The organism is Shewanella sp. 10N.286.52.C2, assembly GCF_002874545.1.
Taxonomy (GTDB): domain Bacteria; phylum Pseudomonadota; class Gammaproteobacteria; order Enterobacterales; family Shewanellaceae; genus Shewanella.
The window spans coordinates 1-57,671 of record NZ_MCTV01000002.1 but is presented as its reverse complement, the minus strand read 5'-3'; the positions used below and the strand labels follow the sequence as shown (position 1 = coordinate 57,671).

Annotated in this window: 51 protein-coding genes (1 of these 51 running past the window's edge); 30 read left to right on the top strand and 21 right to left on the bottom strand. The window is 41.6% G+C overall.

All coding sequences use genetic code 11. The features are described from left to right. Window positions 1–1,287, bottom strand: partial view of a peptide MFS transporter gene (locus tag BCU94_RS01110; RefSeq protein WP_102439510.1) — the 5' portion only. The gene continues 219 nt to the left of window position 1, outside the view; only the first 1,287 of its 1,506 coding nucleotides appear in the window; it begins with the start codon at window positions 1,285–1,287; the stop codon falls past the left edge of the window. A 614-nt stretch (window positions 1,288–1,901) separates the two neighbouring features. Here BCU94_RS01110 and BCU94_RS19855 point away from each other — a divergent pair. The 5 genes from BCU94_RS19855 to BCU94_RS01085 all read left to right on the top strand — a co-directional run bounded on the left by BCU94_RS19855 (window position 1,902) and on the right by BCU94_RS01085 (window position 5,661). Continuing rightward, entirely contained in the window at window positions 1,902–2,399 is a 498-nt protein-coding gene (locus tag BCU94_RS19855; RefSeq protein ID WP_277869331.1) for an OmpA family protein, read from the top strand. Between the two features lie 25 nt (window positions 2,400–2,424). Next, on the top strand, window positions 2,425–3,249 hold the full coding sequence (locus tag BCU94_RS01100; protein ID WP_102439512.1) for a mechanosensitive ion channel domain-containing protein: 825 nt from the start codon (window positions 2,425–2,427) through the stop codon (window positions 3,247–3,249). A gap of 87 nt (window positions 3,250–3,336) precedes the next feature. Continuing rightward, window positions 3,337–3,921: a thiol peroxidase gene (gene tpx, locus BCU94_RS01095; RefSeq protein ID WP_102475429.1), complete on the top strand. Its 585-nt coding sequence runs from the start codon at window positions 3,337–3,339 to the stop codon at window positions 3,919–3,921. Between the two features lie 88 nt (window positions 3,922–4,009). Further along, a complete protein-coding gene (ltaE, locus tag BCU94_RS01090) occupies window positions 4,010–5,035 on the top strand; it encodes a low-specificity L-threonine aldolase (protein ID WP_102439513.1) in 1,026 nt (341 codons plus the stop codon). A gap of 257 nt (window positions 5,036–5,292) precedes the next feature. Beyond that, on the top strand, window positions 5,293–5,661 hold the full coding sequence (locus BCU94_RS01085; protein WP_076540291.1) for a hotdog domain-containing protein: 369 nt from the start codon (window positions 5,293–5,295) through the stop codon (window positions 5,659–5,661). A 164-nt stretch (window positions 5,662–5,825) separates the two neighbouring features. Here BCU94_RS01085 and BCU94_RS01080 read toward each other — a convergent pair whose 3' ends face one another. The 4 genes from BCU94_RS01080 to BCU94_RS01065 all read right to left on the bottom strand — a co-directional run bounded on the left by BCU94_RS01080 (window position 5,826) and on the right by BCU94_RS01065 (window position 10,302). Continuing rightward, window positions 5,826–7,127, bottom strand: coding sequence for an NAD(P)/FAD-dependent oxidoreductase (locus tag BCU94_RS01080; RefSeq protein ID WP_102475392.1), 1,302 nt, complete (start codon window positions 7,125–7,127; stop codon window positions 5,826–5,828). A 412-nt stretch (window positions 7,128–7,539) separates the two neighbouring features. Continuing rightward, window positions 7,540–7,905 (bottom strand): cytoplasmic protein, encoded by a 366-nt coding sequence (locus BCU94_RS01075; protein WP_102439515.1) that lies wholly within the window; start codon window positions 7,903–7,905, stop codon window positions 7,540–7,542. A 331-nt stretch (window positions 7,906–8,236) separates the two neighbouring features. Further along, window positions 8,237–9,385 carry an L-threonine dehydrogenase gene (yiaY, locus tag BCU94_RS01070; RefSeq protein ID WP_102439516.1) on the bottom strand — a complete coding sequence of 383 codons (1,149 nt, stop codon included), beginning with the start codon at window positions 9,383–9,385 and terminating at the stop codon, window positions 8,237–8,239. 299 nt (window positions 9,386–9,684) lie between these two features. Continuing rightward, window positions 9,685–10,302, bottom strand: coding sequence for a peptidylprolyl isomerase (locus BCU94_RS01065; RefSeq protein ID WP_102439517.1), 618 nt, complete (start codon window positions 10,300–10,302; stop codon window positions 9,685–9,687). Between the two features lie 282 nt (window positions 10,303–10,584). Between BCU94_RS01065 and BCU94_RS01060 the strand changes: the two genes are divergently transcribed. Continuing rightward, on the top strand, window positions 10,585–11,910 hold the full coding sequence (locus tag BCU94_RS01060; RefSeq protein ID WP_102439518.1) for a DEAD/DEAH box helicase: 1,326 nt from the start codon (window positions 10,585–10,587) through the stop codon (window positions 11,908–11,910). Window positions 11,911–11,969: 59 nt separating this feature from the next. Next, window positions 11,970–13,007, top strand: a complete 1,038-nt coding sequence (locus BCU94_RS01055; RefSeq protein WP_102475391.1) for a GTP-binding protein — start codon at window positions 11,970–11,972, stop codon at window positions 13,005–13,007. A gap of 114 nt (window positions 13,008–13,121) precedes the next feature. On the opposite strand, the gene nadK is transcribed toward BCU94_RS01055, so the two are convergent. Further along, window positions 13,122–14,000, bottom strand: a complete 879-nt coding sequence (nadK, locus tag BCU94_RS01050; RefSeq protein WP_102439520.1) for an NAD(+) kinase — start codon at window positions 13,998–14,000, stop codon at window positions 13,122–13,124. Window positions 14,001–14,098: 98 nt separating this feature from the next. Here nadK and grpE point away from each other — a divergent pair, with 98 nt between their 5' ends. Beyond that, complete coding sequence (grpE, locus tag BCU94_RS01045; RefSeq protein ID WP_076540307.1) at window positions 14,099–14,716, top strand: nucleotide exchange factor GrpE; 618 nt, start codon at window positions 14,099–14,101, stop codon at window positions 14,714–14,716. A 176-nt stretch (window positions 14,717–14,892) separates the two neighbouring features. On the opposite strand, the gene dxs is transcribed toward grpE, so the two are convergent. The 3 genes from dxs to xseB are packed head-to-tail and all read right to left on the bottom strand — an operon-like array spanning window position 14,893 to window position 17,910. Beyond that, complete coding sequence (gene dxs / locus BCU94_RS01040) at window positions 14,893–16,770, bottom strand: 1-deoxy-D-xylulose-5-phosphate synthase (protein WP_102475390.1); 1,878 nt, start codon at window positions 16,768–16,770, stop codon at window positions 14,893–14,895. A gap of 19 nt (window positions 16,771–16,789) precedes the next feature. Next, window positions 16,790–17,671 (bottom strand): (2E,6E)-farnesyl diphosphate synthase, encoded by an 882-nt coding sequence (gene ispA, locus BCU94_RS01035; RefSeq protein WP_102439522.1) that lies wholly within the window; start codon window positions 17,669–17,671, stop codon window positions 16,790–16,792. A gap of 2 nt (window positions 17,672–17,673) precedes the next feature. Next, a complete protein-coding gene (xseB, locus tag BCU94_RS01030) occupies window positions 17,674–17,910 on the bottom strand; it encodes an exodeoxyribonuclease VII small subunit (protein WP_076540313.1) in 237 nt (78 codons plus the stop codon). Window positions 17,911–18,308: 398 nt separating this feature from the next. Between xseB and pomA the strand changes: the two genes are divergently transcribed. The 3 genes from pomA (at window position 18,309) to thiI (ending at window position 21,847) form a co-directional block, all read left to right on the top strand. Beyond that, window positions 18,309–19,076 (top strand): flagellar motor protein PomA, encoded by a 768-nt coding sequence (pomA, locus tag BCU94_RS01025; RefSeq protein ID WP_102439523.1) that lies wholly within the window; start codon window positions 18,309–18,311, stop codon window positions 19,074–19,076. Between the two features lie 3 nt (window positions 19,077–19,079). Then, on the top strand, window positions 19,080–20,027 hold the full coding sequence (locus tag BCU94_RS01020; RefSeq protein WP_102439524.1) for a flagellar motor protein MotB: 948 nt from the start codon (window positions 19,080–19,082) through the stop codon (window positions 20,025–20,027). A gap of 365 nt (window positions 20,028–20,392) precedes the next feature. Beyond that, window positions 20,393–21,847, top strand: coding sequence for a tRNA uracil 4-sulfurtransferase ThiI (gene thiI, locus BCU94_RS01015; RefSeq protein WP_102475389.1), 1,455 nt, complete (start codon window positions 20,393–20,395; stop codon window positions 21,845–21,847). A gap of 161 nt (window positions 21,848–22,008) precedes the next feature. Here thiI and BCU94_RS01010 read toward each other — a convergent pair whose 3' ends face one another. Next, entirely contained in the window at window positions 22,009–22,245 is a 237-nt protein-coding gene (locus BCU94_RS01010) for a hypothetical protein (RefSeq protein WP_102475388.1), read from the bottom strand. Window positions 22,246–22,423: 178 nt separating this feature from the next. On the opposite strand from BCU94_RS01010, the gene BCU94_RS01005 reads away from it, so the two are divergent. The 4 genes from BCU94_RS01005 to rlmM all read left to right on the top strand — a co-directional run bounded on the left by BCU94_RS01005 (window position 22,424) and on the right by rlmM (window position 25,825). Next, window positions 22,424–23,335, top strand: a complete 912-nt coding sequence (locus BCU94_RS01005; protein ID WP_076540323.1) for a transcriptional regulator GcvA — start codon at window positions 22,424–22,426, stop codon at window positions 23,333–23,335. Between the two features lie 76 nt (window positions 23,336–23,411). After that, window positions 23,412–24,143 carry an alpha/beta family hydrolase gene (locus tag BCU94_RS01000; RefSeq protein WP_102475428.1) on the top strand — a complete coding sequence of 244 codons (732 nt, stop codon included), beginning with the start codon at window positions 23,412–23,414 and terminating at the stop codon, window positions 24,141–24,143. A gap of 22 nt (window positions 24,144–24,165) precedes the next feature. Then, entirely contained in the window at window positions 24,166–24,546 is a 381-nt protein-coding gene (locus tag BCU94_RS00995) for a DUF423 domain-containing protein (protein ID WP_102439527.1), read from the top strand. A 187-nt stretch (window positions 24,547–24,733) separates the two neighbouring features. Continuing rightward, window positions 24,734–25,825, top strand: a complete 1,092-nt coding sequence (gene rlmM, locus BCU94_RS00990) for a 23S rRNA (cytidine(2498)-2'-O)-methyltransferase RlmM (protein WP_102439528.1) — start codon at window positions 24,734–24,736, stop codon at window positions 25,823–25,825. 131 nt (window positions 25,826–25,956) lie between these two features. Here the strand turns inward: rlmM and BCU94_RS00985 are convergent, their stop codons facing one another. After that, window positions 25,957–26,967: an isocitrate dehydrogenase gene (locus BCU94_RS00985; protein ID WP_102439529.1), complete on the bottom strand. Its 1,011-nt coding sequence runs from the start codon at window positions 26,965–26,967 to the stop codon at window positions 25,957–25,959. A gap of 525 nt (window positions 26,968–27,492) precedes the next feature. Here BCU94_RS00985 and BCU94_RS00980 point away from each other — a divergent pair. Next, window positions 27,493–30,255 (top strand): prolyl oligopeptidase family serine peptidase, encoded by a 2,763-nt coding sequence (locus BCU94_RS00980; protein WP_102475387.1) that lies wholly within the window; start codon window positions 27,493–27,495, stop codon window positions 30,253–30,255. Window positions 30,256–30,339: 84 nt separating this feature from the next. On the opposite strand, the gene BCU94_RS00975 is transcribed toward BCU94_RS00980, so the two are convergent. The 5 genes from BCU94_RS00975 to BCU94_RS00955 form a co-directional block, all read right to left on the bottom strand. Beyond that, entirely contained in the window at window positions 30,340–30,819 is a 480-nt protein-coding gene (locus BCU94_RS00975; protein WP_102439531.1) for a DUF3192 domain-containing protein, read from the bottom strand. 26 nt (window positions 30,820–30,845) lie between these two features. Next, window positions 30,846–31,604 (bottom strand): flap endonuclease Xni, encoded by a 759-nt coding sequence (gene xni, locus BCU94_RS00970; protein ID WP_102439532.1) that lies wholly within the window; start codon window positions 31,602–31,604, stop codon window positions 30,846–30,848. A gap of 182 nt (window positions 31,605–31,786) precedes the next feature. Beyond that, window positions 31,787–33,148 (bottom strand): nucleotide 5'-monophosphate nucleosidase PpnN, encoded by a 1,362-nt coding sequence (gene ppnN / locus BCU94_RS00965; RefSeq protein ID WP_102439533.1) that lies wholly within the window; start codon window positions 33,146–33,148, stop codon window positions 31,787–31,789. A gap of 31 nt (window positions 33,149–33,179) precedes the next feature. Next, window positions 33,180–34,736: a GGDEF domain-containing protein gene (locus BCU94_RS00960; protein WP_102475386.1), complete on the bottom strand. Its 1,557-nt coding sequence runs from the start codon at window positions 34,734–34,736 to the stop codon at window positions 33,180–33,182. Between the two features lie 163 nt (window positions 34,737–34,899). Continuing rightward, window positions 34,900–37,056, bottom strand: a complete 2,157-nt coding sequence (locus BCU94_RS00955) for a tetratricopeptide repeat protein (RefSeq protein WP_102439535.1) — start codon at window positions 37,054–37,056, stop codon at window positions 34,900–34,902. A gap of 153 nt (window positions 37,057–37,209) precedes the next feature. Between BCU94_RS00955 and BCU94_RS00950 the strand changes: the two genes are divergently transcribed. After that, window positions 37,210–39,015 (top strand): PDZ domain-containing protein, encoded by a 1,806-nt coding sequence (locus BCU94_RS00950; RefSeq protein WP_102439536.1) that lies wholly within the window; start codon window positions 37,210–37,212, stop codon window positions 39,013–39,015. Between the two features lie 129 nt (window positions 39,016–39,144). Here BCU94_RS00950 and rdgC read toward each other — a convergent pair whose 3' ends face one another. Further along, window positions 39,145–40,056 (bottom strand): recombination-associated protein RdgC, encoded by a 912-nt coding sequence (gene rdgC / locus BCU94_RS00945; protein WP_102439550.1) that lies wholly within the window; start codon window positions 40,054–40,056, stop codon window positions 39,145–39,147. A 344-nt stretch (window positions 40,057–40,400) separates the two neighbouring features. Between rdgC and BCU94_RS00940 the strand changes: the two genes are divergently transcribed. The 3 genes from BCU94_RS00940 (at window position 40,401) to phoR (ending at window position 43,784) form a co-directional block, all read left to right on the top strand. Next, window positions 40,401–41,360 carry a porin gene (locus tag BCU94_RS00940; RefSeq protein WP_102439537.1) on the top strand — a complete coding sequence of 320 codons (960 nt, stop codon included), beginning with the start codon at window positions 40,401–40,403 and terminating at the stop codon, window positions 41,358–41,360. A 217-nt stretch (window positions 41,361–41,577) separates the two neighbouring features. Further along, a complete protein-coding gene (gene phoB / locus BCU94_RS00935; RefSeq protein ID WP_102439538.1) occupies window positions 41,578–42,267 on the top strand; it encodes a phosphate regulon transcriptional regulator PhoB in 690 nt (229 codons plus the stop codon). A gap of 221 nt (window positions 42,268–42,488) precedes the next feature. Then, entirely contained in the window at window positions 42,489–43,784 is a 1,296-nt protein-coding gene (phoR, locus tag BCU94_RS00930) for a phosphate regulon sensor histidine kinase PhoR (protein ID WP_102439539.1), read from the top strand. A 169-nt stretch (window positions 43,785–43,953) separates the two neighbouring features. Here phoR and BCU94_RS00925 read toward each other — a convergent pair whose 3' ends face one another. Continuing rightward, a complete protein-coding gene (locus BCU94_RS00925; protein ID WP_102475385.1) occupies window positions 43,954–44,745 on the bottom strand; it encodes an MBL fold metallo-hydrolase in 792 nt (263 codons plus the stop codon). 114 nt (window positions 44,746–44,859) lie between these two features. Between BCU94_RS00925 and BCU94_RS00920 the strand changes: the two genes are divergently transcribed. Then, window positions 44,860–45,825, top strand: a complete 966-nt coding sequence (locus BCU94_RS00920) for a helix-turn-helix domain-containing protein (RefSeq protein WP_102439541.1) — start codon at window positions 44,860–44,862, stop codon at window positions 45,823–45,825. A gap of 185 nt (window positions 45,826–46,010) precedes the next feature. On the opposite strand, the gene BCU94_RS00915 is transcribed toward BCU94_RS00920, so the two are convergent. Beyond that, window positions 46,011–46,568, bottom strand: coding sequence for a DUF1349 domain-containing protein (locus tag BCU94_RS00915; RefSeq protein WP_198589518.1), 558 nt, complete (start codon window positions 46,566–46,568; stop codon window positions 46,011–46,013). Between the two features lie 17 nt (window positions 46,569–46,585). After that, entirely contained in the window at window positions 46,586–47,614 is a 1,029-nt protein-coding gene (locus BCU94_RS00910) for a radical SAM protein (protein WP_055023927.1), read from the bottom strand. 299 nt (window positions 47,615–47,913) lie between these two features. On the opposite strand from BCU94_RS00910, the gene BCU94_RS00905 reads away from it, so the two are divergent. From BCU94_RS00905 to BCU94_RS00895, 3 genes are all read left to right on the top strand, one after another. Beyond that, window positions 47,914–48,204 (top strand): putative quinol monooxygenase, encoded by a 291-nt coding sequence (locus BCU94_RS00905; protein WP_102475384.1) that lies wholly within the window; start codon window positions 47,914–47,916, stop codon window positions 48,202–48,204. Window positions 48,205–48,302: 98 nt separating this feature from the next. Next, the gene (locus BCU94_RS00900; RefSeq protein ID WP_055026565.1) at window positions 48,303–49,043 is read left to right on the top strand and encodes a sulfite exporter TauE/SafE family protein; all 741 of its coding nucleotides are present in this window, start codon (window positions 48,303–48,305) and stop codon (window positions 49,041–49,043) included. A gap of 44 nt (window positions 49,044–49,087) precedes the next feature. Then, a complete protein-coding gene (locus BCU94_RS00895) occupies window positions 49,088–49,867 on the top strand; it encodes a glycine betaine ABC transporter substrate-binding protein (protein WP_102475383.1) in 780 nt (259 codons plus the stop codon). Between the two features lie 60 nt (window positions 49,868–49,927). Here the strand turns inward: BCU94_RS00895 and BCU94_RS00890 are convergent, their stop codons facing one another. Beyond that, the gene (locus BCU94_RS00890; protein ID WP_102475382.1) at window positions 49,928–50,851 is read right to left on the bottom strand and encodes a LysR family transcriptional regulator; all 924 of its coding nucleotides are present in this window, start codon (window positions 50,849–50,851) and stop codon (window positions 49,928–49,930) included. Between the two features lie 216 nt (window positions 50,852–51,067). Between BCU94_RS00890 and BCU94_RS00885 the strand changes: the two genes are divergently transcribed. The 6 genes from BCU94_RS00885 to BCU94_RS00860 all read left to right on the top strand — a co-directional run bounded on the left by BCU94_RS00885 (window position 51,068) and on the right by BCU94_RS00860 (window position 57,532). Beyond that, window positions 51,068–51,358, top strand: a complete 291-nt coding sequence (locus BCU94_RS00885; protein ID WP_102322248.1) for a putative quinol monooxygenase — start codon at window positions 51,068–51,070, stop codon at window positions 51,356–51,358. Window positions 51,359–51,557: 199 nt separating this feature from the next. Next, window positions 51,558–51,848 (top strand): putative quinol monooxygenase, encoded by a 291-nt coding sequence (locus BCU94_RS00880; protein WP_055026561.1) that lies wholly within the window; start codon window positions 51,558–51,560, stop codon window positions 51,846–51,848. 82 nt (window positions 51,849–51,930) lie between these two features. Continuing rightward, window positions 51,931–53,013, top strand: a complete 1,083-nt coding sequence (locus BCU94_RS00875) for an L-dopachrome tautomerase-related protein (RefSeq protein ID WP_102475381.1) — start codon at window positions 51,931–51,933, stop codon at window positions 53,011–53,013. Window positions 53,014–53,207: 194 nt separating this feature from the next. Then, window positions 53,208–53,393 (top strand): hypothetical protein, encoded by a 186-nt coding sequence (locus tag BCU94_RS00870; protein ID WP_102475380.1) that lies wholly within the window; start codon window positions 53,208–53,210, stop codon window positions 53,391–53,393. 1,226 nt (window positions 53,394–54,619) lie between these two features. Beyond that, window positions 54,620–55,591, top strand: coding sequence for a phosphate ABC transporter substrate-binding protein PstS family protein (locus BCU94_RS00865; RefSeq protein WP_102440693.1), 972 nt, complete (start codon window positions 54,620–54,622; stop codon window positions 55,589–55,591). Between the two features lie 156 nt (window positions 55,592–55,747). Beyond that, window positions 55,748–57,532 (top strand): M1 family metallopeptidase, encoded by a 1,785-nt coding sequence (locus tag BCU94_RS00860; protein ID WP_102475379.1) that lies wholly within the window; start codon window positions 55,748–55,750, stop codon window positions 57,530–57,532. Window positions 57,533–57,671 lie beyond the last annotated feature (139 nt).

The following is a 57,671-nucleotide window of genomic DNA, read 5'->3' as shown; positions in this document are numbered from 1 at the left end:
TAATGAACCTACTAAGCCACCAATTTTGTTAGCCGCTGCGATAAATAGGAACCAAGCACCCATCATTAATGATGCGATACGCAGTGGAGCCAATTTAGTGACCATTGATAAGCCAATTGGTGACAAACATAATTCACCCATGGTGTGGAAGAAGTATGCACCGACTAACCACCACATGCTTGACTTAGCGTTTGCGTCGCCGCCCATTTCAAGTACAGCACCGATCATGAATAGGAAACCAATACCCAGTAATACTAAACCTAATGCAAATTTAACTGGTGAGTTAGGTTCGTTTTTACCTAAGCGGATCCAAATAGACGCAATAACAGGGGCAAAAACAACGATAAAGATAGCATTAAGTGATTGGAAATAAGTCGTTGGAACTTCCCAACCACCAATCATACGATCGGTAAAGTTGTTAGTGAATAAGTTCATTAATCCGCCAGCTTGCTCAAAGCCTGCCCAGAAAATAACCGTGAATAAACCCATTACCATGATCACTTTAATGCGATCACGTTCAACTTTAGTTAAAGGCTCTTTACGTGTTTCACCTTTAGCTTCATTTTTTTGCTTTTCAAGTTTAGCGGCAGGAACCGTACCGATATCTCCAAGTAGCTTTTGCGCGAATAGGAATTGGATGATTAATGACGCAACCATACCAATACCCGCACAGAAGAAACCTGCTTGCCAGTTGTTAACAAATACTTCTTTGCCGTCAATAACAATGCTATGGCCAAATTGGGTGTATGCCCATGCCACAATGAAACCTGATAATGCCGCACCAACGTTAATACCCATATAGAAGATAGTAAATGCACCATCACGACGGTGATCGCCTTCTTCATATAAGTCACCAACCATAGTTGAGATGTTTGGCTTAAATAGACCGTTACCAATAATCAAGGTGCCTAGGCCAATGTAAAACATGGTTGTTTCTAGACCTGGCATCCAGCTATGTGGTGCTGCTAGGGTAAATTGACCTGCAGCCATTAAGAAGCCGCCAATATAAATCGCTTTACGTTGGCCTAAAATATTATCCGCTAACCATCCGCCAATAAGCGGGGTTAAGTACACTAAACCGGTAAATGTTCCATAAAGAGAAAGTGCGTCTGCTTGAGTCCAACCAAGACCACTACCACCATTAGACTCAACTTTATCGACCAGATAGAGCACCAAAATGGCACGCATCGCGTAATAACTGAATCTTTCCCATAGTTCTGTTGTAAACAGCAGGAAAAGCCCCTTGGGATGACCAAGCATGGTCCCCTGTGGTTTTGCATTGCTCATTAAGTCTTCCACCTTAAGCTTGTGATTTGCCTGCGGGACCACTGTCGCCACAGAAATTGTTGTTTGCAATTGTGATTATGTTCAACGTATTGATATTTTCAGAATAACATTCTGTCGCGTTTCAACTTAGTTGCTATAAATTTAACCACTTTGTTGTTTATTTATTATAGTAAATGTTGTCATTTTAAAGTTTTAAGGATTAAAACCTTAAAAAGCTACCCTTATATACATCTTATAAGCCGTAAAAGTCAATGGCCATGGGCGATCAGCGTTTGTAAATGTAGACGTTGAATCAGTTTTTAACCGCTTGCAAAGATACCTTTGTTGTTTTTTTGGTGCTAGTTGGCAAGCTTTTAGCTGGCAAATGCTATTAAAGTCACCATAACAACGGATAACAGAATTTGTGACGATTATTTAGTATGAGGTCGGTTAGCGGGCTGACAAATAGAATCTATACTTGTTTTAATTGTGTAAACGCTTTGCAAATTTTTAACAAGTATATAAAATGTAACTCATTGGATTTTAGTGTCAAAAAAACAATTTTTAGTTTTATTGCATATTAAGTGTCTGGCCATTGAGTGTAATTAACTGACTTTGATGGCGGAGGCAGGATCTTGTATCGACAACTTGTTTGTTTATGCAGCTTAGTTTTTAGCAGTTCAGTGCTTGCTTGGGTTGATAGTGATCTTGATGGCGTACCAGATAAAAAAGATGCCTGTCCCAATACACAGATTAATACAGCTGTACTTGCCAACGGTTGCCAGCAAAGCTTGGGCTTAGTGAGCGTCAGCCCGATATATTTTAATTTTGGCCAGTCTCGGGTGTTAAGGTCGCAATTACCCAGTATTGAGCGGGCGCACCAGCTCATTAAGGACAATAAGCTTGTCAGTATTTCTTTACTAGGTCACACCGACAACATTGGTAGTGAGCAATTAAACGCCAGTTTGTCAGTAAAAAGAGCCCAATCAGTTAAAGATATTTTGGTCGAGCAGTTTGCGATTGATGCCGATGTAATAGAAGTTAGTGGTATGGGGAGTTTGGCTCCCATATCAACAAATCGTACCGCGCTAGGTAGGCAAAAAAATAGACGCGTTGAATTCAAGTTTGAATAATTATTATTAATAAAGGGAGTAAACCATGGAAAGCATCGAGAGTTTGATGGCACAAGCGCCTGAATTTTTAATCACTTATGGATTAAAAGTTGTGATGGCCATTTTGATATTTATCGTAGGTAAATATCTATCTAACGTAGCTAAGAAATTAACTACAAAACTATTACTGGGCCGTAAAATTGATGAAACCGTAGCATCATTTGTCGGTAATTTGGTTTGGGGCGTGGTATTTGTATTTACGATTATCGCAACCTTAGGTCAAATTGGCGTACAAACAGCATCACTAGTCGCTGTATTGGGTGCTGCAGGTTTAGCTGTAGGTTTAGCGCTGCAAGGTTCATTGTCAAATTTTGCCGCAGGTGTGTTGATGGTTATCTTCCGCCCTTGTCGTGTAGGTGATTTTGTTGAAGCCGCTGGTGTAGCGGGAGTGATTGAAGAAATAACTATTTTCTCAACTAAACTTCGTACTGGCGATAACAAGACCATTATTGCTCCAAACTCAGCGATGATGGATGGCACTATTATTAATTACTCAACTAAAGAAACACGTCGAGTTGATTTAGTTATCGGAGTGGGTTACACCTCAGATATCGCAGCAACCAAGAAAGTTATCTCTTCTGTATTAGACAATAATCAATATGTTCTTAAAGATCCTGCATACACTGTTGCACTAGGTGAACTAGCAGATTGTTCTATTAACTTCGTGGTTCGTCCATGGGTTAACACTGCCGATTACTGGCCAGCTCATTTTGAGTTACTAGAACAGATTAAGAATGCGCTAGATGCTGCAGCTATTGAAATTCCATTCCCACAAATGGATTTACATTTAAAAGAAATGCCAGCTAAATAGCCTATTTAGTGCATTTTGTTCACAAAGCCAGCTATTATGCTGGCTTTTTTATGGCCATTTTATCGCAATGATTTCGTGAGGTTAAAAATGTACAATAATATTCTATCTTCAGTCGCAGTGGTTATTGCACTTACCTTGCCTAATGTCAGTGTTGGCAGTGAAGTGACGACAATTACTATGGGCGGTAAGCCGATGGCGTTAGTAGGCCAGCAATTAAGCGTTAATACTCAAGCGCCTGACTTTACCCTTGTTAATGAGATATTCGAGCCCATAAGCCTGGCTGACTTTAAAGGAAAAACCGTATTAATTAGTGCTGTGCCTAGCTTAGATACTAGGGTCTGTGCGTTGCAGACTAAGCGATTTAATAAATCAGTCAGTCAATACAACGACAATGTGGTGATGTTAACTATTAGCACCGATTTACCTTTTGCTCAAAAGCGTTTTTGTCAGGCAGAGCAAGTGGATAAAATAACAGTGCTATCAGATGCTGTATGGCGAGATTTTGGTCATAAATATGGTTTACTGATCAAAGACCGCGGTTTACTTGCGAGAGCTATTTTGATTATTGATACGAACGGAACACTCAAATATAAAGAACTTGTAGCTGAGGTGGCTAATCATCCAGATTACGACGCCGCATTATCGGCATTAAATAAAATTTCTGCCGACTAGCACAAGCTTAAGCACGAATAACTGGGGTAGAATAAGCTAATTTTACAGTACTAGAAACAGTACTCGCGCCAGTTTATTGAGAGTGGATATGATTGATTTTCGCAGTGATACGGTAACAAAACCCACAGATGCCATGCGTAAAGCCATGGCGAATGCCGAGGTTGGCGATGATGTTTATGGTGATGATCCCACGGTAAACCATTTACAAGATATGGCTGCTGACTTATATGGCTTTGATAGTGCTTTGTTTGTTAGTTCTGGTACTCAAGCTAATTTATTGGCCTTAATGGCACATTGTGAGCGAGGTGATGAGTACCTTTGTGGTCAACAGGCTCATAATTATAAATTTGAAGGTGGCGGGGCAGCAGTACTGGGCAGTATTCAACCGCAACCGTTAAACAATCAGCCAGACGGTTCAATTTTACTTGCAGATATTGAAGCTGCTATTAAGCCTAATGATATTCATTTTGCGCATACTCGTTTATTGAGCCTTGAAAATACCATTGGTGGTAAGGTGTTACCGCAGAAATACCTTGCTGATGCCCAAGCATTAGCCTTTAATCATAATTTAAAAATCCACTTAGATGGCGCGCGCGTAGCGAATGCTGCAGTGGCACAAAATATACCCATTAGTGAGATTACTCAGTATTTTGATTCGGTTTCAATTTGCTTATCAAAGGGCTTAGCTGCGCCAATAGGTTCAATATTGCTTGGGGATGAGCGCTTAATACAAAAAGCTATACGCTGGCGTAAAGTGCTCGGTGGCGGTATGAGGCAAGCGGGTATTATTGCAGCAGCAGCCCAATTGGCTATTACCGAGCAAGTGGATAGGTTGGCAGAAGATCATGATAATGCCGCGCTTTTAGCACAGCTGTTATCTGAAATGCCTGAGTTTTCAGTGGATATCAATTTAGTTCAAACTAATATGGTGTTTGCATCTTTAGATAAGGCATATGATGTCAAGCATCTCGCTTTACTATTGGCGCAAAAGGGCATCATTATCAGTCCGTCATCGTCATTACGCTTGGTGACCCACAAAGATATTAGCCGGCAGGATATTGTGACTTTTATCACTACCTTGAAGCAAATAATTGTCCAGCTGAATAATAAATAATCCAGATAAAACTGTCTTAGCTCAAATGTGGCACCCATAAATGAGCGCTCAATCAGTTATTGATTGTCTTTAAAAGCACTTCTGCCAAGAGGTGCTTTTTTTTGGTGCAAGCAAGTACTGAGGTTGTAATATTATGGCGCAGTTAAGAGACCATATTTAAATCATGGTTTTATCATTTTTAATTATTTCAACAGCTTGAAGAGTTGGCTTTAAAGTTGCTACCTATAAAGTGGTATAGTAATTCAAGGAGCAATATTATGGAATATTTAGGCCGTCATATTGTAAAACCAGTAAATTTAAATGCAGAACAAAGTCTATGTTGTGGCCAGCTACTGATGTGGCTTAATCAAGAAGCGTCGATATTTGCCCGCTGTCAAATGCACAGTAAGCAGCTAATGGCTAAGTTAGTGTCAGAAATTAATTTTATGAGTCCCGCTAAAATGGGTGATGTGATTGAGTTTGGTATGGAAGCCATTAGCTTAGGGCAAAGTTCTATTACATTAAGATGTAAAGTGAGAAATAGCCTTAGCAATGCACCGATCGCTTATATCGATAAAATTGTGTTTGTGAACATTAATGAAAGAGGTTTACCGATCCCTCATGGTATTAGAGCGAATGCCGCCTAAGGGGATGGTTTAATCATTGCGAGTACCGGTAAAGGTAAGTGTTTAGCAAACTAGCCCCAATAGAGTCGTTCACTGGCGTTAACCTTGCCAGCTTTAATTGATCTAAAGCTGGCAAGGTTAATGTATTATCTTTATCAGTTAGCGCTTAAGCGCCTAATTCCACTTTAGTGTAATTTAAGATGCGGATGAATAATGCGGCTGATCCCTTTTGCCAGCATCATTAAGGTGCCTTTCACCACACCGTGCAGCTCAATTAAGTGACGACGATAAAGTGAGGTGTAAACAAAACGGGCAATTTTACCCTCAACCAAAACCCCGCCACCCATAAATGACATTAGGTTACCGACAGTGTGGAACTTCGACAGGTTCACCAGCGAACCTAAATCTTTGTAAACGTATTCATTTTTAGGATCTTTGCCAGCAAGCATCAACATAATGTTATCAGCTGTCATTAATGCCATTTGTCTTGCTGACTGGCCTCGTGGAGGTACCCAGCTGCCATCAGCTTGTGGGCAAGCTGCACAATCGCCAATAGAGAAGATTGAGGGGTCTAGGGTGGTTTGCATATTTTGCTTCACCATCACTTGGTTAATATGATTACTTTCAAGACCACCAATATTATTTAAAAAGTTTGGTGCTTTAACACCTGTTGACCATATAACCATATCTGCAGGGATCAAGGTGTTATCTGTTGTCGATAAGCCTTCTGGTGTCACTTGTGTAATGCGGGTGTTTGTCATGACCTTCACTCCCAATTGCTTGAGTTCACGGGTCACTGAGTCAGAAATTTCTACTTTGCCGACTTTAGGTAAAATGCGCTCATCAGCTTCAATGAGGGAAACTTCCAGCAAACTGGTATCAATTTTATAGCCAAAGCCACTGAGTTGCTCTACCGCATGGTGCATTTCAGCCGACATTTCCACACCAGTCGCACCTGCACCTACCACAGCAATTTTAATTTTATCATCCAGTTGATGATGACTGGCATAGCGCATAAATTTATTTAATAACAGCTTACGAATTTGCATCGCTTGTTCAGTGTTATCTAAAAACAGGCTGTGCTCTTTGACGCCAGGAATATTAAAGTCATTGGCTACGCTGCCAATGGCAATCACTAAATAGTCATAAGGAATATGACGAGCGGGTAAGAGTTCATCCCCGTCTTCATCATTAATTGGCGCTAAAATAATATGTTTATCATCACGATTAATATCAATCATTGCACCTTGTTGAAAATGGTAACCATGTGCTGAGGCGTGGCCACGGTAGCTAATTGCATCAATGCCAATATCTAAGGCGCCAGTAGCCACTTCATGAAGCAGTGGTTTCCACACATGGCTTTCGGCACAATCCACGAGTGTGACTTTTGCTTTGGCTTTTCTACCAACTTTATGACCCAATTTAGTGGCGATTTCCATGCCACCTGCGCCGCCGCCAACGATGACGATATTCGGAACTGCTTGCATCTAAGATGCTCCTTTAGTGAAGTTAAAATAATTCGGTTATATTTTTATCGGTATGGCTTTAACGACAAGGAACAGAATCGACAAAATCTTATAAAAATTATGCGCTTTAGCGTTGCAAACTCACTTGTCATGTAAAGGTAGTCAGAGTAAAGCGAGTTAATTTATAAGATTAAAAAAGAACGCAGCATATCGAAGCGTTAAAAGGCAGTCGTAAAGCGTGTTAAAAATTATGAGAAGCAGTTTATATAGTAAACAAAGCTGGGATGTCTTAATAAGAGTGTGGAACTGTGAACTGATGGTTAACTAGTTTGGAATAGTGTTAACTGGATCACGTATTGGCTTTGGTAATATTTGAGATTGTCACCGAAAAACATAACAGCGTTTTTCGGTGATTCAGTAATCCTTGGAAACGTTACTGAGCTTTAGCAAGGCGCTTGTTATAGTCTTCGACTAAGTGGGCAATGATTTTCTCTGGATCTGCATCTTGGCAGCAATCATCGAGGAAGATCTTAAAGGTGACCATAGCGTGGGCATCATTTAACAGGCGATTGCTTTGCATTGAGTAATAAGTGTTGTCGGTGTCCGACTTTCTAACGACAAACTTTCCGCTTTCAAATGATTTTGAACCGGGTGCATTGTGCCATTTGGTGATGCGGTTTAGTGCAATTTCTGAGGATTGGTTGATTTCTATGTGGTTTAACCAGCTAGCTGTTTTATCTTTTTCTTTATAGTGAGGACATCTTACTGTGTAGTTATACACATGAGTGATTGCAGTCATAGCTTACCTACTTATTTAAGAATGTAACTTCATCATAGACCCCTATTTTAAGGCAGGTCAATGGTTATTTTGAGAAGTTAGACGCGGTTAACAGTTATGTGTGTAAGTGTATTATTTATTAAATAAAAGTATCAGTTTGTAGTTAGAATACTTAAGTGTGACTATTATTTTTAGCGCTGTGGCTGGCGCTATTTCAATAGCTTAATGGCAATTTTATTGGCCTTAAGCTGTGTTTTAGTCAGGTTGTTCTCTAGTAGAGAATGCCAGCCATTGACAGGCTTTATTCGCGGATCAGCTTGAGCCGCGAATATATGAAACTTACGGTTGTAACCTATAGTGCGTTAGTGAATATTTCACAAATCTCACCATGGGTCGCTTGTTTTGGGTTAGTGAGGCCACAGGCATCTTTTAACGCATTATCAGCCAATGTAGGGATGTCTTCTGGGTTAACTCCAAGTTCAGTTAAATTTGCTGGGATATTGACTGCAACAGACAAGGTTTTAATGGCTTCGATTGCAGCCGCTGCGCCTTGAGTATCATCTAATTGCGCCACATCTACACCCATTGCTTTAGCAATGTCTTTTAATTTACCTGGCACCACTTGCGCATTGTAAGCTTGTACATGCGGCAGTAATAGTGCATTACACACACCGTGTGGTAAATCATAAAAGCCGCCAAGTTGATGGGCCATCGCATGAACATAACCTAAGCTAGCATTATTAAATGCCATTCCCGCTAAGAATTGCGCGTAAGCCATTTGCTCACGAGCATTGATATCATCACCTTGTTCAACCGCATTAACCAAGTTAGCTTTAATCAGCTCGATGGCTTTAATTGCACAAGCATCGGTAATTGGGTTCGCAGCTGTTGATACATAAGCTTCCACCGCATGAGTTAATGCATCCATACCGGTTGCGGCTGTTAACGCCGCAGGTTTTTCAACCATGAGTTCAGGGTCATTTACTGACAAAATAGGGGTGGTGTTTTTATCGACAATCGCCATTTTAATATGACGTGACTCATCAGTAATAATACAGAAACGGGTCATCTCACTGGCTGTGCCAGCCGTAGTGTTAATTGCGACTAGCGGCATTTGTGGTCTTGTTGAAACATCTAAGCCTTCGTAGTCTTTGATGCTACCACCATTGGTCGCCACTAAAGCGATACCTTTAGCGCAATCATGTGGCGAGCCGCCACCTAACGAAATAACAAAATCACACTCGTTGGCATTAAGCATTGCTAAGCCTGCTTCAACATTTCCCATGGTTGGGTTAGGTTGTACGCCATCAAAGATAAATACTGCAATGCCATTGTCCATAAGCTTAGCCGCTACTTTATCAACTAAACCAATTTTTACTAACGGTGCATCAGTAACAATAAGTGCGCGCTTAAAGCCCAGTGTTTTGATGTCATTGATTGCTTCATTAACACTGTCTTGACCGAGAATATTTACGCTAGGAATGAAAAATTTAGTCGCCATGGGAAACCTCTTTAATGATTAAAATAATTAATACAGAATTCTTTAATGTCATTAAATTACCAATCATATTGACTATAATTTGTGACTTATTTCATACATTTAAACTTGTTCATGTTGTTTCTGTGGTTTTAATCGTAATTAGCGGAGCTAGCTCTGGTTTTGCTAGTGAAGTGTAATCTTGATTGTACTTTTGGTTTTATTTGCGCTGTAAACCAATAAAAAGCCCGCAACGATAATTGTTGCGGGCGTTAATAATAAAGCGCTATACATTAGTCACATACAAATTTTTTGCTAGGTTATCATTGTGGGCAGCTGGTTTCTTCAACGCTGTTGATGACGATATCTGTTACAGGTACGCTATTACTATTAATCGATACCATGTTAATTTGATCGACCACTTCAGCCATACCGTCATACACTTGACCAAAAACCGCATAACCACGTTGGCCACTGGAATAATCTAATTGAGGATTATCGAGGGCGTTGATATAAAACTGTGATGTGGCTGAATCTGCCACTGTGGTGCGCGCCATCGCTATGGTGCCACGTGCGTTAGTTAGGCCGACATTGTCTTCTAATGTGATAGCTTCAAAGCCAGGCTTGCTCACTAATCCTGTGGTAAAGCCACCGCCTTGTGAAACAAATTGATAGACAACGCGGTGAAATAGTGTGCCATCATAAAACTGCTCATCGACATAGCGTTTAAAATTCGCTCCAGTAATGGGTGTATTAGTGGTATCGATGGCTAAGCTGATGTCGCCCATTGTTGTCGACATAACATAGCAAATATCGGCAACTAGCTCAGTAGGTTCGACAGGTGGTGTAGTCTCAGGAGTTTCTGGAACTTGAGAGTCAGAGTCTGAGCCACCACAAGCGCTAAGGGTTAATGCAAATAATAACGGGTATAGCAGTTTCATCACAGGCCTATTAGTTGTTTTATTATTGTGAGACCTATGTTGCTAAAATGTGCCAATTAAATCAATAAATAAAACCATAAGATACAAAGTGTTACCTAAAGGCCGAAATAACATATCTTAGCGTGTTATAAAACAGAGCTAACTTATATGTACTTGGCTGATTTTACAGGTTAATGCATTGCATTAAGCCTAAGTGCCTTTATTTAGCTGTGGTTTTTATTTCGCTAATATTAACCTAAGTCGCTACAATAGCGCCTTTAACAGTAGTTTTCAGAGAACAATATGACTTTTGATTCATTAGGCTTGTCACAACCGATTTTGGATGCGGTTAACACATGTGGTTATAGCGATATGACCCCCGTACAACAAATTGTGATCCCATTAGCTATTGAAGGTAAGGATATATTAGCCAGCGCACAAACTGGTACCGGTAAAACTGCTGCATTTGCTTTACCTTTATTAACTCGTCTTGAGCTTGAAATAGCCGAACAAGAGAGCAAAACAGCTTGGCAACGTTTACGGGTACTGATCATGACCCCAACTCGCGAGCTGGCGATTCAAATCGAACAAAATCTGGTTAACTATGCCCAGTTTTTACCCTTTGAGAGCCTCGCGGTTTATGGCGGTTCGAATATCAACCCGCAACGAAAAGCCCTCGCTAAAGGTGTCGACATTTTGGTAGCAACTCCTGGGCGATTATTCGATATTATTGGTCAGCATGACCTTGATTTATCCTTTGTGACCCATTTAGTTATCGATGAAGCCGATCGCATGTTGGACTTAGGTTTTGTTAAAGATATCGAAAAAGTGAAGCGGATGATCAATCGTCAACATCAAACCATGATGTTTTCAGCGACCTATTCTAATGATGTCAAAAGCTTAGCGGCAAAAATGCTCAAAAATGCCGAGTATGTGCATATATCGAATCAAAAACCTGCTGAAACGGTAACCCAATCGGTATATCAAGTAGATAAACGCCGTAAAGCAGAGTTACTGTCAGAGCTGATTGGCCGTAATAACTGGCAACAGGTGATGGTATTTACCAGCCTAAAAGAAACGGCTGAGCACTTACTTAAAGAGTTTAAGTTAGATGGTATTAAAGCTGCCGTATTTCATGGTGACAAAACTCAAGGCGCTCGCAACCGTGCTTTAGAAGAGTTTAAGACGGGTAAGCTGCGCGTCATGATAGCGACCGATCTCGCCGCAAGGGGTCTAGATATTGAAGCTTTACCATTAGTGATTAATTTTGAATTACCCCCAGAGCCTGAAGATTATGTTCACCGTATTGGCCGTACGGGCCGCGCAGGCTTAACCGGTCAGGCCATTTCATTGGTCGCACAAAATGAAATGGAGCTGTTAGAAGACATTGAAGCACTCATTAGCACCTCAATACCTGTGGTAGTGTTACCCGGTTATGAACTTGGCGCGCCATTACCGGCTCGATATAGAGAAGTCGATGCTGAAAAACCTAAAAAGCTGTTTAAACATAAACGCCAAGGTGGCAACCGAAATCGCGGCGGCGCAGCTAAAAGTGGCCCTGCTGGTAAAGGTAGTCGTGCTGATGGGAACGCTAAGCCGACTAGACAAGGCAAGTACGCTAAAAAATAATAATCACAATGCTTATTATTTACATGGGTTTAATTTAGTTATTTAGTGGAATTTATCAGGTGATCCGTAAACGCATTAATACTAACCTCATTACCGGCTTTTTAGGGGCAGGTAAAACCAGCTTAATTGTGTCGTTACTGGCAATCAAACCCAAGGGTGAAATTTGGGCTGTGCTAGTTAATGAGTTTGGCGAAGTGGGTATTGATGCGAGCCTGATAACTGGCTGCAACTCATCCGAACAAGTGGTCATAAAAGAAGTTGCTGGTGGCTGCTTATGTTGCGCTGCAGGCGTACCGATGCAAGTGGCGATTAATCAAATTATTCAAAAAGCTAAGCCAGATAGATTGTTAATTGAACCAACTGGACTTGGCCATCCTGCTGAAATACTCAAGGTACTGACCAATGAGTTTAATCAGCAAGTATTGCAGTTAAATCAAACCTTATGTGTGGTTGATGCGCGCAAGCTCAAAGACACTCGCTACACTGAAAATAGTAACTTTAATCAGCAAATAGACATTGCAGAAGTGATTTACGCCAGCAAGGCCGATTTATATCAGCAAGATGATTTTGCCTCTTTGTCAGCTTACTTAGCTAATGATAAAAAACTGTGTATTGCCTCAAATGCTGCTAATGCACTTAATCATGTTTATGCCGAATTGGTAAAGCCACAAGCTGCTAATCCCCCAAGCACAAAATCGCCATCTTATTTAGCTACGTCCATTAACAAGCCAAACACAGCATTATTTAATCAAAATGAAACAAAAGTTGATGATGAGTTAAATGCCCAAGGTTTTATTACTAAGCTAAATCAAGCCCAAGGGGCTTATAGTATTGGCTGGATTTTTAGCGCCGAGCATTGTTTTGACTTTGATAAGTTAGTTGCCTGGTGTGACGGCTTACTTAATGAGGTGCTACGCATAAAAGCGGTAATGATCACAGAAGAAGGCATTGGCGCTTTTAATGCTGTCGATGGCAGGCTGTCGATTAACGAGCTTGATGAAGCCATGGACTCAAGATTAGAGATAATTAGCTTAAACCCGTTATCAGAGGCATTATTAACAGAGCAAATCCTCAATTGCTTGAGTGACATGGCTTAGACGGGCTAGATCACAGTGGTTGTTGTTAAATTTTTTCCTAAAACAACTGCTACTAAAGTAACAACAGTTACTAAAGCATCAGTTATTTTCAACCACTGCAGCTAACATTAGCCCTTAAAACAGTTTGCTGCCCCAGCCCAATTTAGCGCGCAAAACATCAAAGTAATTGTGGCCTTTAGGGTGGATCATTCTTAAATGATTATTGCTACGGCGAATAAAAATTTCATCCCCAGGCAACACAGCTAAATCAACGTGACCATCACAGCTGACTTCTAAGTTCTCGCCGTTATCCGGTGATACCACTAATTTTATGGTGCTACATGCATCCACCACAATAGGGCGAGACGATAGTGTATGAGGGAACATAGGCACTAAAATTAATGCTTGCAGGTTAGGGGTTAAAATTGAGCCGCCAGCAGACAAGGCATAAGCTGTTGAGCCCGTTGGGGTTGATACAATCATGCCATCGGCGCGTTGGCTATACATGAATTGCTCATCAATATAGACCTCAAACTGGATCATGTGCGCCACTTTACCCGGATGCAATACCGCTTCGTTAACCGCAGAGTTACTGGCTTTTAAAATCCCATGACGATGCACTTCAGCCTCTAGCAAAAAGCGGTTCTCTGTATCGTATTCGCCTTCAAGTACCTTAGAAAGTGATTCTTCAAAGTTATCGGGTGGTAAATCCGTTAAAAAACCAAGGTTGCCACGGTTAACCCCAATAACCCCAATGTCAAAGCGAGACAATACCCGCGCGGCGCCGAGCATATTACCGTCACCACCGACGACAATAGCGAGATCGCAGCGCTCACCTAATTCAGTTAAATCAACAGATTCCACTTCAACTTTTAACTCAGAAGCCACTCGCTCTTCGGCTAATATGTCGAAGCCTTGCATGGAAAGCCAATGATGCAAACGCTTTAAAGTGCGATTGGTACCTTGATGATGTGGCTTGCCAATGAGGCCGATTGTTTGAAACTTTTTAGTCATATTAGTATTTGATTTGCACAAAGGCTTGAAACGAAGAAAATGATCCCCATAATATGCCCATAGTAATCAGAAACAAAGCATTTTTAGCTGGAGTGAAAATGAGCAACGAGTCAAACAAAGTAGATCAAGAGATCATTGATGCAGAAGTCGTCAATGAAACGGAAACTGAAGTCGCAGCAGAAGAGGCCACCGAAGTTGATGCGTTAACTCAAGCTAACCTTAAAATTGAAGCATTAGAGCAACAACTTGCTGAAACTCAAGCAGCCTTAGCTGAGCGTAAAGATGTTGAAATTCGCGCCGCTGCTGAAACGGCAAACATCCGCGCTCGTGCAGCAAAAGATGTTGAAAAAGCCCGTGCCTTCGCATTAGAAAAGTTCGTGAATGAGCTTTTGCCTGTATTAGATAATATGGAACGTGCACTTGCTGGTGTTGATGCTGAAGATGAAGCAACTAAAGCGATTGCTGAAGGTGTTGAATTGACCATGAAAGGGTTAATGGCAGCAGTTGAGAAAAATGGCGTAGTGCTTGTTAATCCATTAGGTGAAGCATTTAATCCAAATCATCATCAAGCTATCGGTATGCAGCCAAGTGCAGAATACCCTAAAGATACCGTGATGCTAGTTATGCAAAAAGGTTACATCTTAAAAGACCGTGTACTTCGCCCTGCGATGGTTATGGTGTCTCAAGGTGGCGCAAGTGTTGATACACAAGCGTAATGCATAACAATTGAAAACTGACTTCTTGGTTTGCCAATCAATAAGCAAAGCATTGGCAAAGCAATAGTTAGTAATCAAGCGTTAGTAATAAAGAGTTAATAAAAAGGACTGCCAATGCAGTCCTTTTTTGTGATTTTTAGTAGCGCCAATCAAATTGGCTTAACTCCCTGAGGCGGTTAACTTAAATAGTCTTGGATTTGGGCTAAAACACCCGCACCATCTAATTTAAGCTCTTGGATGATTTCATCCGGTCCACCATGCTTGATAAATTCATCAGGTAAGCCAATTTGCAGCACAGGCTTTAAGATTTTCATTTGATGCAGCGCTTCAATGACGCCGCTACCCGCACCGCCCATAATGGCATTTTCTTCAACGGTGACAATCACGTCATGACTATGAGCAAGCTCAGCGAGCAGGGTTAAATCTAATGGCTTAACAAAGCGCATATCGGCAACGGTGGCATCGAGCGTCTCAGCGGCTTCAAGCGCTGCAGCAAGAGTAGTACCAAAGTTAACAATGGCTACACGTTGCGTCTGCTGTTGGCTTTGACGTTTAACCAAGCCTTTACCAATCGCAATAGGAGTCATTTCTTCAGTTGGTTCAATACCTGTCGCACAACCACGAGGGTAGCGAACCGCCGTTGGGCCATCTTTATAGCGATAACCGGTATAGAGCATTTGGCGACATTCATCTTCATCAGATGGTGCCATAACGACCATATTGGGAACACAACGCAGGAAGCTTAAATCAAAAGCACCTTGGTGAGTTGGGCCATCAGCGCCAACAATACCACCGCGATCGATAGCAAATAACACAGGTAAGCGCTGTAGAGCTACATCGTGAATTAACTGATCGTAACCACGCTGCAAGAAAGTTGAATAGATAGCGACAACAGCTGAGTAGCCTTCACACGCAAAACCAGCACCTAAGGTGACCGCGTGTTGCTCAGCAATCGCGGCATCAAAATACTGGTTTGGAAAACGCTGTGAAAACTCAACCATGCCCGAGCCTTCACGCATGGCTGGTGTAATGGCGAGTAACTTGTCATCTTTTTCAGCAACATCACATAACCACTTACCGAAAATTTGCGAAAATGTCGGTGAACTTGGTTTTGTTTTCGGCTTTCTAAATTGAGTGTGGTCGAATTTAGGCACTGCATGCCAACCGATAGGATCTTTTTCAGCAGGCTCATATCCACGACCTTTTTTAGTCATGATATGCAGGATTTGCGGGCCCTTTAAATCGCGCATATTACGCAGGGTTTCAACTAATGAATCAACATCATGACCATCAATCGGGCCAATATAGTTAAAACCTAGTTCTTCAAATAAGGTTCCAGGTACGACCATACCTTTAAGGTGTTCTTCAGTACGCTTTGCCATTTCTTTAATGACAGGCATACCTTTGAGCACTTTTTTGCTGCTTTCACGAATGGTGGTGTAGAAGCGGCCTGACATTAGTTGGGCTAAATGGTTATTCAGTGCGCCGACATTTTCAGAGATTGACATCTCATTGTCATTTAACACCACTAACATGTCATTGTGCAGATCGCCTGCATGGTTCATGGCCTCAAACACCATACCGCCAGTCATCGCACCATCACCAATTACAGCAACAACTTTACGATCTTTTTGCTCCTTCTCTGCAGCAACAGCCATAGCTAAAGCTGCACTGACAGAAGTCCCTGAGTGACCAACACTAAAGGTGTCGTACTCACTTTCTTCACGCCATGGGAAAGGGTGTAAACCGTTCTTTTGACGAATGGTATGCATTCTGTCACGACGACCAGTGAGAATTTTATGGGGGTAAGCTTGGTGGCCTACATCCCATACTACGCGGTCAAAAGGCGTATTATAGACATAATGAAGTGCTACTGTTAATTCAACAGTACCAAGGCCTGAAGCAAAATGGCCACTTGAGTTACTGACTGATTTAAGCAAAAACTGTCTTAATTCATCGGATAACTGTGGCAGCATGCCTTGCGGCAGCTTTTTCAAATCGTCAGGGGTATTAGCTTGAGCTAATACCGGAAATTGAGAATTATCGAAACTCATATGGCGGTAAACTGTCTCTTTATATTCTTCGCGCAATGATATAGCGGGCGAAGTCTGCAATTAACTGGCTATTGTAGGTCAATTTTGCCAGCGCTGATAGTGCATCGTTAATTAGTTGCTCGGCGCATTCATTTGCACCCTTAAGCCCTAATAATTTAGGAAATGTGCTTTTATTGGACTCTTGATCACTGCCTTGGGGTTTACCTAATTCTTCAGTGCTGGCAATGATGTCTAAAATGTCATCTTGTACTTGAAAGGCTAAGCCAATATTGGCGGCAAAGTCTCTGATAATTTGTTGGTCTAGGCTTGATGCTGATGCCGCGATTAAGGCAAGTTCTGCAGCGCAGCTAATTAAGGCTCCGGTTTTTTTATTATGTAACAGGGTTAGCTGCTCAAGGTCTATACGCTTATTGGTGGCGCCTAGATCAATAGCTTGTCCGCCGCACATACCACTATAACCCGATGCTTTAGCTAAAGCGGTTACCATAGCAAGTTGCTGAGAGGCGCTAATGCTCTCATTAGGCTCGCAAATAAGTTCAAAGGCTAAGGTTTGCAGGGCATCGCCTGCAAGGATAGCGCTGGCTTCATCAAAAGCAATATGCACCGTTGGCTGGCCGCGGCGCAGGGCATCATCGTCCATGGCAGGTAAATCATCATGGATTAATGAGTAGGCATGAATACATTCGATAGCGGCTGCGGCGTTATCAAGCTGCTTTAAATCAGCACCTAACATTTCACCAATGCTATAAACCATAAAAGGTCGAATGCGTTTGCCGCCCAATAAGGCGCCGTGGGTCATTGCGGCTTTTAATATAGGGGCAGCGTCATCAAGCTGGGCAAGTTTAGTTGCTAAAACTTGGTTCACGCGTTGTTGGTATTGTTCAATTGACTGGGCTAACACACTTATTCGCCTTCAACGGTAAATGGGCTGAGGTTGGTATCGTCTTCATTTAATAAGATGGAAACTTTTTGTTGAGCCTGTTCTAGCTTAGATTGGCTCTGGCGCACTAGCTTAATGCCGCGCTCAAATTGTTTAAGGGCATTATCTAAAGTGACTTCACCTTGCTCAAGATCTGCAACAATGTTTTCAAGCTCCGATAAGGATTCTTCAAAACTTAGATTCTCAGGTTTTTTTGCCACAATTCTTATTCCTTCTATTATGCGGGGACAAGGTATATCAGGCCGCGCTAAGGGTCAAATTCAGTCGTTGTTTATTTGCTCAATAGCACGCTTTGTGACTGAATATTTATATAATTCATAAAATATTCCTAAACTTGGGCTAAGTTTGACCGATATAGATAATGAATACCAGTGTCAAGCGGTCGCTTTAAGCGAAGTTTGAAATCCATGGTAGTAATAATGGTAGTCGTAATAGCATTTTTTGATGCTTTTTTGATAAACCAGCCAATTAATCGATGAAAGTGTCACTGTATGAGTTTTTTTTGTTCGTTTGAACATTTGTCCCAATAGCTCAGAGTGTTACATTGGTATTCATAGAAGTAAGGCAGCATTATTAAGACTGCGCTCAAGGAGAAATTGTGGATTTAGCAACCCTAATAGGTTTAATAGGCGCCTTCGCTTTTATTATTGGTTCTATGGTGAACAGTGGTGGGATTTCGATTTTTATTGATGCGCCATCGGTGATGATTGTGCTTATTGGTTCTCTTTTCGTTGTGATGATGAAATATAATCTTAAGCAATTTTTAGGCGCGGTAAAAATTGGCGCTAAAGCTTTCATGTTTAAAATTGATAAGCCTGAGGAGTTAATTGACCAATCAGTGAATATGGCTGATGCAGCCCGTAAAGGGGGCTTTTTAGCATTAGAAGAAGCGCAGATCGGTAACAGTTTTATGCAAAAAGCGGTCGACATGTTAGTGGATGGCCATGATGGTGATGTGGTGCGTGAAGCCTTAGAAAAAGATATTGCCCTGACCGAGGAAAGGCATAAAACCGGCATTGGCATTTTTAAATCCTTAGGTGATGTGGCCCCAGCCATGGGCATGATTGGTACCTTGATTGGTTTAGTGGCCATGCTATCGAATATGGATGACCCTAAATCAATTGGCCCGGCAATGGCGGTGGCATTATTAACCACGCTTTATGGCGCGATTATCGCCAATATGGTGGCGCTCCCGATTGCTGATAAATTGCAATTACGTATGAGTGAAGAGTTACTTAACCGCAATTTGATTATGGATGCGGTCTTGGCGATTCAAGATGGTCAGAACCCACGTGTTATCGAAGGTTTCCTGAAAAATTATCTAGGTGAAAAACAACGTCAAATCGATACCACGGACGGAGAGTAGCTCATGGCTAAAAAAGCCAAGTGTGATTGTCCACCACCCGGCGCGCCGTTATGGCTAGCCACCTTTGCTGATCTTATGTCGTTATTGATGTGCTTTTTTGTTTTGCTGCTGGCGTTCTCTGAAATGGACGTGATGAAGTTTAAGCAAATTGCCGGTTCGATGAAGTATGCCTTCGGGGTGCAAAATAAAGTTGAAGTTAAAGATATTCCTAAAGGCACCTCGGTGATTGCGTTAGAGTTTCGGCCGGGAAAACCGGACCCTACCCCTATTGAAATTATCAATCAGCAAACCAATGAGATGACAGAGCAAACCATTGAGTATCAAGCAGGCGACGATGCCAGTGCGGGCGGCGTGCAAAAACAGCAAGGGGATAATCGCGGCGGTAATGCTCAAGCGACGGCCCAGCAACAAGCACAGGCTCAGCAAGCCCAAGCGAAGTCTGAGCAAGAAAATATTAACGACCAAGTGAAAAAAATGGCCGAAAAACTCAATGAGGAAATTGTTGATGGCGCCATCGAAATTGAATCGTTAGGGCAACAGATTATTATCCGGATCCGCGAAAAAGGCTCTTTTGCATCGGGTTCAGGCTTTTTACAGCCAAGATTTAAACCTGTTATTCGCTCAATTGGTGACTTATTAAAAGATGTTCCCGGCATTATTACAGTATCAGGTCATACCGATGGCATGCACATTAGCAATGAGCTTTACAGTTCTAATTGGGACTTATCCAGTAAACGCGCAGTCTCAGTAGCCCATGAACTGGCCAAAGTGACAGGCTTTGATGACAGCAGAATGCGGGTGGTGGGTATGGCATCTAATGCGCCATTAGTGGCTAACGACTCTGATAAAAACCGTAGCCGTAATCGCCGAGTTGAAATTGCTATTGAACAAGGCAAGGCGAAAGAGTCTGCTGAGATAGAAGTACTCGCGCCACAATCACAGCAGCCATAGAAACGCGCTCTTTATATAAGATGAGATTAGCCGCTTAGTCCTTAAGCGGCTTTTTATCGGCTTTAAATAGCGCTGTATAGCCAGTAATCGCAACGCCGTTTCACTGACGCTGTGTTGCAGTATTGCTTAGACTGCTAATTTTATTTAGATTTAATGACAGCCTTAGCACCTAAGCTCAAAGATTGTGTGTAATAAAATTTATTGTGTTTGGTATATAGACAGTTTTTGCTATAATCCCGCCTTTGTTGGCTGGTTAATTTCCAGCCATTATTATTTTTGACTTTTATGAGTTGATTTTGCGCTGAATATCAACGCAATCCGTAGTCGTAAAAGTGAACATCCAAATCAGTTGCCGCGGAAATCCAATGAAGTTTATTGTAAAGCTATACCCAGAAATCATGATGAAAAGTAAAACTGTTCGTATGCGTTTTACTAAAATTCTTGAGACCAACATTCGAAATGTACTTAAAAAAGTTGATGACGAAGTAAAAGTACAACGTCAATGGGATCGCATTATGATCCACGTCAACAGCGATGAACAAACGCGCATTAACGCCATTGCTGAGCGTTTAGAATGTATTCCTGGTATTGCTCATGTTGTTCAAGTTGATGAATACAGTTTTGAGTCAATGGATGATATCTACCAGCAAGTACTGCCAGTTTATAAAGAGCAATTGGCAGGTAAAACCTTCTGTGTTCGCGTTAAACGTACTGGTAAGCATGACTTTAATTCAATTGAAGTTGAGCGTTACGTTGGTGGCGGTTTAAACCAGCACACAGATGCTGTGGGTGTGAAATTAAAAAATCCAGATATGACGGTTAATTTAGAAATTGACCATGAAAAACTGTATATGGTTGTGCGCCGTATTCCCGGTTTAGGTGGTTTCCCAATGGCGACCCAAGAAGATGTATTATCGCTTATCTCAGGTGGATTTGATTCAGGTGTATCAAGCTATCAATTCATCAAAAAAGGTGCCCGCACTCACTATTGTTTCTTTAACTTAGGTGGCGCGCAGCATGAGATTGGTGTTAAGCAAGTGGCTTATCATTTGTGGCAGAAATATGGTGAGTCACACAAAGTGCGCTTTATGACTGTACCATTTGAGCCAGTGGTTGCTGAGATTCTAGAAAAAATTGATAACGGTCAAATGGGCGTTATTCTTAAGCGTATGATGATGCGCGCCGCCACTAAAATGGCTGAAAAGTACAACATCCAAGCTTTGGTTACAGGTGAGAGTTTAGGTCAAGTTTCAAGCCAAACTCTGACCAACTTAAACGTAATTGACCGCTGTACGGATTTATTGATTTTACGTCCATTAATCACCATGGATAAGCAAGACATTATCAATGAAAGTCGCCAAATTGGTACTGAAGATTTCGCTAAAGCGATTCCTGAATATTGTGGTGTGATTTCGCAAAAGCCAACCGTTAAGGCTGTACTGGCAAAAATTGAAGCTGAAGAGCTTAAATTCAGTGAAGACATAATTGACCGTATTGTAGAAGATGCCGTGGTTATCGATATTAAGCAAATTGCTGAAAAAGTTGAAACCACAGTAAGTGAAACTGAAACCGTTGATGCAATTGAAGCTGGCAGTGTTGTGATTGATATCAGAGCACAAGATGAAGAAGAGCAAAACCCACTAAGCATTGATGGCACTGAAATCTTAAAAATTCCTTTCTTTAAATTAGCAACGCAATTTGCTGATTTAGATAAAAGTAAAACCTATTTACTCTACTGTGATCGCGGCGTAATGAGTAAATTACAAGCGTTATACCTGACTGAGCAAGGTCACAGCAACGTTAAAGTATACCGTCCTTAATGGCGTAAAAGGAGTATCGCTAGTCGATGCTCCTACTTAAGCTTTGCAGGCTGTGATGTGTATTTCATATTGAAACTGAGACAGTCATTTTAGCCCATAAAAAAACCGCATTACCATTTAAATGGTCAATGCGGTTTTTTTGTTACTGTTTTTACAGTAAATTAATCAGCAGTGCGCGTTTCAGCGGTAGTGATTGGCTGTTGAACTTCTTTGTCTGCAACTAAAGTGCTGTTAACATCAACCTGAACATTACTTTGCATTTCTGACATGCTTTGTTGAAGCTCTGCGTTTATTGAAGCTTGAAGGTCGCTGATATCAATGCCTTCTTCATTTGCGCTAGCTGTAAAAGCAAAACAAGAAAGTAAAGCTACTGTAGCTAATGATTTTAAATTGAACATAAAGGTCGCCTCCGGGCTGACTTAACACTGGCGGACACACCCTTACACTGCGTAGAAGTTGTCCAACTCATCATAAATCTGATGGTCATAATTTAACCGAACACAGTGTTCTTTACAAACGACAAAATGTAACGCTATTCATTAGAAAAACTAATTAAAAAACGAGAGATGGATCACTATGTCGCGAAGATTGCCACCTTTGAACGCGGTAAAAGCATTTGAAGCAGCAGCAAGGCACTTGAGCTTTACCCGTGCCGCTGAAGAGTTGTTTGTTACTCAGGCTGCTGTTAGTCATCAAATTAAAGCATTAGAAGATTTTCTAGGCCTAAAGCTGTTTCGCCGCAAAAATCGTTCGCTTTTATTGACCGAAGAAGGTCAAAGTTATTTCCTCGATATTAAAGATATTTTTATCCAATTAGGTGAATCAACCGACCGATTATTAGCCCGAAGCGCCATTGGTTCGTTAACGGTAAGTATGTCACCAAGTTTTGCAATTCAATGGCTTGTGCCGCGTTTGGCTAAGTTTAGTGAGCAAAATCCCGATATTGATGTACGCATTAAAGCTGTTGACAGCGAAACGGGCTCATTGACTGATGATGTAGATGTGGCCATCTATTATGGCCAAGGTAATTGGCCTGGCTTAAGAGCGGATAAATTGCGTAATGAAGTGCTCATTCCGGTGTGTTCACCGCTGTTACTTAATGGACCTAAACCATTAGAGAAACCCAGCGACTTAAAAAATCATACCTTACTGCACGATTCTAGCCGTCATGATTGGCAGGCATGGTTTAGGCAATGTGGAATTAGTGAAATTAATGTTAATTCTGGCCCCATCTTTAGTCATTCATCGTTAGTACTGCAAGCTGCCGCTCATGGCCAAGGTATTGCGCTGGGTTACAGCGTACTCGCAAGGCCGGATATAAAAGCAGGCCGCTTGGTGTGTCCGTTCTCAGAGGTGCTAGTCAGCAAAGATGCTTATTACTTAGTGTGTCAGCAAAATCATTCTGAATTAGGTAAAGTCGCTGCCTTTAGAGAGTGGATGGTAGATATGTTTGCTGAAGAGTCTCGCAGTGAATTACTGTCAGGCTAGGGCTAACTTACCCAAGCTTAACCACATAGCGTAGTAATTAATGCTGTTGTCACTAACAATCGAAGAAACTAATGATATGACCCCCCTAGGCCCAGCTGTAACAAACGATAGTTTAGAAATTGAATCAATCTTACAGGGCGACCCCAGTAAAACATTAGTGGTATTGGCCCATGGCGCAGGGGCTAATATGCACCATGAGTTTATGGTCGATATCGCCAATGGCTTGGTTGCTAAAGGTTATCAAGTATTGCGCTTTAACTTCTTATATATGCAAGCCAATATGCAAGATGGCAAAAGAAGGCCGCCAGATAGAGCGCCTAAACTGTTAATGCATTTTACTAGGCTACTTAATTCCATTGAACAAACCATTGAAGACAATGATCTTGTGGTCGAAAACATTGTGTTAATGGGGAAATCAATGGGTGGCAGAATGGCGGCGACATTGTTAACCGATGACGAACTTATCATTAATGATGAGCAGGTTGAGATCTCTGCTTCAGTTAACGCCTTAATTAAAGGCTGCATTTGCTTAGGTTATCCCTTTGTTCCATTAAAAGGCGGAGAGCCGAGACTTGAGCCGTTAAATAATGGCTTAAAACCATTAATGGTGGTGCAAGGTGAGCGGGATAAATTTGGCGGTATAAGCGAAATACCCCAGTGGGATATAAATAAACAAGTCAAAGTCAGCTGGATAACCGATGGCGATCATAGTTTTAAGCCACGTAAGTCGTCAGGAACCACATTAGAGGCTAATCTGAAGCACTGCTTAACCATATGTGATCAGTTTATTACTGATATTGTGGATTAATTTTCTATAAAGCGAGATATCAATGAGACAAGGTTTATTACTGTTAGCGGCAATCAGTGGTTTTTTAGCGGTTGCTTTAGGGGCTTTTGGTGCCCATGGGTTAAAAAGTATTGCCCCGCCTGAGTTGGTTGCGATTTTTAAACTCGGTGTCGATTATCACTTTTATCACACCTTTGCCATTATTGCCGTAGCGTTAAGTGGTCACTGGATAAGTTCAAAACTGCTGGATTGGGCAGGTTATTTATTCTTCGTGGGTATTTTATTATTTTCAGGTTCATTGTATTTATATGCCTTTACTGGCGCCAAATGGATTGGGCCAATTACCCCTATGGGCGGCGGTTGTATGCTGATTGGCTGGACATTGTTTGCCATTGGGATAGCAAAACATACTAAGCAGAAATAACTTAGCGTCACCTTTGGCAAATATTTCAAAGCAGCAGCTTGTTTATCAAATCTGCTGCTTTGTTGCTTTTATCGGTTTGCCTTTTCTATTTAACACAGCGGCATAATTTTTGAGTATAATGCCCCCATTATTTTGTCCTTCGACCATACTGTGAAGCAGTTATGGTTATAGAAGCTTAAGGCTTATCATGAAAAACCTCTTTATATTTTGCCGCGCAGGCTATGAGAAAGATTGTGCTGCAGAAATTCAACAGCGTGCAGCTGAATTAAATATTGGTGGCTTTGTTAAAACCAATACCAATGATGCTTATGTGATTTACCAATGTTTTGAAGAAAACGGCGGTGAGCAACTGGCAAAGCAAATTGAGTTAAATTCATTAGTGTTTGCAAGACAAATGTTTGCTGCTGGTGAGTTGATAAAAGATTTGCCTGAAAAAGACAGAGTATCACCGATTGTGGCTGCTTTAAGTGAAGTGTCAAAAGCGGGAGAATTACGAGTTGAAACTCCAGATACCAATGAAGCTAAAGAACTGTCAGGTTTTTGCCGCAAATTTACTGTGCCTTTACGCCAAGGCCTGAAAAAGTCTGGCGCATTATTAGCTCAAGAAAATGACCGCAGACCTATCATTCATGTGTGCTTTGTAGCGCCGGGTACGGCTTATGTCGGCTATTCATTATCAAACAATAGCTCACCTTATTTTATGGGCATTCCCCGTCTTAAAATGGCTGCCGATGCTCCGAGTCGTTCAAGCTTGAAATTAGATGAGGCTTTTGGGCAATTCTTGACAAAGGAAGAGCAAGAAGACCGCTGCCGCTCAGGGCTTCATTCTGTGGATTTAGGCGCTTGTCCTGGTGGCTGGACTTATCAGCTAGTACGTCGTGGCATGTTTGTCGCCGCAGTTGATAATGGTCCTATGGATCAGAAGTTAATGGACACTGGACAGGTTAAACATTATCGCGCCGATGGTTTTCGTTTCGAACCACCAAGAAAAAACATTTATTGGTTAGTGTGTGACATGGTAGAAAAACCGTCACGTGTTGCTGAGCTCGTTGAAGCTTGGGCGATTAATGGCTGGTTTAAAGAAGCCATTTTTAACCTTAAATTACCAATGAAAAGTCGTTATAAAGAAGTCAGACAGATTTTAGATACTATGGCTGAAATTTTAAAAGAAAACGACATCACAGATTTTAAATTACAGTGTAAGCACCTTTATCATGATCGTGATGAAGTGACAGTTCACTTATGGGTTAAACCTAATACTGCTTGGGCGTTTAACTAAGCTATTTAGCTGGAAATTTAAACAAGCATTAAAAAGCCCTTAGTGAATATCACTAAGGGCTTTTTTATTATCCTTTAATTAAAACTAGAGTTATTAGCGCTGCAATAACTCAGCTAAAAGGGTAATAAAGCTTATCCTAAACGATCAACAACAGCTTGAGTGAAGTCAGTTGTACCATGAGTACCACCAAGATCGCGGGTTGTGCGGTCGCCTTCTTCAATCACAGCAGATACTGCAGAGCGGATCATTTCCGCTTTGTCAGCCATGCCTAAATACTCCAGCATTTGTATAGAGGCTAGAATCACGGATGTAGGATTTGCAAGATTTTTGCCTGCAATATCAGGTGCGCTACCATGAACCGCTTCGAAAATTGCCGCATCTTTACCGATGTTTGCGCCAGGCGCCATACCTAAGCCGCCAACAAGACCTGCACATAAGTCAGATAGAATGTCACCGAATAAGTTAGTTGTTACCAATACATCAAAGTTTTCTGGATTCATGACCAACTTCATACACGTTGCATCCACAATCATTTCTTCTGTTTCGATATCTGGGTAACGCTGGCTCACTTCACGCGCCACTTTCAAGAATAAACCTGAAGTTGACTTCATGATGTTGGCTTTATGAACGATAGTCACTTTTTTACGGTTTTCTTTACGTGCTAGCTCATAAGCAAAAGTGGTAATTTGCTCTGCACCTTGACGAGTAATGATACTGGTCGCTTCAGCAGTAGCGCCATCGTCAGATACTTTTTGGCCTAAGCCTGAATACATACCTTCAGTGTTTTCACGTACTGTGATGATATCAATGTTGTCATAACGTGCTTGAGTACCTTTAAAAGAAAGTACAGGGCGCACGTTAGCATATAAGCTGAATTTTTTACGTAGGCTTACATTGATAGAGGTAAAACCTTCACCGACAGGTGTGGTTAATGGCCCTTTAAGGGTAATACGGTTTTTTTCGATAAGGTCTAAGGTACGCTGAGGTACTAATTCACCTTGCTTTTCTAATGCGGCTAAACCGGCGTCTGCAAACTCATATTCAAAGTCGCAACCAGCCTTGTCGAGAATTTTTAAAGCCGAATCGATAATGCTTGGTCCAATCCCATCACCTGGGATTACGGTTATAGTACGTTTTGGCATGGATAGTCCTTCCACTTAGTGGTTACTGCATTTTCTTGTTATTGTTTACAACACCTTAACAAGACTACTTACTCACGGTTTTGTTGCGGCGCATTTTAACGAATTTAGATTTTTTTTTACAGTTTTTAGTGAGTTTAATCACATATTTTTTTAAATAATTAAGCTAATCCTCAGGTGATTGCTTTAAGATATTCACAACCATGTAATTGAAAGGCTTATTTCGCGTCATAAATCAGCTTTAGTTGTTAATAAAAGGTTGGTTGTAAAGTTATTTCGCGTGCATAGCATAAGCAGGTGACAGATTTTAAATAGACGACTTTGGTCTACTAACTACAGTCTACTAGCTTTGGGCCTACTAACAATCTAAGGGGCTGCAAAAATAACTTGGCACAGTTTAGTCTGAAAGGTCATTAATTAAATTGCGGTGATATTTTCAACAATGCTTTATTAAATTTCAATTATGTTTTCAGTTAATGAATTTAGCTGAACTGTATTTCATTCCATAACAACAATAACGAGGAAGATTTGAAGTTACGTAACCTTATTCCATTGACTCTGTTAGCAGTGTCAATGTCAGCCATATCAGCTGACAACATTAAGCCGTTATTGCTCGATGATATTATGCGCTTTGAGACTTTACAGACTCCCGTTATCTCTGAAAATGGCACAGTGTTAGCGGTTGAGGCTATGCCAGATCGCGGTAATAGCCGCGCTTTAGTCAATCAAGTGGCTACACAAAAGCAGTATCAAATTGATGGTGGCTCTGATGTTAAAGTCAGCGCAAATGGTGATTATGTGATTGCCACTATTGCGCCGAGCTTATTAGAAAAAGAAACCCTCAAAAAGTCTGAGCTTAGTGCAGGGCTTAGCTTACTGAATACCAAAACAGGTAACCAGCAACAGTTTAAGCGGGTTAAACAAGCTGAGTTTAGTACCAAAGGTGATTATTTAGCGGTTTGGTTTGATATTGATGACACTAAAGAAGATGGCAAAGAGGACGCTGAAGAAACGAGCATTAATGGCGCAGATAAAGGCAGTGGTTTTAAGCTCATTCAACTCGCCACCAATACTTTTCAGGAGTTTGACCATGTTACTCAATTTAACTTTGACCGCTCAGGTAACCAATTTGTGGTTGCCATTAATGATATTGCTGCCAAGCAGCATGTGATTAAAAAGGTCGATTTAATCACTAATACTCTAACGCAAGTTTATAAGTCAGACGGTTATCAAGTGGCAGAGCTGAGTTTATCTGATGATGGCAACTGGCTTGGCTTTACCCAAGGGGATGCAAGTGTAGAGCGTGATGAGCGAGAGTATCAACTGAAGCTTTTGGCTCTAGAGTCTCTTAAGCTCAAACAGGTGCCAACAGATGATGACTGGACTTTGAATCAGCATTCAAAAATTTTCTTTTCTGAAGATAGCTTAAGGCTATTTATTGGCCGCGTACCGCAAGTAGATAAAGCCCTGACACTGGCATCAATAGAGTCTGAAGCCGATTTATTTGACCAACAAATTGTTACCGGACTTCGTGATTTAAAAGTGTGGCATGGTGACGACCCAAAAATAAAACCTCATGAAGTAAAACAATATGCCAAAGAGTTAAAGCGCACTTATCTTGCTGTGATGCACGTTAATGCTAACCGTATAGTGCAACTGGCGGATAAAGCCGTACCGGATGTGCACTATGGTGAACAAAAGCGTTATTTATTAGCTACCTCAGATGTGCCTTATCAAAAAATGATCACCTGGGCAGGTTTTTATCAAGATGTCTATCTAGTGGATTTAAATACTGGCCGTAAGCTGCAAATTTTAACTCAACATGCCTCAAGTGAAATGCCAAGCTTGTCTCCTAATGGGCGTTTTGTGGCGTATTATCAACAAGGCGGACTGTTTTTGTATGATATTGCTAATGCCAGAAAACACAGTTTAACCAAAGATATCGCTATTAGCTTTGCAAATGAAGACCATGATTATCCCAGTAATGCGCCAAGTTATGGCTTAGGGCCTTGGCTAGCCGATGATTCAGGCATTATTGGCTATGACAAATATGATGTGTGGCAATTTAGCAGCTCATCGTTTGACGGCTTTATGTTGTCTGCGGGTGAAGGACGTAAAAATCGTCAGCAGTTTAGATTGGCCGGGTTATATGCAACGTCAGATATGCCTGCTGTCATTGAGCAGCAGCAAGCGCTGCTATTGCACGGTTATAATGAACACACCAAAGCTGACAGTTTTTATCGCGCCACTGTTGGCGTCCCAGGAGTGACGTTGCAACTTGAAACCGAGGCAAAATTGACGGTACTTGCCCGCAGTAAAAATAGCGACACTATGGTGTTTTCTAAGCAGCGTTATGATCTTTACCCTGATTTATACACCTCAAGTGTGAATACGCCTAATGAAGCCAGCCAACAAACTGACTTAGATAGTCAGCGAGATGATTTTAATTGGGGCGCTGCAGAATTGGTGCGTTGGCGTGATGGTGATGGCCGCCCAGCTGATGGCGTACTGATTAAGCCCACGAATTATCAAGCCGGTAAACAGTATCCGGTTATGGTGTATTTCTATCGCTTTATGAGCGATCGTTTGCATTCATTCCCGCATATGGCAATTAATCATCGACCAAACTTTGCTTGGTATGCAGATAATGGCTATGCCATTTTCTTACCTGACATTCGTTTTGAAGTAGGTTACCCGGGGATCTCGTCAGTAAAGGCATTAACTGCTGGCGTTCAAAAAATCATTGATATGGGCGTTGCCGACCCAGATGCCATTGGTATTCAAGGCCATTCATGGGGCGGTTATCAAACCGCTTTCGCTGTGACCCAAACCAATATCTTTAAAGCAGCGGTTACCGGTGCGCCCGTGTCGAACATGACTAGTGCTTATAGCGGCATTCGTCATGGCTCTGGCCTTGCTCGTCAATTTCAGTATGAAACAGGTCAAAGCCGAATTGCTGAAAGTTTGTTTAAGTCGCCGCAAAAGTACATTGAAAACTCACCGGTGTTTTATGCTGAACGCATTCAAACTCCAATGATGATTATGTTTGGTGATAAAGATGATGCGGTGCCGTGGGAGCAAGGCGTGGAGCTATATCTTGCCATGCGCAGAACCGGTAAAGATGTGGTGTTTTTACAATATGAAGATGAACCACATCATTTGAAAAAGTACCCTAATAAACTAGATTACACCATTCGAATGAAGCAGTATTTTGACCATTATTTAAAAGGCGTTGCAGCGCCTAAGTGGTTAAAAGAAGGTGAGGCGTATCGAGAATATAACCAAGATTAACGATTACAATTCAATCTAATATTGAACTAAAAATGCCACTGATAGCGATATACAGTGGCATTTTTTATGGGTTCAGCTGAGCGGTTACTGTTCTGAAGTTATTGCTGTTTCTATGCCTTGCTCTGCGGGAATTGGACTGGTTTGTATCGCGTTAAGATCGGTTTCAGTTTGAGGTGCGATAGCGATAATCGGTATTTGCAGAAATTGCTCATAGGTTTCTTGCCCCCAAGCAATCAGCTCACCATCTTTAAATAACAGCGGCGTGCATTCATCTTTAGTGGTTTGACCGTCGGAGGTGACATGGTGAGTGCGGTAAAACATAATTTGAAAGCTGCCATCAGATGATGCTTTGGCCTCTGAAAAATCGGCTCGGCCCATTAGTTGCCTAATGCTATCAATAGTTTGGCCAATTATAATTTCGCTAAGCATTTTATGGTTAAACTCTTGGCGTTCTTGCCAGCTGCGATCTTCTGGCCGAGTCTCGTAGACAAATATAACGAAAATAACAAAAGTGACATATGCAATAAAGATGGTTGCGATTAAATATGACACTTTAGATTTCATCAGGCGATTCCTTGCTTCATTAATGGTTAGCTAACTACTCTAAACTGCTTGAGGTTAATGTTTAGCGGCATATGGCATTGCAGTTGCGCCAATTTATAACTGATTCTTGCCATCTCTTTGCCCTCTGATAATTTTAGCGCTTGTTTCGCACCAAGATTATCCAGTGACTGGTATAAGTTTGCCAAGCTTCTAAACTTGTTTAATAAATCCGCTGCTGATTTTGGCCCAATACCGGTAATACCAGGAACTTTATTCCCCGCGTCTCCTGCAAGCGCGATAAAGTCTAAAATTTGATTTTGCTGCACGGCGAGCTTTTTCTCTAAGGCTTTTATATCAAAATATTGCTGCTTGAAATGATCCCAAATAACAATATTGCTATGCATCAGTTGCCCAAACCCTTTGTCGGTTGACACTATGATGGCCTGACCGTTATTTTCAGCAATTTTAGTGGCCAAGGTGGCAATCACATCATCGGCCTCTGAAATGGCATCATGGGATTGAACATGTTCAATGGCCAGAGCGGTTTTGATATCTTCAAGGCCAGCCTTTAAAGCGACAGGCATAGGCTTACGGCCTTTTTTATAATCAGGGTAGAGCTGTTTACGCCACGATTCTTCATCACCGTCCCACACCATAATGGCATGAGTTGGTTGGTGATGTTTAAGTAATTTTTTACATGCTGACAGTGTGCGCTCTTTAACACTGACGATATCCGTTTCATCTGGCAATACCGCATGAATACGCCTAACAAGATTAAGGCCATCGATAATGAGTAATTTATTCATGGTTTTCTTTTCGTTTGCAGTAAGGTCGCTCACATTGAGCCACTGTATGATTTAATTATAAATTAACCGTCCTTGAGCTTAAACCTTACGGCTTGTTTTTAACAGTGGAATCAATGGCTATTTAAGCGCTACTTGATTAAAAAGCAAGATGTAGACGGCAAAGTAAAGCAATATAACATGTGCTATTTTTTATTATTGATGCGATAGCAAGGAGTATATTCGCTGCCTGGCAGTTTCATTCTTTGTTGCGTTACGAACGCAGCAAGCAGTTTATCCATCATGGTCATCAGCCGCTCATCACCACTTATCTCAAATGGACCTAAGTCTTCAATAAGTTTAATGGTCTCACTTTTGACATTACCGGCAACAATGCCTGAAAACGCCCGCCGTAAACTGGCCGCTAACTCAGCTTTGTTCGGATGAAAAAACAGGTGCAGGTTTTTCATGACCTCGTGATTTGGCTCAAAAGGCAGTTGAAATTCAGGTTCTATTTTCAGCGCCCACTGGTATTGGTAAGCATCACCAAGTTGTTTACGCATGGCTTTTACATCGCTCATGCCTTGTTTCATCAGCTGCGCTACCTTTACAGGATCATCAATAATGATTTGGTATTTATCTCGGGCCTGCTGACCAAGGGTAGCGCCGATAAAGTCATCTATTTCAGTGAAGTAGTCCGCACTTTGTTTAGGGCCGGTTAAAATCAGTGGAAAGGGCAGCTGGGCATTGGCGGGATTAAGCAAAATACCCAAAATATAAAGCAGCTCTTCAGCGGTGCCAGCGCCGCCGGGAAAGATAACAATACCATGGCCTAAACGGACAAAGGCCTCTAAGCGTTTTTCGATATCTGGCATTATCACCAGCTCATTGACTATTTGATTCGGGGGCTCTGCAGCAATAATACTGGGCTCGGTTAAGCCAATATAGCGGGCATCTTTAATGCGCTGTTTGGCATGACCAATGGCGGCGCCTTTCATTGGGCCTTCCATTGCGCCTGGACCACAACCGGTGCAAATATCTAACGCTCTTAACCCCAACTCATAGCCTACTTCACGGGTGTATTGATACTCTATGGGGTTAATGCTGTGTCCGCCCCAACACACTATGACATTAGGATCGATCATCGGTGAAATGACTCTGGCATTACGCAAGATATCAAATACCACATTGGTAATGTGGCTGGCATTGGTGAGATTGATGTGCTTTAGATTGTCATATTTATTGTCGATATAGACGATATCGCGAAGCACAGCAAAAAGATGTTCTTGGATCCCTGCAATGATTTCACCATCAACGAAGGCTTGTGTTGGCGGGTTGATGAGCTCTAGTAATAAGCCGCGTTCACGTTGCAGCACATTGATATGAAAATTGGCGTAGCGCTTGAATAAAGCGTCAGAATTATCACTTTTTAAACCGGAGGCAAGCACTGCCAGTGAGCAGTTTCGCAGTAGTTGGTATAACTCATTTTTAGCACTTTGCTTGAGGCGATCAACCTCCATTTGCGAAAGTTGATCTAAGCTGCCTCTAGGGCTGATCTTTATTATCATATGCAACTCCTTGGTAGAGTTGCAGTAGATACTAGATATCGATTACAACTCTATCTCGACCATTATTTTTGGCTTTATAAAGTGCAGCATCAGCACGTTCAAAGGTTTCTTCGATACGTTCGTTTTCCATGACCTGAGCTGCACCTATGGATAATGTCACAGTAATTCTCTGATTTTTAAACTTAAATGGAATATTCTTAATTTTATCTTTGACCCGATTTAACAATAGACCAATATGCTCTTCATTGACATCTGGTAGCAATAAAACAAATTCTTCGCCGCCATAACGGGCAACAAACTCACTTTCTCTAAGGGAGTTTTTTAGCGCCATGGAAATGACTTGCAGGGTTTTATCACCGGTACTATGACCAAAACTGTCATTGACTGTCTTAAAGTAATCAATATCAGTTACCGCCACCCATAATGGACTATTAAAGCGTTTATGGTTTCTATACTCTTGCTCCATTCTATCTTCTAATGCAGCACGATTTGGCAGTTGGGTTAATGGGTCTAATAGGTTGAGTTTTTGATGCTCAAACAGTTTTTCTTTGTAGCTGTTGGCTTCTTTAGTAATAGAGCTTAGCTCTTTTTTCATCGACTCAACGGATTTACGTAGCAGTGATTGCTCACGAGTTTCAAGGGCTTCTTTACGGTTTAATGCATCTCGTAATGAAGCAAGTTGGACGGTCAGCTCAGTTTTTAGCGCGATGATATCATCGACGTCATCGACAATACCGTCAGCATTATCAACCCGCAGGTTAATTTCTTTATTAAGCTGAGTTTTAATTTGTTGTGAACGCTCGTTATTGTTTGCAGTATTATTGACCACATCACGAACTATGCTAATCGCATCATTTAAGGTATACAGAAAATCCTGAGAGGCGGTTTTTTCTCGGGCAATGTTATTCAGTAAAAAGCTCAGTATTGTTTGATATGACTCAAGTAAAGTATTGAGCTTAATATCACCCATAAGCACTTCTTTCATGACCAGAATTTGATCACGTTGCTCTTTTCTGAATTCTATCTCAGATATTTTTTGGGCTAACTCTTTTGCTAAAATTAAGTGTTGAGGCAAAATGACATGGTCATCAGCATTGGCAAACTTTTGCTGAAGCATTTGCTCGTAAAAGCCGATAACTTGTTCCACCTTAGGAATATATTCCCAAATGGTATGGATCGGCTTATTAAGATCTTTTTTAAAGTAATTAATTTCTTTTTTGATTTCATCAGGGGCAGAATCAACCCGCTGAATCTGGCTGATCACCCGGGACAGGCTGTTGCGACTCTCTTCAAGGCTAGTCATTGTTTGGCTATATTGTGCCTTTAATAACCGCTCAATACCCACCAATTCAGGCAAGGCTTCATCTATTTGCTCAAAACCCTGTAAATGATGTCTCAGTTTGGCAAGGCGATTATCTAATTCAAGATTTTGGCCCTTGCACGCTAAGCTTAAGTGTCCTAAAAATCGAATTAAGGTGCGTAATTTTTCACTACGATCATCATGAATTTCTTCGATAGCTAATTTAGCGGCGTTGAGCTTTTGTTTTAATAATGAAACTTGTGACACCGCTGCTGAAGAGTCTTGCATGCTGTAAGCCTTCCTTGAGAAAAATAAATTTGTTATTAGTCCAATTAACTATATTGGATAACAATACCACTAATTACTTGTTTACACACAATTTTTGTTTGCTTTTTTGATATATATCATTGACTTGTGTGTTATTTGAGCGTAAATCACGTGAGTTGTTAACTCAACCGGTTGGCCACTTAATATCGGCAGCTTGACGATTTGTTTCAGCCCTAATTATGCCTCTTTGCAGTGCATGGGTTAAATTTAAATACAAGGGTTTAAAAAATATCGCCGCAGGGGCAAAATTTAAGCTGCGAATACTGACATAGGTTTGATCCTCATTGAGGCTTTTTGCCGCCGCGAGGGCATATTGCACCGTTTCATATTGTAATTGTGCCGTTAATCTTACATCCGGATTGGCCAGTAATGGCAAGTTAACGTGGCCCATAATGGCGTGTAATGGCTGCTCACTAATATCTGAAAAATTAGGTATATTGCTTTTATTGGCAATGGTGATTGCAGCTAGCTGTGCTTGTAAGTTGGTTAATGTTTGCTGGGCTGATAACTCGTCTGAGAAACATAAGCCAAATTCACCCGGCTTGATGATGAACACTTCACAATGTAAATCCAGTTCTAATTGTTTACTAAGGGATACTGTAATCGCCTTATATTCAGATAAACCCAGATCAATATCAATATCAGCCAGGGCGCGTATATTCACTAAAGCCAGCGTTTTGGGTGAACGGGCACTTGAAAGTAAATTAATTAAGGCCTGGTAACCATTCAGTTGTGTCAGTGGTTCTTGTACGGATAACTGTCGTAAGGTTTGGCAGGTTTGTTTGGCACGATTTAATTTTTTTAGGCTGACAAACCATAAAAAGGCAAAGATAAATATCACCGCAAACAGGATTATAATAGCCTTTTGCTGGTCCTTGTTATCACCCATGTAGTGAGTGAGTTTTTGCTGTAAATTTCTAATTTCTAATTTGAATTTTTCTTCGTTTAAGCTTGAATGAACCATGTCATTGACTGGTGACTCTTGTTCACTTTGGCTAATGGCAACCATTTTATCCATTACCTCAAGGGTAGAGGAAATGTCATCCACTTTACGATAAGCAACGGAAAGGTATTCTAAGGCTTCTTTTTGGGCATCAATCAGTTGTTTTGATTCTGCTATCTCTAGCGCTGCCTCAGCATGTGTAATGGTTTGCTGCCATTGCTGCTGTTTTGAGCTTACCTGAGCAAACAATAACTCGTTATACACTAAGTAGTGTAATACCTTTCTGGCTTTAAAAATTTCATTGGCCATGGTCAAGTAATTGAGGGATGACTGATAATCATCTAAATAAAAGTAGGCTTCGCCGATATTATGAAAGTTAAGGGCTTGACCAATGAGATGACCATTTTGTTGATCAATTTGTTGGGCATTAAGGTAGTAATCAATAGCTTTATTCCATTGTTTTTGCATGCCATAAACCATGGCTATGACTGTCAGGGCCTTTGATTGGAAGGCTTGTTGTCCTAGCTGCTGAAAACTAATGGCGGCATTGTTGGCATTTTTTAGGGCTTCATCCCATTGGCCTAGATCTCGATATAATCGTGATAACTGAAATTGAGTGTGTGCATGTAGCACTGGGGTGTCTAATCGACTGGTAATACGAAATGCTTCGTTATAGTGCTGTAATGCCTTCGCCAGTTGCTGCTTATTAACATAGAACTTACCTAAAGCGGTTTCAGCTTGGGCAATGAAATAATCCACCCGCATTTGGTAGGCAAGGTCACGATACTGTTTGTAGTGATACATGGCTTGGGTATCTTGTTTTAGCAAGCTATTCATGATGCTTAAATAACCTTGTAACACAAATTTAAAGGTCATGGCTTCGCTGTCGTTGAGTGAGGCTATTTTGTTTAATGCCTCTTTGAACAGAATGATACTTTGCTGATATTGCTGATCCTCTCTTCCTCTTATTCTTCCTTCTAAGAGTAAAATTTTTGCTTCATCTAGCGGGCTAATAGCGATTGATTCAAGTTGCCTGGTTAATAAGCGGGCATGACTGACTTCATTAGGGGCTGTGATGGTTGATTGTAAATATAATCTTGCTAGGGTCGCTAAATCTCTTTGTAATTGCTTAGGTTGGTATTTTAACTCTTCAGCCAGTTGTTCAAATTGCTGGCGGTTGTTAAATGATAATGGGAAGTTGGTTTTTTTCTGCAGTTGCTCAAACAACTGAACTGGGCGTTCATTAAACTCAATTTCAGCTTCGATAAAGGTATCCGCAACAACAGGAAAGGCCGACAGTAATATTAAGCTGAGTAAACCACTGATGAGTTTTCGCATGAAGAATGAGCAACCTTATTATAATTTTTGTAAGCTTTTATTGTTACTAGGTGAGTGAACTCACTGTACTTGTTATACTGCGCGCCTTAAGGGAAGAAATTTAATTACAAGTCCTTAAAAACATAACAAGAATAATAACAGAAGGAATCGAGAGTGAAAGCCAAAAAATTGACTATTTTATCTGCCAGCTTACTTTTTAGCGCCAGCAGCCTTGCCCAAGTTAGTTACCAAATCGATTTGACTCAGCCACAGCACCATTTAGCCCAAGTGAATGTTAGTTTCCCTACATCTTCAGCTGAGAATTTAACGGTCAATTTACCCGTTTGGCGTACGGGAAAATATGCAGTGCTGCCGTTAGCTGATGGGGTTCGCTCATTTACAGCAACAGATGAACAGGGCCAAGCGTTACCATGGCAGCGTACTGAGACGGGGGAATGGCAAGTGAATTTGTCAAAACCGACTGCAGTTAATGTCAGCTATCAGTTGTATGCCAATGATTTAGGTACTCGAGTGCGTCATATTGATAGCTCACATGCTTATATCGATGCCAGTGGGGTGTTTATGTATAGCCCAGAGTTTCGTGATGACAATGTGTTGGTTTCAATGAATGTGCCCCAAGGCTGGAACAGTTATTCAGGTATGGCACAGGGCAGCAAAGCCCATTCATTTATTGCTGATAACTATGATGTGTTAATTGACTCGCCAATTGAAACCGGTGAAAACGCCCATTATCGCTTTACAGCTGACGGTCGTGAATATGAACTGGTTTTTTGGGGTGAAGGTAATTACGATGCTCAGCAAATCGTTACAGATTTAACCAAAATCAGCAGCCAAGCTGAGGTGATTTGGGATGACTACCCGTTTGAGCGTTATGTGTATATGGTGCATGCCACCAGTGGCGCACGAGGCGCCACTGAGCATTTAAATTCAACCATTATTCAATTGCCACGCTTTAACTTTAGAGAACGTAAAGATTACCTGCGCTTTATCAGCACAGCATCTCACGAGTTTATCCATACTTGGAATGTCAAAGCTTATCGCCCACAGGGCCTAGTGCCTTATGATTACCAAAATGCCAGCATGACAGAGTTATTATGGATGGCTGAAGGCTCAACCAGTTATTTTCAAAATCAGTTATTATTGCGAGCCGATGTCATTACCCCGAAAGAGTTTTTTGCCGATTTAGCCAAACGGATAAACAACAACCTGCATAAACCGGGTCGTGAAATACAATCGGTTGCGCAAGCCAGTTTAAATGAGTGGACCAATACTGGCGGTGATTATGCCATTAACCATGGGGTCAATATCTATTCTGAAGGCTACTTGGCGTCGTTGTCACTGGATTTTAATTTATTGAAAGACACCCAGTTAGCGCATTCGTATCGTGATGTTCATCGTCAATTATACCGTGACCATAAACTGCCTAAAGGCTATAGCGTTGATGATGTAAAAGGTATTTTAAAGACGCTGGCAGGTAAAGATTATCAGCCTTGGTGGCAGCAGCATATTACCCAGCCATTCAGCTTAGATTTTGATACCTTACTGGCACAAGCGGGTTTAGCGATATCCTATGGCAAAGAGCCAAAGTCGACTGTTTACAGCGGTATGACGTTATCGGGTCAGCATGATGATTTAACACTATCCCATGTCAGCCGTAACAGCCCTGCATGGTTGGCGGGTATTGTTGCTGGCGATGAAGTGGTAGCCATTAACGGTTTAAAAGTCACTGCTGCGGGCTTTAAAAAGCGCTTAGAAGATTTCAGCCCGCAAGACACCATTAACGTAAGCCTGTTTAATAACGACACCTTAAAGCAGCTTGAGTTAACCTTAGATGAGCAACCTAAAGGTGAGCTAGCCATAATCGGTGTTGATTCACCAACGGCTGCACAAAAGGCCTTTCTTAAAGCTTGGTTAGGCATTGACTGGCCATTTGATGAGCAAGGTGAGTTTGCTAAATAAGCTAGTAAATTAATAGTTTTAATCAATTTTTTGATTAAAAGCATAGAAAGTTGCTACAAAAAAGCCCAATAGAAATAAATTCTGTTGGGCTTTTAAATTTGATTAAACCACTAAAGTGAAGTTACAAATTTAGATATTTTCTTCAATAGGCCCTAATGCCTGTTTCATCGCATTAATAAATGCGACTAGCTCGCCGCCCATTAATGCAAAATCGGCATCCAGTTTCGCCAAGGGATCTTCTGTGCCCACATCATCGGTAGCAGCTCTAAATTCTTCAGAGAACTTAAGGCGCTTAACGCTGGCATCAGACTGTAATAAAAACGCAATCGACTTAGCAAAATGCAATGACAGTTTATGTACTTGTTTGCCGGTCGCTAAATGGGCTAATACTTCATCTTCTTGCAGTACTTGCTGCTTAAAGCGCACAATGCCGCCTTCATCTGAATCAGACTTAAGCTCAGCTTCATCTTGCATTTCAAAAGGTTGTGGTGATGCGCCGTTTCTTAACCATTCGGTTAACGTGGTTTCAACTGGCGTAGTAAAGTGCAGCGGCACAACCGGTAGGCTGCCTAAGGCTTTGCGTAATAAAGCTAATAATTCTTCAGCTTTAGTGGCGCTTGAGCTGTCCACTAAAATCATTTCTAACTCAGGCATGATTAACGCATGGGTTTGACTACGACGAGAAAAAGCACGAGGCAATAGCGTCATGGTTATTTCTTCTTTCATCGCATCTTTTTCTTTCTTGGTCACTTTGCGGCTTTCTTGATCTTCTATTAACGCTACTTTTTCATCAAGCGCTTCTTTGATCACTTGGCCAGGCAGGATCTTTTCTTCTTTAGTGACACAAATTAAATGACGGTTTTCAGCGCTGTGAACTAACGCTTGGCCTTTTTTGCCCAATGCATTTGAAAAGCCAAACTTACTGATGTCTTGGCTTGAGCATGGCGAAAAGGTGAAGTCAGCTAATGCTGTTTCAAGTGCCTCTGTATCGGTACTGAAAGGCTTATTAAAACGATATAGGGTGAGATTTTTAAACCACATGAAAGACACTCTTCGAAAATTAAAAATGCAGTTTACGGTATCGTGGCGCTGGGGTAAACCATCATTCCCAATCTGCATGATTGTCGCTATGGCAGAATTCATCAAATTGTCATAAATCACTTTTAATTGATATTTTCTTTATTTTTCAGCGTGTTGATTATCTTGTTTTGTAATTGAATTAGTTTGTTCTAAATAAAAGTCCTGTTTTGAAATATTTCTGCAACAAAAGGTGTGCAATATTCGCCTCGTTCCCAAGCTATTAGGTAGCAGGTTTCTGCTCGTTCCAACTGATTAGCTGCACAGAAAAAGGTGTAAAACACCAACTATTAAGTCTAAAGGATGAAATGATGAACACTTTTTATAAAACGCTAGTTGCTTCTGCTATTGCTGCTGCCACGCTTTCAACCGCTCAAGCGGCAGAGCCACTTGAAATTTACGGTAAGCTCAATGTTTCAATTCAATCAAATGATGACGGTTCAGGTTCAGAAACACGAGTGCAAAGCAATGCATCACGATTTGGTGTGAAAGGCGCTTTCGAATTAAATAGTTCTTTAGAAGCGTTTTATACTATCGAATATGAAGTGGCAACTGACTCAGACAGCTCAAACAACTTCAAAGCCCGTAATCAGTTTGTTGGCCTAAAAGGCGACTTTGGTTCATTCGCGGTGGGCCGTAACGACACTATGCTGAAAAAGTCGCAGGGCAAAGTCGACCAGTTTGGTGATTACTCAGGCGATTTGAAAAACTTATTTGCTGGTGAAAACCGTATAGCAGAAACCGCAACTTACTTAACGCCTAAGTTTGGTGACTTCCAAGCGGGCGTGACTTACGCTGCATCAGGTGACAGTAAGCAAGCAGATGAGGATGGTTTCAGTATCGCTGCAATGTACGGTGACTCAGGGCTGAAGAAAACCCCAATTTATGCATCGGTTGCCTATGATGCTGAAGTTGCAGGTTATGATATTGTTCGTGGTACAGTACAAGGTAAAGTCGCAGGTTTTGTACTTGGCGGTATGTACCAACAAGAAGAAAAAGTCGATAGCGGTGATAGCAAAGATGGCTACTTACTCAGCGCTGCTTATAAAATTGACAGCGTGACCCTAAAAGCCCAATACCAAGACATGGAAGATAAAGGCGATTCATGGTCAATTGGCGCAGATTACTCACTAGGTAAGCCAACGAAGTTATTTGCTTTCTACACTGACCGTACTTCAATGGGTACAGTGGAAGATGCAGATGGTAATGATATGGATATCTCAATCGACGAAAGTTACTTTGCTGTAGGTATCGAACACAAGTTCTAAGTATCGCTTTATTAAAAGCGGTTTAACCGAAAATGTGTGATACATAACAAAGGAGGCATATCGCCTCCTTTGTGTTTTTCAATACATTAATTATGGCGTAGCGTGATAGATTTATGACAAAAATATGATTTTAATTCCATTTAGGGCCTTGAGATCATATTTCTGTAATAAAACTGACCAATAATACTAACGCGGCAAACTACTCACAGATAATATTATGACAGCTAAGATTTTAATTGTAGAAGATGAGTCAGCCATTCGAGAAATGCTGACATTTGTTATGGAACAACACGGCTTTACTACAACGGCTGCTGAAGATTTTGATTCAGCAATAGACCTACTGCAAGAACCTTATCCAGATCTGATTTTATTAGACTGGATGTTCCCAGGTGGAAGTGGAATACAATTAGCTAAGCGTTTAAAGCAAGATGAGTTTACTCGTCAAATTCCTATCATCATGTTAACCGCTCGCGGTGAAGAAGAAGATAAGGTTAAGGGATTAGAAGTCGGTGCAGATGATTACATTACTAAACCGTTTTCACCAAAAGAGTTAGTGGCACGTATTAAGGCTGTGTTACGCCGTAGTGCGCCAACACGACTTGAAGAGCTTATCGATGTGCAAGGGTTACAATTAGATCCGGTAAGCCATCGTGTCTCTGTTGGTGAGTCAGTGCTAGAAATGGGCCCAACCGAGTTTAGGTTACTGCACTTTTTCATGACTCACCCTGAACGTGTCTATAGCCGTGAACAGCTATTAGACAATGTGTGGGGCACCAACGTCTATGTTGAAGATCGCACTGTCGATGTCCATATACGCCGCTTACGCAAAGCCGTTGAAGACTCAGGCCATGATAAACTGATTCAAACCGTTCGCGGTGCGGGATATCGTTTTTCAACCAGAATGTAATTACTCACTATCAGCCAAAGCCTAATATACTGTTGTATTTCACTTTTGTTGTTTAGGTAAATGTAAATATTGTTATTTATTTACAGTAATTTAAGTGTAATTCAACGGCTTGGCTATAGTCAGTAACATGGTTTTAAGTTATCTTGTGAACCATTATTTTTCGACCGACAATACGGTAAAAAATCTGCTTAAGATTTTTTACCATCATAATTAGGCCGCTTATGTTTCGAGCTTACTCAGGGTCCAGACTTCTCCTTCGCCTTGTGGGGATCTTGTTGATTTTTGCCATCATAGGCATGATCATCAATCAAGTTTATATGAGTATTATTGTCGGTTGTATTGCCCTTTTAGGCTGGCATTACCGCCAAATTACCCGCTTAAATTACTGGCTTTGGAAAGACCGCAAACTCACTCCACCTCAAGGCACTGGCAGTTGGGAAGGTATTTTCAATGGCATATACCGCCTGCAAGGTAAAAATCGTCGCCGAGTTGGCCAGTTAGCGTCAATTTTAGGCCGCTTTAGGCAAGGTGCTGAAGCCTTACCAGATGCTGCGGTCGTACTTGATTCTGAACTCAATATTTTATGGTGTAACAAACTGGCGCAACTGCTGCTGGGTTTTGTTTGGCCCCAAGATAGCGGTCAACGCATTGATAACCTCATCCGTCATCCTGATTTTTCGGCCTACCTTAAGTCTGGTAAATTTAACGAGCCATTAGAGCTACCCTCACCACTATCGGATCAACGCTTATTAGAAATACGCTTAATGAGCTATGGCGACAGACAGATGCTACTGATTGCCCGTGATATTACCCGCATTAATCAGTTAGAGGGTATGCGCAAAGAGTTTGTTGCTAATGTATCCCATGAGCTAAAAACCCCGCTTACCGTACTGCAAGGTTATCTTGAGATCATGCAAAGCATGGAAGAGCCTGACAGCATGAACCATAAACCACTTAAATTGATGCAGCAGCAAACTAGGCGAATGCAATCAATGGTGGAGCAGTTATTAGTGTTATCGCGTATTGAAGATGGGGCTGATATTGATTTAGAAAAAACCATCAATATGCAGGTCATGTTGGATATTTTAAAAGATGAAGCCTCGGCATTGGCAATGGATCAATACCAGCTTGAGTTCATTTGTGAGGATAATTTAAATTGTCACGGTAACGAAGTGCAATTGCGAAGCGCCTGTACTAACTTGATTTCAAATGCGATTCGTTACACAGAGCCAGGCGGCAAAATTACCATTCGCTGGGAGTTAGTCCCAAGCGGCGCTAAATTTAGCGTAACCGATACCGGCCTTGGGATAGCGCCACATCATATAAGCCGCTTAACCGAACGTTTTTATCGGGTTGATAATGCCCGCTCCAGTAAAACTGGTGGTAGTGGTTTAGGGCTAGCGATTGTAAAGCATGCGCTTAATCATCATTACAGTGAGTTGCACATTACCAGTGAGTTAGAAAAGGGCAGTTGTTTTAGCTTTATTATTCCAGCACATTTGGTGATTAAGGGGTAATGACTTTCCCCTAAATTTTTAGCATTAAAAAAGCAGACATCAATGTCTGCTTTTTTGTTTGTGTGATTTGTTGTGATAGCTGGTAAATTGCTGGTTCTGACAAGCTTTTGGACAAAAAATCATTTAGATTATTTACTTAAATCGAGAGTCATCGGATTAGTTCAGGTATCTAAAACTCCAAGGTCTCACCATCAGCAGGAATAAGGACTTTATCTGACAAACCGTTTTTATCAATTGCTTCTTTAAGAATTGGTCGAGTCACTGCACAGTGATTGAGTGCCTCCATATGGTTCGCAACCACCTTATTAGGGGAAAGGCGAATAAACTCCATGACCTCATCAATAGACATCAATAACGGTTGACCAACGTCCATACGAGCACGACCTGCCGCGACTACTGTGATATCAGGTTTCAACTCAGTCAACGCTCGTTTTACATCATCGGTTAGAACTGTATCACCGCTAATGTAAATAGAAGGCTCATTGGGGAGCTCCAAGAAAAATCCAACACCATTAGCCATTACCTTGTGAATCCATCCATGGCCGTGCAAAGCCGGAACCGCGGTGAGCTTTCCGTCTAGAAAGTCGATAGTTTGCCAGTCTTCAATTCCCCAATTTACTGTTAAGTCGTATTTTTCTAGGTAAGCCTTATCTTTGGCTGGTGTCGCAACTGGGATATTACGACTTGTTAAAAACGTCTCACCTGCTGGATCTAGGTGATCTCCATGTTGTAATGCCTTGATACCAAGTGTTTGACTGTGAGTAATTAAGGTATGAGTAACCTTGTTTAGTAGCTCATCGGCATTACTTGGCATCTCAACGGTTGGATTTTTCGCGGCCTTAGCCTTAATGACTGAAAACGGAGGCATAGAGCCTTTTTTCCCCAACATAGGATCAATAAGGATAAATGTTTCGCCAGATTCAATGATAAAAGTTGCGCTACGTAGGTGGTGGATCTTCATAATGCCTCTCTAAACTCACTAAGAAGTCATGTTCTCTATACGATTTAGTATGCTACTTTCCGACTTCTTATGATACTGTCTTGAAAGTCAACGTTCGCGCAAATCGAGACACTCATGAACAAATCAAGCGAGTTAATTAAAATTACTATGATAGCCTTCGAAGGCATCAGTGCTTTTCATCTCTCTGTGCCCTGTCTGGTGTTTCAAGATATCTTTTTCGGTCAGCCGGTTCGGTTTAACTTGAGGACCTGTAGCGAAAACAGCTTGCGGTTTGAAACAAGCTCTGGATTTGGTGTGGTGGTCGATAGCGATCTAAGTGCTACCCAAGAAGCCGATATTATAATTATTCCAAGCTGGCCAAATGACCTGCCAGAGCCAAGTGAGCGACTTCTAGAGGCGTTAATAGATCATCATGATAAAGGGAAGTTGCTGGTAGGGCTCTGCCTTGGTTCTTATGTTCTCGCGTGTGCTGGCGTTCTCGATGGCAAACGAGCCACAAGCCACTGGGCATTTACCGAACAATTTCAGCAGCAATTTCCTAAGGTGAATTTTGACCCAAACCCTCTATTTGTTGAACATGAGACTATCATCACCTCTGCTGGAGTAGCAGCTTCACTCGATTGCTGTCTGCACATAGTGCGCCGTTTGTGTGGTAGTGAGCTTGCGAATGATCTCGCTCGTAAGATGGTGACTGCACCATCTCGTAATGGTGGGCAGCAACAATACATACCAGCACCAGTCAACATAAAACCCCTCACAGAGACAAGTATTAACCTTGTGATTGAGCAGGTTGAGCAGAGTCTCAATCAGTCTCATTCACTAGATGAACTCGCTGAGCGCTGTGCGATGAGTAAACGTACCTTTACACGCCAGTTTAAATCCACCTATGGTTGTACATTTGGTGAATGGCTGCAAAATCGACGTTTGGTGTTTAGCCAACGTCTATTAGAAACCACGAAACTATCGATACCTCAAGTTGCAGAGCAAGCGGGTTTTGGCTCTGACAGTGTATTTAGAAAGCACTTTAAATCTGCTTTTCATGTATCGCCGGTTCAGTGGCGCACGACTTTCAAGCAATAGAATTCATTTCATTGAGGGCATTTTTGCGTTACATGCTACCGCCAGCATACCTTTGGACAATTCCGTTTTAGCGAAATTGCTAATTCAGCAACACATGGATCATTAAAAGTATGGCAACGTCACTTAACTAACCCACTCAATCTTTATTAATGGAGCAGGCCAGTTCATCTTATGCGGGATGCACATTAGTTCAAATCAGTTAGCTCAAACTCACTAAATTCAGCAAAGTTGGGCACAGTGATTCTGCCGCTAAAGGTGTAAAGCATAACGCCTTGCTCGTGCCCTGATAGTGCGGCAGTGCTTATAATTGACTGCCATGTGTCGTTATCTTGCGTTCGATAATAAGCGCGAACTTTAGTGTCGCTTCTTTCAAGCTTTACCGATACTGTCGACTCACCGAATAATAAGCGATGTTTAATATCAGGCTGACCATTTTGTTCTACAACAAACACCAGCGATCGCGCACCCATAAACATCTCTTTACTGATTTTTATATAGTTATCATTGTCCCAGTAAATCCCTAGTCCAGCCTGCTCGAAACTGAGGTTCGGATCTAGATTAATCGTCACCTCCGCGCTGTATTCTGGCTTGTCTACCGGATAAATAAAGATGTTTTTTACATCATTAGCGCCAGCACCAAAGATATTGCCCTCTTGAACTTGCATTGTAAGCACTTCATTTTTAAACGACCAGTGCTCTGGGTTTTCATTTTGAATCGTCCAATTATCTAGATTGTTTATCATTGCGCTGTTCCTTACTATTAGATCATACGTTGGCGGAGTTGATAGAAAATATCGTCAAGATTGCCAAGATTTTGCAGCTTAATTCGGTCTAGTTCTTTTTGTACGCTGTCATACATAAGCTGATTACGCATATCACTCAGTGTGGCGTAATAGTGCATGCGGCGACCTAAAACAAAGTTATTCTGGTCGTTTTCACTCATCATCATAAAGTGCTCAATGGTGCGCAAAAATGTCTCTTTATCTTGTGGTAATTGTCCATTAAGTTCCGTCAATACATTGATGCCATGGAAGTTGCCATAATTACCCGTTATGCCGTCTAGCTTGCTGATAAGCTGATATTGTTCTTCAAGCATCTCTCGCTCTGTTAGTGGTGTAAATTGGCCGTTTTGTACTAACTCATCCAATTCAGTTCCCGATTTAACCGCCAGCGAGAGTATGCGAATTTCGTCTGGGTTGATTTGATTCAGTAGCTCGGCCGTTGCTGCGATATGTTGCTCTGACAGTTCTTTTCCACCTAAGCCAAGGATAATGAAGGTCATCATTTTCATACCCGCTTGCTTGGCATATTCGGCTGACTTCAAGATTGATTTCGGGGTGATCCCCTTTTTCATCAGTTTTAGAACCTCGATAGATCCCGACTCCATACCGCAGTAAAGCATGTTTAGCCCAGCATCGCAGATTGCTTTCATCTCCGCTGGCGATTTTTTAGTCATGGTCTGCGCCCGGCCATAAGAGCTGATCTGTTTAAGCTCCGGAAAAGCCTCTTTCAGTGTATTGAGCACGTCAAGTAAGTCTTGGGTTTCCATGGCGAATGAGTCGCCATCTTGCAAAAAACAGCTATCAAAGGTTCTGTTTTTATAAAACGCCCTCGCCGCCCAGATATCACGCTTAATATCTTCAACCGGACGAATAGAGAACTCCATGCCTTCAAAAAGGGTGCAGAACTTACATTTATTCCACGGGCACCCTTGTGTGGTTCTGATAAGCAAACTGTCTGCTTCTGATGGTGGGCGTATTGGGCCCTGTTGAAAATGTATCTGTGACATGGCTATTTATCCAATGAATTGAAATTGATTTGGCCATCCTACGGCAAATTTTACACGGTAAAAACGCGGTATTATTTGAATTATTATCAAAAATAAATAGATAAACACCGTACACATCACCACACAACGCGATCTAATTCCCTCTTTATGGTCAGACTTAAAAATCAATTCTCAAACTAAATTTGATAATAAATCAATTTTTAGACTGTTTTTACTTTGCAATAATCACCGTAATATACACCCAAACCAACAACGCAGCACACCATCAGCTGCTTCAACTCCATACAAAGGAACACACTATGACTAAGCTAACTATCGTTGCAAACATCGTGGCCAATGAAGACAAAATCGAACTGGTAAAAGCAGAGCTGTTGAAATTAATCGACGTCACTCGTGCCGAAGACGGTTGCATCAACTATGACCTCCACCAAGACAACGAAAACCCAGCACACTTCACTTTCTACGAAAACTGGGTATCACGTGAACTTTGGCAAGCACATATGGGTAATCAACACCTTGCCGATTATATGGCAGCAACTGAAGGCTGTGTGGCTAGCTTCGTTGTAAACGAAATGACCCAAATCGCTTAAGCCAACTTTGTATTCCCCCTTATTTGAGTCAATGGCTTTAAAAGTTTTTTGCTCAAATACACTTGTTTTCATCTACGTATTTTCTTGGTTTACATATCATGATCACAGACCTTTGGTTTTATGTTGCAGCGATACCTGCCGTTTTTTTCTATGGCATGGGCAAGGGAGGGGTCGGCGGTATTTTGGGGATGCTATCGGTACCTTTGATGGCGATGAGCGTATCGCCAGTTCAAGCCGCTGCGATTTTATTACCATTATTGTGTGGTATGGATTTAATGGCGCTGTTTTACCACCGCAAGAACTGCAATTACGTCGAGCTAAAAAGTATGATGCCCTTCGCTATTTTGGGGGTGATGAGTGCTGCTTATTTTATGGGTAGTCTGTCAACATCTGTAGTTGAACTTATCATTGGGGGGCTGGCTTTGGTCTTTTTAACACAAAAGTTTCTGCTAAAGCAGGTTCAATTTAGCCACCCGATAAAGGGCTATGCCTTAAGTATGTTGTCTGGGTTTTCCAGTACAATTGCCCATGCCGGTGGCCCGCCTGCAAGCATGCATCTACTGCCAAAAAATCTGCCGAAAGAACAATTAATCGGCACCAGCGTAGTATTTTTCACGGTGCTTAATTTTATTAAGTTGATCCCATACAGCTATATGGGGCTGCTCGATATGCAAAACTTGATGACCTCGTTAGTTTTGGTGCCGATTGCGTTTTTAGGGGTTAGAGCCGGTGTGTGGATGGTGAATATCATCTCTCAAGAGTTGATTTACAAGATAAGTTATAGCGTTCTGTTTCTTACGGGAACAAAGATGCTCTATTCCGGCCTCACGGCACTTTAAATGCGATTTTAAAACCTCTTTTTCTTTTATCATAAGGTCACGTTATGTCTAACATTATCAATCTCGGGGTTACCGATTTATCTTTTCATCGCGTTACTGCATCGATAGTTAGCCATGTCTTAACTGATATGGGTTTTCAGGTGGAACGTGTCTACGCACCACATCAAGAAAATTTCCAAAATCTAAAAGCGGGCCGTATCGACATGCTCTCTTCGGCCTGGTTACCTTCAAGCCACGGTATCTATAAATCCGATGTTGAAACGGTAGAGCCTTTGTTAGAGTTAGGTTTGCACTATAAACCGTACGCTCTATGGGGGGTGCCCGATTATGTACCTGAGGAGGTTGTTTCACAAATCAGTGACCTATTAAAACCAGAAGTCGTTAAGCGCACCAACAAACACATTCAAGGTATTAACCCAGGTGCTGGCATTACCCGATTCTCTATTGAAATGATGGACCAATATGGATTAAGCGATGTGGGTTATCATTTTCACTCTGGTTCAGAAGAGGATTGCTTTGGTGCCTACGAACGTGCGGTTGAAAATAATGAGTGGGTTATTGTGCCATTGTGGAAACCACAGTTCTTGCACCACCTATTTACTATCCGTGAATTAAAAGAGCCCAAAGGATTATTGGGTAGCGTTGATCGCGCCATATTATTACTTCGACAAGAAAGATCAATCGTATTTACCCCAGCACAGTTGGCACAGCTAGATCAATTGCGCTTTTCAAATGAAATCATCGCAGAATTGGATTACAAGGTTTGCCGTGCGGGATTAGCGGTTGATGATGTGACTCGTGAGTGGTTGGACAACCATCAGTAGTTAAGACCATCACCGCTTTACTGAGGGCTGGCAATTTCCACGCCCTCACAACCTCAACAGTTAACCCAATAGAATCCCTTTGTCCTTCATTTGGATTAGAATCTGTTCGGTCTTTTCTCTAAGCATATCCCTTAATAGGCGGACGGTTGGGGTAATAGATTGTCGGCTTGGGCATATTAACCAAAGCTCAGTGGAAGTCGGTTTATAGTCTGCCATTACATTGACCACTTTCCCTGTTAGCAAGTCATCGGCCATATCGAGGCAAGACTTGATTGCTACCCCTTTCCCCGCCACACACCAGCGCCGAACAAGATCGCCATCATTAGATGCTCTGTTACCTTTCAGTTTTACCTTAATGTCCTCTTTTCCATCATTAAACAACCACTCATTTTGCAAAATATCATGTAACTGGTAAAACAGGGCATTATGTTCAAGCAGATCATCTGGCTCGGATGGAGTACCGTATTTTGCTAAATACTCCGGGCTGGCGCACAACAGCCTTGGCACATCACAAATTTTAAAACCGTACATACTCGCATCGGTTGGTGAGCCATAGCGCAGCGCCATATCAACAGAATCTCGATAAAAATCGATGTTGCTGTCACTGATACTGGAGCGAAGTGAAACGTCTGGGTAGTCCAACAAAAATTCATCAAGCCAAGGTGTGACCACATTTCGGCCCAAATCAGACGAAAGGGCGATGCGGATCTCTCCATCAATAATCCCTAGCTCTTCACGCATGTTCATTTTGGCTTTTTCAAGCATCTGCAACGCCTCTTCACACTGAGGCAAATAACGCTCGCCGGCAGAAGATAAGCGTAAATGACGAGTCGTTCGTACAAATAATTCAACCCCTAATGATGCCTCAACACGTTTCACCGCCGCACTTGCCGTTGCCGTGCGCATATCCAGATTTGTCGCAGCAGCAGTGATGCTGCGAAACTCTGCGACTTTTAAAATGACCTGAAAATCCTCTAAGAGCATAACCGTTACCTTTTAATCAGTGTGTTAACAAAATCTGAAAATGACTATCCCTTTATATCGCACCACATGAAATATTAAAAGATTATTATCAAATTTTAATTGGTAATTATTCAATTGATGGGCTGTTTTTCATTGGTAATGTTCGCACTATTATACCTCCATACCAACAACGCAGTGCGCTAAGTACGGCACTAACTCAGAACGAAGGAAACTCCTATGACTACATTAACGATTGTTGCAAACATCAAAGCCAATGACGACAAAATTGAACTTGTGAAAGCTGAGCTACTAAAACTTATCGAGATAACTCGTGCTGAAGAAGGTTGCATCAACTATGACCTTCATCAAGACAACGACAACCCAGCGCATTTTACTTTTTATGAAAACTGGGTATCACGTGAACTTTGGCAGGCTCATATGGGCAACCAGCACCTTGCGGACTACATGACAGCAACGGAAGGCTCTGTCGCAAGCTTCACAGTCAACGAAATGACCAAGATCGCTTAGTTAAAAATTAACGTATTTAAACATTCAATTATCAAAATAGATTTGAAAGTATTTACAATATAAGTCAGTAATTGAGTGTAGTACCTGTACTACATTTAGTGAGTAACTCAATATGACATGACGAGTTGCCCTATCACTAAAACATTAAAGACATCAAAATTACCGACGATTTCGGTATCAAATTTAAAAGGAACATCCCATGACTACATTAACGATTGTTGCAAACATCAAAGCTAATGACGACAAAATTGAACTGGTGAAAGCCGAGCTACTAAAGCTTATCGACATTACTCGCGCTGAAGAAGGTTGCATCAACTATGACCTTCATCAAGACAACGAAAACCCAGCGCATTTTACTTTTTATGAAAACTGGGTATCACGTGAACTTTGGCAGGCTCATATGGGCAACCAGCACCTTGCGGACTACATGACAGCAACGGAAGGCTCTGTCGCAAGCTTCACAGTCAACGAAATGACTAAGATCGCGTAACGACAACATAAAACAAGCTTGTTATAGCACTATGCCCTGACTAAAACGGTTAGGGCATCAAAGAACACCAATGAGGCTCGACATGAAAAATATCAAAATCTTACTAACACTTGCGACTGCGATGATAGTTAACACAGCGCAAGCGGCTGATATCGAAGTGGTTGCCAAGCTTGATGGCACACGACCAGGGAACATTACAGTAACGAAGCAGGGGCGTACTTTCCTTTCTATGCAACCCCTTGATGCACCTGAACTTCGTGTTGTTGAATTGATGAAGGATGGCTCAACCAAAGCATTTCCAACCCAAGACTGGGCAGATGGTCCAGATAAAGGTGAGGTTGGTTTGGCTTCAGTAATCGGTATTGATAGTACCGATGATGGTGTTGTGTGGGTGTTAGATATGGGCAGTGAAACTTCGCCTTCGCAAATTGTTGCATGGGATACCGTCAACGATAAGCTATTTAAACGCATTGAAATTGGAAAAGACGTACAGGTCGGTAACTCTTTTTTACAGGATTTTGCATTAGATACACTGCGTAACCAGATGTACATTGCCGATACGAGTTTAGGTAATCTGTATGGCGAAGCTGCGCCTGCCTTTGTTGTTGTAGATTTAAATACAGGTAAATCTCGCCGCGTTTTGCAATCAAATAAAGCACTGCTTTCACCTGAGCATGAAGTTGTGATTGATAGTTCTCGTATGGCGACAAAGCGTGAAGATGGTAGCGTTGATGCGCTTTATCTTGGTGTGAATCCAATCACTATTGATGCAAATAATGAATGGCTATATTTTGGTACAGTCAATGGTAGTGCTATCTACCGTATTCCTGCCGCTGCTCTTGCTAACACAGCGCTTAGTGAAGATGCATTGGCCGAGCAGATTGAATTTTTCAGTGAAAAACGTCCAAGTGATGGCATGATTATCGCAGATAACGGTGATATCTATGTCGGTGATATTGAGAAAAATGCTGTTGGTGTGGTGAATAAAGACGGCTACAAAATCTTTGCACAAGATGACAAGTTATTGTCATGGGCAGATGGTTTCTCTATCCAGGGTGATTACTTGTACGTCACTCAAAACTCTCTTCACTTCCACCCTGCTTTCAACGAAGGCGAAGAAGGTTCAACCAAGCCATACCATGTGCTTCGAATCAAACTTAACTAATTGATGGTCTTTATGGCGGGAGTCATTCTCTCCTGTCCTTATTTTTCAATTCAATAGCGAGCCCATCATGAAAAATTCACGATAAAACCGAGTCGAGACCTTATCCAGGTGTCTGAATTTGCCTCATCTGCTGTTGGCGGAGGTGATGTGATTGCTGACGGTAGCAAGGTTACACATCTTCAGGTTGGAACCGCGTGGTTGGTCTGTTTTTTCCGACTTGGGACACTGTCGCGATCAATCAAGGTAGCAACGATGTGGCCAGAGGCGGAGGCAGTACTGATGGTATGTTAGCTCAGGAAGTGGTTGGTCATGAAGATCGCTTTATAACTTTTCCAGATCACCTTTCTTACGAAGAAACATCAACTGTAGTGGATCAGTAAATTTGGCCACATAGTCAGAACTCTAGACATAAGGAAAAGTAAGTCTAATCGCGTGTCTTGAAATTAGCCTCAATCCTGCTCTAGCTTGTTTTGGGGCATAAATGAGTTACCAGCACCAGCTTTAAACTTCATTTATATTAGATCAGTAACAGCAGGCCATCACTTCAATCTAACCAATTGCCTGCCGCAGGCTTATGTGCAAGCACGACTGTGACACGCTGCAAGTTCGTCCCTGAAAGCTCGGCCATGACGTCCTTGTCATGGACGGTCATAGCCGCGCTTACACCGGAATTTTCATCTCTTCGATTTAGCTTTTTATATTGCAACAAGTAAAAGCCAAATATCAAAAGCTAGACAATCTATAAATCTAAGAAAGTAAAAGACTAAAACTCAATTTGAATTGAGGACGTTGAAGAAAATAGCGTGATGCTCACATGGATGTGAGCATAGCTTTCGAGGTGCAGGATCACTCCTTAGCATCCATGCCACCGTGACATTTGTAAATCCATTTACTTCAGACTCACCATCGGAAGCGTTAGCATTTTCACTCTTTATAATAAACAGGGGCCGAAGTTAGCAACAAACGAAGTTAAAAGCTGGATAAATCCCCATCGAAAATCATGCGCTTTTCAGCATTTTTCGTTAGGGGCGGCGGGGCCTAATTCATTAATAAAGAGTATGGAGGGTAATGCTGTTGATACCCTTTTGGTTGGGTGTGGGTGGAAAACCCACGACGTTAATCCAAACGGAGTTTGGAAATACAAAAAAGGCATCAACAGTCTAATTTGGGTGCGGACTAGGTATCACGACTTTGAATTGTTCATAATAACCGATTCTTTAAGCCACAATAATGCTTCTTTAAAATGGTCAGTATCAAATAACTTACATGAAGCGGGTTTTATAAGGTCTTGCGGATGAGTCTGTAAACTATTTGTTGGTCTTTATTGCAACAAAGCCTAACTTGTTAGGTAAAAACTGCAGGCTTAATAAATAACTCATAGTCAAAATTAGCTGTATTAAGCAATTTAAATAAACTGATTTTCAGCTAATACCATGATTTTTAACTGCTTAAGGTTGCCATTAATTAGCTTTGGAACGTGTTTGGTGTGATTGTTAAAAGTGTTAATTGTCATACTGCTGTCACATTAGCGTCATAGACTTGTCATCATCGTCATTGATACTGAGCCTGTCTTAAATAACAACGCTTATAATACCGGAGCACAAAAATGAAACTTAAACAGCTAGTTGGCGCTATCGCCTTTTCTGCAGCTGGTGTATTTTCAGCTACATCTATGGCAGCCATTGATAAAACATTACCTGTGTACGAAAAAACCAGTGGTGTTTCAGGTAACTTGTCATCAGTGGGTTCAGATACTTTAGCTAATATGATGACCTTATGGGCTGAAGATTTTAAACATATTTACCCTAACGTAAATATCCAAATTCAAGCTGCTGGTTCTTCTACTGCGCCGCCAGCATTAACTGAAGGTACTTCTCAGTTCGGTCCTATGAGCCGTCAAATGAAGCCTAATGAAATTGAAGCTTTTGAAAAACATTATGGTTACGCACCAACAGCTATTCGTGTTGCAATTGATGCATTAGCAGTATTTGTTCATAAAGATAATCCAATCGAAGGGTTAAGCATCGAGCAAATCGATTCAATCTTCTCATCAACTAAAAAGTGTGGTGGTGATGATGTAACGCGTTGGGGCGATGTTGGGCTAGAAGGTAACTGGGCTAAGAAAGACGTGCAATTATATGGTCGTAACTCAGTATCAGGTACTTACGGTTACTTCAAAAAGAAAGCACTTTGTAAAGGTGACTTTAGACCAAACGTTAATGAGCAACCAGGTTCTGCTTCAGTAGTGCAATCAGTTTCTCAAGGTCTTAATGCTATCGGTTATTCTGGTATCGGTTACAAAACTGCAGGTGTTAAAGCGGTAGCGCTTTCAAAGAAAGGCACTAAATACATCGCAGCAACTGCAGGTAATGCAGCGAATGGGACTTACCCATTATCACGTTACTTATACGTTTACATCAACAAGCACCCTAACAATGACTTATCACCAATGGATCGTGAGTTCATCCGTTACGTGTTATCGCTGCAGGGTCAGCAAATTGTTGAAAAAGACGGCTATGTTCCACTACCTCGCAGTGTCGTTGCAAAAGATTTACAAAAAGCAGGTATCAAGCTTTAAGCTTACCGCCTAACAAATGATTAGAGCCTCAATTATGAATATAGTTGAGGCTTTTTTTATACCTGTGATAAATATGAATTTAATCTAACTTGTCGATGAAAAGCGCGCATTGGTATATTCTGTTGCACATCATACTGTTGGTGAATAGGTATCAAATTGACAACGCTTTGGGATAATAATCGTGACTATCATTCAGTAGCCAATACTGATGAAATTAAAGTACATAATATGCAGCTGACACTCGCTGTCGATTTCGAGTTACAACAATTGACTGGCCAAGTGATATTACAGTTCAAGCGCTTGCAAACTTGTGATCAACTCGTGCTTGATGGTCGAGATCTTAATATTGATACCATCAGTGATATCCAAGGCAATGCCGTTGACTATGCCGTTGAGCATATTGATACTCTGCAAGGGGATAAAATCGTTATCAACATCGGTAAGGTAATTGATGAAGTTGTGATTCAATACCGCACCTCACCGAATTCACAAGGCTTGCAATGGCTCACGCCAGAACAAACCTTAGGTAAACAATCTCCTTATTTATTCAGTCAATCGCAACCCGTTAATGCCCGCAGTTGGATCCCTTTGCAAGACACGCCTAAAGCCCGTATTACGTTCACAGCAACAGTGACAGTCAATAATGGTTTAAGAGCCGTGATGAGCGCTGCTAATAGCGATGTGATGCCAACAGATGGTGTATTTCAGTTTGAGATGGAAAAGCCCATTCCGACCCATTTACTAGCACTGGCAGTAGGAGATTTAGCTTACGGGGCCATTAGTGACCGCTGCGGTATTTATACCGAACCTGCGATGCTAGCCAAAGCGTTGGCTGAGTTTGAAGATACCGAGGAGATGATATTAGCGGCTGAGTCCTTGCTTGGCCCATATCCATGGGATCGCTATGACATGATAGTGTTACCGCCGAGCTTTCCCTTTGGTGGCATGGAAAATCCACGACTGGCTTTTATTACTCCTACCTTGATAGCGGGCGATAAAAGCTTAGTGTCTACTGTAGCCCATGAGTTAGCTCACTCATGGACGGGGAACTTAGTCAGTAATGCCACTTGGCGAGACTTATGGCTCAATGAAGGCTTTACCACTTACTTTACCAATCGTTTAGTGGAGAAAATATATGGCAAAGAGCAAGCGGAGCTTGAATGGGTGATTGAGTTTGGCCGCCTTAAAGAAGAAATGACCTCAATGCCATTAGCTGCGCAAACACTACCGGCGAACGTGCAGCACCAAGATGCGAATGACGCTTTTAATCGCTTTACCTATGACAAAGCATCAATGTTTGTCCATGAACTTGAAGTACGATTAGGCCGTAAAGCCTTTGATCACTTCTTATTTGATTATGTGCAGCATTTTAAGTTTCAAGCTATTACCACTGAAACCTTTATTGAATATGCCAAGCAAACCTTGCTTGTGCAGTATCCCGAGGCCATCAGTGAATCAGAGTTGATGACTTGGGTATACGGTGAAGGATTACCCCAATGGTTTGTTGGGCCGACATCCACAAGCTTAGATAAAGTGGATTTGGCATTGCAGCAATTAAAGCTGGGCGACAGTGCGGCTAAATTGAATGTGGCTGGTTGGCGAGTGCATCATTGGCAGTATTTTATCAAACAGCTACCGCTGCAACTCACGCAGCTACAACTTACCGATCTTGATAGCGTGTTTGGCTTCTCGGGTTCACAAAATGCTGAGCTTGCCTGCGACTGGTACAGTGTAGCCATTCGCAATAACTATGAGATAGTGCTGCCAAAGGTTGCAGCCTTTTTAGGTCATATTGGCCGAGCAAAGTTTGTTAAGCCGCTTTATAACGAGTTATTAATTGCCGGGTATGAGCAACAGGCTTTAGCGATATTTCAGCAGGCAAGGGCAGGTTATCATCCTTCACTGCAAGTACAACTTGATGCACTGATGCAGCAGCTTTGAAGCTCAGCGCTATTGATTAACAATGGCTAAAAAAATGGCAACCCAGTGGGCTGCCAGAAGTATTACTTTGCGGGTTTTGCTAATAATGCGCTAGCGTATTAACAATGCCCTAAATGGGGGATGATGATGAACAATGAAA

Coding starts and splice junctions, on each gene's coding strand:
- BCU94_RS00885 (WP_102322248.1), top strand. CDS start 51,068: ATGACTACATTAACGATTGTTGCAAACATCAAAGCCAATGACGACAAA.
- BCU94_RS00925 (WP_102475385.1), bottom strand. CDS start 44,745: ATGAAGATCCACCACCTACGTAGCGCAACTTTTATCATTGAATCTGGC.
- BCU94_RS01020 (WP_102439524.1), top strand. CDS start 19,080: ATGGCTAAAAAAGCCAAGTGTGATTGTCCACCACCCGGCGCGCCGTTA.
- BCU94_RS01080 (WP_102475392.1), bottom strand. CDS start 7,127: ATGCAAGCAGTTCCGAATATCGTCATCGTTGGCGGCGGCGCAGGTGGC.
- ppnN (WP_102439533.1), bottom strand. CDS start 33,148: ATGATAATAAAGATCAGCCCTAGAGGCAGCTTAGATCAACTTTCGCAA.
- rlmM (WP_102439528.1), top strand. CDS start 24,734: ATGAAAAACCTCTTTATATTTTGCCGCGCAGGCTATGAGAAAGATTGT.
- BCU94_RS00960 (WP_102475386.1), bottom strand. CDS start 34,736: ATGCAAGACTCTTCAGCAGCGGTGTCACAAGTTTCATTATTAAAACAA.
- nadK (WP_102439520.1), bottom strand. CDS start 14,000: ATGACTAAAAAGTTTCAAACAATCGGCCTCATTGGCAAGCCACATCAT.
- yiaY (WP_102439516.1), bottom strand. CDS start 9,385: ATGGCGACTAAATTTTTCATTCCTAGCGTAAATATTCTCGGTCAAGAC.
- BCU94_RS01010 (WP_102475388.1), bottom strand. CDS start 22,245: ATGTTCAATTTAAAATCATTAGCTACAGTAGCTTTACTTTCTTGTTTT.
- xni (WP_102439532.1), bottom strand. CDS start 31,604: ATGAATAAATTACTCATTATCGATGGCCTTAATCTTGTTAGGCGTATT.
- BCU94_RS00895 (WP_102475383.1), top strand. CDS start 49,088: ATGTCTAACATTATCAATCTCGGGGTTACCGATTTATCTTTTCATCGC.
- BCU94_RS01085 (WP_076540291.1), top strand. CDS start 5,293: ATGGAATATTTAGGCCGTCATATTGTAAAACCAGTAAATTTAAATGCA.
- rdgC (WP_102439550.1), bottom strand. CDS start 40,056: ATGTGGTTTAAAAATCTCACCCTATATCGTTTTAATAAGCCTTTCAGT.
- BCU94_RS00940 (WP_102439537.1), top strand. CDS start 40,401: ATGATGAACACTTTTTATAAAACGCTAGTTGCTTCTGCTATTGCTGCT.
- BCU94_RS00910 (WP_055023927.1), bottom strand. CDS start 47,614: ATGTCACAGATACATTTTCAACAGGGCCCAATACGCCCACCATCAGAA.
- BCU94_RS00920 (WP_102439541.1), top strand. CDS start 44,860: ATGAACAAATCAAGCGAGTTAATTAAAATTACTATGATAGCCTTCGAA.
- BCU94_RS01060 (WP_102439518.1), top strand. CDS start 10,585: ATGACTTTTGATTCATTAGGCTTGTCACAACCGATTTTGGATGCGGTT.
- BCU94_RS00875 (WP_102475381.1), top strand. CDS start 51,931: ATGAAAAATATCAAAATCTTACTAACACTTGCGACTGCGATGATAGTT.
- BCU94_RS01065 (WP_102439517.1), bottom strand. CDS start 10,302: ATGAAACTGCTATACCCGTTATTATTTGCATTAACCCTTAGCGCTTGT.
- BCU94_RS00915 (WP_198589518.1), bottom strand. CDS start 46,568: ATGATAAACAATCTAGATAATTGGACGATTCAAAATGAAAACCCAGAG.
- BCU94_RS00995 (WP_102439527.1), top strand. CDS start 24,166: ATGAGACAAGGTTTATTACTGTTAGCGGCAATCAGTGGTTTTTTAGCG.
- BCU94_RS00880 (WP_055026561.1), top strand. CDS start 51,558: ATGACTACATTAACGATTGTTGCAAACATCAAAGCTAATGACGACAAA.
- phoR (WP_102439539.1), top strand. CDS start 42,489: ATGTTTCGAGCTTACTCAGGGTCCAGACTTCTCCTTCGCCTTGTGGGG.
- BCU94_RS01005 (WP_076540323.1), top strand. CDS start 22,424: ATGTCGCGAAGATTGCCACCTTTGAACGCGGTAAAAGCATTTGAAGCA.
- BCU94_RS00865 (WP_102440693.1), top strand. CDS start 54,620: ATGAAACTTAAACAGCTAGTTGGCGCTATCGCCTTTTCTGCAGCTGGT.
- phoB (WP_102439538.1), top strand. CDS start 41,578: ATGACAGCTAAGATTTTAATTGTAGAAGATGAGTCAGCCATTCGAGAA.
- BCU94_RS01100 (WP_102439512.1), top strand. CDS start 2,425: ATGGAAAGCATCGAGAGTTTGATGGCACAAGCGCCTGAATTTTTAATC.
- BCU94_RS00985 (WP_102439529.1), bottom strand. CDS start 26,967: ATGCCAAAACGTACTATAACCGTAATCCCAGGTGATGGGATTGGACCA.
- BCU94_RS01075 (WP_102439515.1), bottom strand. CDS start 7,905: ATGACTGCAATCACTCATGTGTATAACTACACAGTAAGATGTCCTCAC.
- ltaE (WP_102439513.1), top strand. CDS start 4,010: ATGATTGATTTTCGCAGTGATACGGTAACAAAACCCACAGATGCCATG.
- thiI (WP_102475389.1), top strand. CDS start 20,393: ATGAAGTTTATTGTAAAGCTATACCCAGAAATCATGATGAAAAGTAAA.
- dxs (WP_102475390.1), bottom strand. CDS start 16,770: ATGAGTTTCGATAATTCTCAATTTCCGGTATTAGCTCAAGCTAATACC.
- BCU94_RS00890 (WP_102475382.1), bottom strand. CDS start 50,851: ATGCTCTTAGAGGATTTTCAGGTCATTTTAAAAGTCGCAGAGTTTCGC.
- BCU94_RS00905 (WP_102475384.1), top strand. CDS start 47,914: ATGACTAAGCTAACTATCGTTGCAAACATCGTGGCCAATGAAGACAAA.
- BCU94_RS00955 (WP_102439535.1), bottom strand. CDS start 37,056: ATGCGAAAACTCATCAGTGGTTTACTCAGCTTAATATTACTGTCGGCC.
- grpE (WP_076540307.1), top strand. CDS start 14,099: ATGAGCAACGAGTCAAACAAAGTAGATCAAGAGATCATTGATGCAGAA.
- BCU94_RS00900 (WP_055026565.1), top strand. CDS start 48,303: ATGATCACAGACCTTTGGTTTTATGTTGCAGCGATACCTGCCGTTTTT.
- BCU94_RS00975 (WP_102439531.1), bottom strand. CDS start 30,819: ATGAAATCTAAAGTGTCATATTTAATCGCAACCATCTTTATTGCATAT.
- BCU94_RS01000 (WP_102475428.1), top strand. CDS start 23,412: ATGACCCCCCTAGGCCCAGCTGTAACAAACGATAGTTTAGAAATTGAA.
- tpx (WP_102475429.1), top strand. CDS start 3,337: ATGTACAATAATATTCTATCTTCAGTCGCAGTGGTTATTGCACTTACC.